This window comes from Streptomyces sp. XM83C (assembly GCF_023072675.1).
GTDB classification, from domain to species: Bacteria; Actinomycetota; Actinomycetes; order Streptomycetales; family Streptomycetaceae; genus Streptomyces; species Streptomyces thermocoprophilus.
On the sequence record NZ_JALLGL010000007.1, the window covers coordinates 1 to 49,978 of the forward strand.

At 73.2% G+C, this 49,978-nt stretch carries 36 protein-coding genes, 1 rRNA gene and 1 pseudogene; 20 read left to right on the forward strand and 18 right to left on the reverse strand.

What is annotated here, in order from left to right; all coding sequences use genetic code 11:
• Both MTQ10_RS01860 and MTQ10_RS01865 read right to left on the reverse strand, forming a co-directional pair.
• Positions 1-74, reverse strand: a 16S ribosomal RNA gene (locus tag MTQ10_RS01860); the annotation flags it as partial.
• 559 nt (positions 75-633) lie between these two features.
• Positions 634-1,641, reverse strand: coding sequence for a stage II sporulation protein M (locus tag MTQ10_RS01865; protein WP_247461490.1), 1,008 nt, complete (start codon positions 1,639-1,641; stop codon positions 634-636).
• 128 nt (positions 1,642-1,769) lie between these two features.
• Between MTQ10_RS01865 and MTQ10_RS01870 the strand changes: the two genes are divergently transcribed.
• Complete coding sequence (locus tag MTQ10_RS01870; RefSeq protein ID WP_247461492.1) at positions 1,770-2,876, forward strand: RDD family protein; 1,107 nt, start codon at positions 1,770-1,772, stop codon at positions 2,874-2,876.
• Positions 2,877-2,903: 27 nt separating this feature from the next.
• Here MTQ10_RS01870 and MTQ10_RS01875 read toward each other — a convergent pair whose 3' ends face one another.
• Together MTQ10_RS01875 and ahcY are read right to left on the reverse strand one after the other, a co-directional pair.
• Positions 2,904-3,518 (reverse strand): hypothetical protein, encoded by a 615-nt coding sequence (locus MTQ10_RS01875; RefSeq protein WP_247461493.1) that lies wholly within the window; start codon positions 3,516-3,518, stop codon positions 2,904-2,906.
• 219 nt (positions 3,519-3,737) lie between these two features.
• Positions 3,738-5,195 (reverse strand): adenosylhomocysteinase, encoded by a 1,458-nt coding sequence (ahcY, locus tag MTQ10_RS01880; protein ID WP_247461495.1) that lies wholly within the window; start codon positions 5,193-5,195, stop codon positions 3,738-3,740.
• Between the two features lie 519 nt (positions 5,196-5,714).
• Here ahcY and MTQ10_RS01885 point away from each other — a divergent pair.
• Entirely contained in the window at positions 5,715-7,814 is a 2,100-nt protein-coding gene (locus MTQ10_RS01885; RefSeq protein WP_308404530.1) for a fructose-specific PTS transporter subunit EIIC, read from the forward strand.
• A gap of 662 nt (positions 7,815-8,476) precedes the next feature.
• Here the strand turns inward: MTQ10_RS01885 and MTQ10_RS01890 are convergent.
• The 6 genes from MTQ10_RS01890 to MTQ10_RS01915 all read right to left on the reverse strand — a co-directional run bounded on the left by MTQ10_RS01890 (position 8,477) and on the right by MTQ10_RS01915 (position 14,389).
• Entirely contained in the window at positions 8,477-9,457 is a 981-nt protein-coding gene (locus tag MTQ10_RS01890; protein WP_247461496.1) for a cation diffusion facilitator family transporter, read from the reverse strand.
• Between the two features lie 142 nt (positions 9,458-9,599).
• Positions 9,600-10,751, reverse strand: a complete 1,152-nt coding sequence (manA, locus tag MTQ10_RS01895) for a mannose-6-phosphate isomerase, class I (protein ID WP_247461498.1) — start codon at positions 10,749-10,751, stop codon at positions 9,600-9,602.
• 40 nt (positions 10,752-10,791) lie between these two features.
• Positions 10,792-11,919 (reverse strand): SIS domain-containing protein, encoded by a 1,128-nt coding sequence (locus tag MTQ10_RS01900; protein WP_247461500.1) that lies wholly within the window; start codon positions 11,917-11,919, stop codon positions 10,792-10,794.
• A gap of 331 nt (positions 11,920-12,250) precedes the next feature.
• Positions 12,251-12,421: a Trm112 family protein gene (locus tag MTQ10_RS01905; RefSeq protein ID WP_247461501.1), complete on the reverse strand. Its 171-nt coding sequence runs from the start codon at positions 12,419-12,421 to the stop codon at positions 12,251-12,253.
• A gap of 111 nt (positions 12,422-12,532) precedes the next feature.
• On the reverse strand, positions 12,533-13,897 hold the full coding sequence (locus tag MTQ10_RS01910; RefSeq protein ID WP_247461503.1) for a phosphomannomutase/phosphoglucomutase: 1,365 nt from the start codon (positions 13,895-13,897) through the stop codon (positions 12,533-12,535).
• Between the two features lie 72 nt (positions 13,898-13,969).
• Positions 13,970-14,389: a DUF3499 domain-containing protein gene (locus MTQ10_RS01915; RefSeq protein ID WP_247461505.1), complete on the reverse strand. Its 420-nt coding sequence runs from the start codon at positions 14,387-14,389 to the stop codon at positions 13,970-13,972.
• Positions 14,390-14,674: 285 nt separating this feature from the next.
• On the opposite strand from MTQ10_RS01915, the gene MTQ10_RS01920 reads away from it, so the two are divergent.
• Positions 14,675-15,124, forward strand: coding sequence for a metallopeptidase family protein (locus MTQ10_RS01920; RefSeq protein WP_247461506.1), 450 nt, complete (start codon positions 14,675-14,677; stop codon positions 15,122-15,124).
• A 603-nt stretch (positions 15,125-15,727) separates the two neighbouring features.
• Here the strand turns inward: MTQ10_RS01920 and MTQ10_RS01925 are convergent.
• From MTQ10_RS01925 to MTQ10_RS01935, 3 genes are all read right to left on the reverse strand, one after another.
• Complete coding sequence (locus tag MTQ10_RS01925; protein WP_247461508.1) at positions 15,728-17,230, reverse strand: DUF5719 family protein; 1,503 nt, start codon at positions 17,228-17,230, stop codon at positions 15,728-15,730.
• Complete coding sequence (locus tag MTQ10_RS01930) at positions 17,227-21,135, reverse strand: glycosyltransferase family 2 protein (protein ID WP_247461510.1); 3,909 nt, start codon at positions 21,133-21,135, stop codon at positions 17,227-17,229. The genes MTQ10_RS01925 and MTQ10_RS01930 overlap by 4 nt, the downstream gene beginning before the upstream one ends.
• Before the next feature lie 319 nt (positions 21,136-21,454).
• Positions 21,455-21,718, reverse strand: a complete 264-nt coding sequence (locus tag MTQ10_RS01935; protein ID WP_003975777.1) for a WhiB family transcriptional regulator — start codon at positions 21,716-21,718, stop codon at positions 21,455-21,457.
• A gap of 734 nt (positions 21,719-22,452) precedes the next feature.
• Between MTQ10_RS01935 and MTQ10_RS01940 the strand changes: the two genes are divergently transcribed.
• The 4 genes from MTQ10_RS01940 (at position 22,453) to MTQ10_RS01955 (ending at position 26,676) form a co-directional block, all read left to right on the forward strand.
• Entirely contained in the window at positions 22,453-22,959 is a 507-nt protein-coding gene (locus tag MTQ10_RS01940; RefSeq protein ID WP_247461511.1) for a cysteine dioxygenase, read from the forward strand.
• A 346-nt stretch (positions 22,960-23,305) separates the two neighbouring features.
• Positions 23,306-24,265 (forward strand): 2-phospho-L-lactate transferase, encoded by a 960-nt coding sequence (gene cofD / locus MTQ10_RS01945; protein WP_247461513.1) that lies wholly within the window; start codon positions 23,306-23,308, stop codon positions 24,263-24,265.
• The gene (locus MTQ10_RS01950) at positions 24,262-25,572 is read left to right on the forward strand and encodes a coenzyme F420-0:L-glutamate ligase (RefSeq protein WP_247461515.1); all 1,311 of its coding nucleotides are present in this window, start codon (positions 24,262-24,264) and stop codon (positions 25,570-25,572) included. Before cofD ends, MTQ10_RS01950 begins: the two co-directional genes overlap by 4 nt.
• 105 nt (positions 25,573-25,677) lie before the next feature.
• Positions 25,678-26,676 (forward strand): DNA-3-methyladenine glycosylase family protein, encoded by a 999-nt coding sequence (locus MTQ10_RS01955; RefSeq protein WP_247461517.1) that lies wholly within the window; start codon positions 25,678-25,680, stop codon positions 26,674-26,676.
• A gap of 733 nt (positions 26,677-27,409) precedes the next feature.
• Here MTQ10_RS01955 and MTQ10_RS01960 read toward each other — a convergent pair.
• Genes MTQ10_RS01960 through MTQ10_RS01975 form a run of 4 tightly spaced genes read right to left on the reverse strand, consistent with a single transcriptional unit; the run spans position 27,410 to position 31,310 of the window.
• Positions 27,410-28,312 carry a sugar phosphate isomerase/epimerase family protein gene (locus tag MTQ10_RS01960; RefSeq protein WP_247461519.1) on the reverse strand — a complete coding sequence of 301 codons (903 nt, stop codon included), beginning with the start codon at positions 28,310-28,312 and terminating at the stop codon, positions 27,410-27,412.
• A gap of 1 nt (position 28,313) precedes the next feature.
• Positions 28,314-29,222: an ATP-binding cassette domain-containing protein gene (locus MTQ10_RS01965; RefSeq protein WP_247461521.1), complete on the reverse strand. Its 909-nt coding sequence runs from the start codon at positions 29,220-29,222 to the stop codon at positions 28,314-28,316.
• A 7-nt stretch (positions 29,223-29,229) separates the two neighbouring features.
• On the reverse strand, positions 29,230-30,297 hold the full coding sequence (locus tag MTQ10_RS01970; protein ID WP_247461523.1) for an ABC transporter permease: 1,068 nt from the start codon (positions 30,295-30,297) through the stop codon (positions 29,230-29,232).
• Positions 30,297-31,310, reverse strand: coding sequence for a sugar ABC transporter substrate-binding protein (locus tag MTQ10_RS01975; protein ID WP_247461525.1), 1,014 nt, complete (start codon positions 31,308-31,310; stop codon positions 30,297-30,299). The genes MTQ10_RS01970 and MTQ10_RS01975 overlap by 1 nt, the downstream gene beginning before the upstream one ends.
• 288 nt (positions 31,311-31,598) lie before the next feature.
• Here MTQ10_RS01975 and iolB point away from each other — a divergent pair, with 288 nt between their 5' ends.
• The 7 genes and pseudogenes from iolB to MTQ10_RS02010 all read left to right on the forward strand — a co-directional run.
• Positions 31,599-32,492 carry a 5-deoxy-glucuronate isomerase gene (iolB, locus tag MTQ10_RS01980; RefSeq protein WP_247461527.1) on the forward strand — a complete coding sequence of 298 codons (894 nt, stop codon included), beginning with the start codon at positions 31,599-31,601 and terminating at the stop codon, positions 32,490-32,492.
• The gene (iolD, locus tag MTQ10_RS01985) at positions 32,489-34,354 is read left to right on the forward strand and encodes a 3D-(3,5/4)-trihydroxycyclohexane-1,2-dione acylhydrolase (decyclizing) (RefSeq protein ID WP_247461528.1); all 1,866 of its coding nucleotides are present in this window, start codon (positions 32,489-32,491) and stop codon (positions 34,352-34,354) included. Before iolB ends, iolD begins: the two co-directional genes overlap by 4 nt.
• 101 nt (positions 34,355-34,455) lie before the next feature.
• Positions 34,456-35,247: a GntR family transcriptional regulator gene (locus tag MTQ10_RS01990; protein ID WP_308404531.1), complete on the forward strand. Its 792-nt coding sequence runs from the start codon at positions 34,456-34,458 to the stop codon at positions 35,245-35,247.
• 128 nt (positions 35,248-35,375) lie between these two features.
• Positions 35,376-36,464: a UDP-glucose 4-epimerase GalE gene (gene galE / locus MTQ10_RS01995; protein ID WP_247461530.1), complete on the forward strand. Its 1,089-nt coding sequence runs from the start codon at positions 35,376-35,378 to the stop codon at positions 36,462-36,464.
• 218 nt (positions 36,465-36,682) lie between these two features.
• Positions 36,683-39,817: a putative bifunctional diguanylate cyclase/phosphodiesterase gene (locus tag MTQ10_RS02000; protein WP_247461532.1), complete on the forward strand. Its 3,135-nt coding sequence runs from the start codon at positions 36,683-36,685 to the stop codon at positions 39,815-39,817.
• Between the two features lie 19 nt (positions 39,818-39,836).
• The gene (locus MTQ10_RS02005; RefSeq protein WP_247461534.1) at positions 39,837-41,087 is read left to right on the forward strand and encodes an aminotransferase class I/II-fold pyridoxal phosphate-dependent enzyme; all 1,251 of its coding nucleotides are present in this window, start codon (positions 39,837-39,839) and stop codon (positions 41,085-41,087) included.
• Positions 41,088-41,094: 7 nt separating this feature from the next.
• Positions 41,095-41,883: pseudogene (locus tag MTQ10_RS02010) on the forward strand (class I SAM-dependent methyltransferase); the annotation flags it as partial.
• Here MTQ10_RS02010 and MTQ10_RS02015 read toward each other — a convergent pair.
• A complete protein-coding gene (locus MTQ10_RS02015) occupies positions 41,768-43,651 on the reverse strand; it encodes a glycoside hydrolase family 15 protein (protein WP_247461536.1) in 1,884 nt (627 codons plus the stop codon). The pseudogene MTQ10_RS02010 and the gene MTQ10_RS02015 overlap by 116 nt on opposite strands.
• 152 nt (positions 43,652-43,803) lie before the next feature.
• Between MTQ10_RS02015 and MTQ10_RS02020 the strand changes: the two genes are divergently transcribed.
• The 6 genes from MTQ10_RS02020 (at position 43,804) to MTQ10_RS02045 (ending at position 49,948) form a co-directional block, all read left to right on the forward strand.
• A complete protein-coding gene (locus tag MTQ10_RS02020; protein ID WP_247461538.1) occupies positions 43,804-44,940 on the forward strand; it encodes a cellulase family glycosylhydrolase in 1,137 nt (378 codons plus the stop codon).
• A 426-nt stretch (positions 44,941-45,366) separates the two neighbouring features.
• Positions 45,367-46,710 (forward strand): oligosaccharide flippase family protein, encoded by a 1,344-nt coding sequence (locus MTQ10_RS02025; protein WP_247461540.1) that lies wholly within the window; start codon positions 45,367-45,369, stop codon positions 46,708-46,710.
• Positions 46,646-46,984, forward strand: coding sequence for a hypothetical protein (locus tag MTQ10_RS02030; protein WP_247461542.1), 339 nt, complete (start codon positions 46,646-46,648; stop codon positions 46,982-46,984). The genes MTQ10_RS02025 and MTQ10_RS02030 overlap by 65 nt, the downstream gene beginning before the upstream one ends.
• Positions 46,981-48,438 (forward strand): O-antigen ligase family protein, encoded by a 1,458-nt coding sequence (locus MTQ10_RS02035; protein ID WP_247461543.1) that lies wholly within the window; start codon positions 46,981-46,983, stop codon positions 48,436-48,438. The genes MTQ10_RS02030 and MTQ10_RS02035 overlap by 4 nt, the downstream gene beginning before the upstream one ends.
• Complete coding sequence (locus MTQ10_RS02040; RefSeq protein WP_247461545.1) at positions 48,435-49,157, forward strand: hypothetical protein; 723 nt, start codon at positions 48,435-48,437, stop codon at positions 49,155-49,157. The genes MTQ10_RS02035 and MTQ10_RS02040 overlap by 4 nt, the downstream gene beginning before the upstream one ends.
• A 56-nt stretch (positions 49,158-49,213) precedes the next feature.
• Positions 49,214-49,948 (forward strand): polysaccharide deacetylase family protein, encoded by a 735-nt coding sequence (locus MTQ10_RS02045; protein ID WP_247461551.1) that lies wholly within the window; start codon positions 49,214-49,216, stop codon positions 49,946-49,948.
• Positions 49,949-49,978 lie beyond the last annotated feature (30 nt).

Below are 49,978 nucleotides of genomic sequence, written 5' to 3' on the forward strand. Positions count from 1 at the left end.
GTTCATCGTTCGACTTGCATGTGTTAAGCACGCCGCCAGCGTTCGTCCTGAGCCAGGATCAAACTCTCCGTGAATGTTTACCGGTGATCCGGTTCGCACACACGAGAGCGGTGCGAGAGGAGGAATAATCCCCTCGCACACAGCGTCCTCGCTGTGTTTTTCAAAGGAACCTCGCCCCAGCAGAAGCTGGAGACGGGGTATCAACATATCTGGCGTTGACTTTTGGCACGCTGTTGAGTTCTCAAGGAACGGACGCTTCCTTCGTACTCACCCTCTCGGGCTTTCCTCCGGGCGCTTCCCTTCGGTCTTGCGTTTCCGACTCTATCAGATCTTTCCGATCCGATTTCCTCGGTGCTTTCCAGGTTCCCGCTCTCGCGTTTCCCTTTCCGGCGGTTCCGACTTTATCAGAAGTTTCGGGCCCTTTGACCGGCCGCCATTTCCGATGCCATCGGGAGGCTTCTGATGAGAGCGGCGCATCGGCACGCTTCTCGAAGCAGATAGATACTAGCTGATTGCGAACCAGACTCTGTCTGGTTCCAGGCAACTGTAAGAATCTACCTCCCCGAGAGGGCCGTGTCAACGGCTCTTCCGGGGCGAAGAAGAGATTAACAGCTCCCCGTGGGTGCTCGCACATCAGGCGGCCGTCGGCACGGCGGCGCTGCGCTCGGCAGCGTCCAGGTCGCCCGTGTCCCCGGCGCGAGCGGCACGTCCGCCCAGGACATAGACGTACGCGAGGAAGAGCAGCTCGGCGGCGACGCCGATGGTGATGCGGGCCCAGGTGGGCAGGCCGGACGGGGTCACGAACGCTTCGATGACTCCGGAGACGAACAGGACCAGGGCGAGGCCGATGGCCATGCCGATCGCGGCCCGCCCCTCCTCCGCCAGGGCGGCGCGGCGGGTCCGGGGGCCGGGGTCGATGACGGTCCAGCCGAGCCGGAGCCCGGTACCGGCGGCGACGAACACCGCCGTCAGTTCCAGGAGGCCGTGCGGTAGCAGCAGGCCCAGGAATGTGTCGAGGCGTCCGGCGGAGGACATCAGGCCGAGTCCCACGCCCACGTTCAGCATGTTCTGGAAGAGGATCCAGAGGACCGGAAGTCCGAGGAAGACGCCCAGGACCAGGCACATCGCGGCAGCTTGGGCGTTGTTGGTCCACACCTGCGCGGCGAAGGCGGCGGCCGGGTGGCTGGAGTAGTAACTCTCGTACTCCCCGCCAGGCTCGGTGAGCCGACGCAGGTCGCTGGGGGCGGCGATCGTCGACTGGACCTCGGGATGGGTGCCGATCCACCAGCCGAGGAGTGCCGCGACCAGGGTGGACAGCAGGGCGGTGGGGACCCACCAGCGGCGCGAGCGGTAGACCGCCGCGGGGAATCCGCGGGTCAGGAAGGCGGTGACGTCGCGCCATGAGGCGCGACGGGTGCCCGTGACCGCGCTACGCGCGCGTGCCAGGAGCTGACTGAGCCGGCCGCTCAACTCGGGATCCGGTGCGCTCGACTGGATCTGGGAGAGATGGGTGGCCGTGCGCTGATACAGGGCGACGAGTTCGTCGACCTCCGCGCCCGTGAGGCGGCGCTGCCGACGGAGCAGGGCGTCGAGGCGGTCCCATTCGGCTCGGTGGGCGGCGACGAAGACGTCGAGATCCATCGGTGGGCCTGCTCCTGCACTGTTCGTCGGCGGCTCGTCCGGGGTCAGCTTGTCGTACTGCGGCACGATGTGCTCTCAGCTTGGCAGACTGAGCGATCACCGGGCAGGTCAGGGAAGGACGACAGGGCGTGAACGAGCTGGTGACGGGGGAGGCGGTGGCACTCGAGCTGCGCCCCGCGAGGCTGCCCAGCAGGGCGCTCGCCGTGCTGATCGATCTGACGGTGGCGATGCTGGCGTACATCGCCGTGAGTGTGGGGCTGCTTCTGGCCACCGCGTCGCTGGACGAGGCCGCGCAGATCGCCGTGTCGATCGCGGCGTTCCTGCTGGTGCTGGTGGGCGGGCCGATCGTGGTGGAGACACTCAGTCATGGGCGGTCGCTCGGCAAGCTGGCGTGCGGGCTGCGGGTGGTGCGGGACGACGGCGGACCGATCCGGTTCCGGCACGCACTGGTGCGCGGGGCCGTCGGGGTGGTGGAGATCCTGGCGACCTTCGGGGTCGTCGCGTGTATCGCCTCGCTGGTGTCCGAGCGGGGGCGGCGGCTCGGTGACGTGTTCGCGGGCACGCTCGTCGTACGGGAGCGGGTGCCCACGGGGCGGGCCCATTTCCCGCCGCCGCCTCCGCCGTGGCTCGCCGGGCAGTTCGCCGGGGTCGATCTGTCGGCGGTGCCGGACGGTCTGTGGCTGGCGACGCGGCAGTATCTGACGCGGATGCACCAGCTGGATCCTCGGGTCGGCTGGGCGATGGCCGAGCGGCTCAGCGCTGATCTCACGGCGTACACCGGTGTTCCGGCACCGCAGGGCGTGCCGCCGGCCGCGTTTCTCGCCGCGCTGTTGCAGGAACGGCAGGCGCGGGAGGCGCGCCGGGCGTACGGGGCTCCTGTCGCGGGCGGGGTGGCGCCGGCTTCTGCCACGGCGCCTTCGCCGTACTCGACGACCCGGGCCTGGGAAGCCCCGGCTTCGGCGGCTCCTGCACCGACGCCCCCCGCATCGACGCTCCCTCAGCCGTCGGCCCCGCTCCCTGCGGATGCTCGGCCGGTCTGGGCGTCGCCCACGGCATCCGGCCTCGACGGCCCTTCGGCGGCCGAGCCGGTGACCGAGGCGTCCGACAGCTCAGGCGGGACCGGCAACTCGTCCGGAGCCAGTCGCTCCGGGTCAGTCGACGGGTCCGAAGCCTCCGGCACATCCGGCTCCGGCCGTGGCAGTGGCACCAGCACCGGCTTCGTGCCGCCGGCCTGACCACGACACGGTCCGCAGCAGGGTCGCTCAGTCGAAGCGTGACGGCGGTGACTCCAGGTCCTCCAGCTCGATTCCGGGCGCGGAGAGCACCACGTCTCCGGCGATGTGCACGGTGTGCTGCTCGCCCGTGTCCAGGGCTGTGACCTGGTATTCGTCCACGAGCAGGGGGCCGTTGTCAGTGGCGTGTGCTTCTCTGTCGACCAGGGCCCAGGACTGGTCGACGGTGCGGGGTGCCAGGACCGGTTCCGTGAAGGTGACCAGGCGTACGCGAGTGGCGGACGAGGAGGGGGTGAGGCGCAGAAGACGGGTGGTGGCGACGAGGAACGCCGGTGACGTGCCCGTGAAGGCGTGGGCGCGCACATTGCCTTCGGTCGCGTCGGTGCCGGCGGGGTCCGCGCGGACCCAGGTGACGCCGTCGAGGGCCGCGCCGCGTACCTGCCAGCCGCCCGCGTGGAGTTCGAGGCGGATGGGTCGGCCGAGGTCGTCGAGGGTGAGGTCGACGGAGCCGCTGTGCTCGCCCGTGGGGGTGGTCAGCTGCGAGACGTAGCGCCAGCCGGTGGGGCCGGGGGCGCACTGGAAGTGTTCTTCCGCGAGGGGGGTGTGATCGTGCGGATCGTGGAGCGAATAACGGCCGCGGGGCATGAGGGTCCTGGATCTTGACAGGCGGGTCCGGTCACCTCGGCGCTTCGGCGCTGCCGGGCCGACGGCGGGGCGGGGCCGATGCCAACGGGGCAGGCCCCCGGCACGGGGGTGCGGGGGCCTGTCTCGGAGGTGCCGTAGGAATTCGGGGCCTGCCGCCGGGGGCGCATCAGTGCCGGTGCGCGCCCGCGGCGGTCGGGCTTCGGGCTCCGCGGCGGTGACTCAGTAGCGGTAGTGGTCGGGCTTGTACGGCCCGTCCACGTCGACGCCGATGTACGCGGCCTGCTCCGGGCGCAGCTTGGTGAGCTTGACGCCGAGCGCGTCCAGGTGGAGGCGGGCGACCTTCTCGTCGAGGTGCTTGGGCAGCGTGTACACGCCGGTGGGGTAGGCGTCGGGCTTGGTGAACAGCTCGATCTGGGCCAGGGTCTGGTCCGCGAAGGAGTTGGACATCACGAACGACGGGTGGCCGGTGGCGTTGCCCAGGTTCAGCAGGCGGCCCTCGGAGAGGATGATGATCTTCTTGCCGTCGGGGAAGGTCCAGGTGTGGACCTGCGGCTTGATCTCGTCCTTGACGATGCCGGGGACCTTGGCGAGGCCGGCCATGTCGATCTCGTTGTCGAAGTGGCCGATGTTGCCGACGATGGCCTGGTGCTTCATCTTGGCCATGTCGCTGGCCATGATGATGTCCCGGTTACCGGTCGTGGTGATGAAGATGTCGGCCGTCTCGACGACCTCGTCGAGGGTCGTGACCTGGTAGCCGTCCATCGCGGCCTGCAGGGCGCAGATCGGGTCGATCTCGGTGACGATGACGCGCGCGCCCTGGCCGCGCAGGGACTCCGCGCAGCCCTTGCCGACGTCGCCGTAGCCGCAGACGACCGCGGTCTTGCCGCCGATCAGGGTGTCGGTGGCGCGGTTGATGCCGTCGACGAGGGAGTGGCGGCAGCCGTACTTGTTGTCGAACTTCGACTTGGTGACGGCGTCGTTGACGTTGATCGCCGGGAACAGGAGGGTGCCTTCGCGCTGCATCTCGTACAGGCGGTGCACGCCGGTCGTGGTCTCCTCGGTCACGCCGCGGATCTCGGACGCGAGCTGGGTCCACTTCTGGGGGCTCTCGGCCAGGGTGCGGGTGAGGAGTTCGAGGATGACGCGGTGCTCGTCGGACTCGGCGGTGTCGGGCGAGGGGACCTTGCCGTCCTTCTCGTACTCGACGCCCTTGTGGACGAGGAGGGTGGCGTCACCGCCGTCGTCCAGGATCATGTTCGGACCGCCGGTGGGGGTGTTCGGCCAGGTCAGAGCCTGCTCCGTGCACCACCAGTACTCCTCCAGGGTCTCGCCCTTCCAGGCGAAGACCGGGACGCCCTGCGGGTTGTCGGGCGTGCCGTTCGGGCCGACGGCAATCGCGGCGGCGGCGTGGTCCTGGGTGGAGAAGATGTTGCAGGACGCCCAGCGGACCTGAGCGCCGAGGGCGACCAGCGTCTCGATCAGCACGGCGGTCTGCACGGTCATGTGCAGGGAACCGGTGATGCGGGCGCCCTTGAGGGGCTGCGCCTCGGCGTACTCCTTGCGGATCGCCATCAGGCCCGGCATCTCGTGCTCGGCGAGGGTGATCTCCTTGCGGCCGAACTCGGCCAGGGAGAGGTCGGCGACCTTGAAGTCCTGTCGGTTGTCGACAGTCGTCATTACGAGCTGCTCCTCGGGGTTGGGTCGAGGTGGGTTCGGCTGGTCTGCGCGGCGGCGGACACAGGGGTGCCCGAAGGAGGACACAGGCATGCCCACGTACGCGCAGCGCAGTCCGTCGGAGGCCCTCTCTCCCTCGGCCGGTCCGCGGTGGGACCGCCCGACCGCCATCAGCAGCGACGTCTGGCTCCCTCCCAAGCTACACCGGCGGAGCGTGCCGTCCCCAGTCCGCCTCCGAATACATCACGCCGATTGCGGCGGTCGCGGAGGTGACGGCGGGTGGGGCACGGTGCGGCGTCGGGCGGACCTACAGGCCGCTGGGGGCGCGTGCGGTACGGGGAGGGCGAGAGGTCGTGGAGCTGTGAGGGATGGGTGTGCGTCTCTATGCGCCGACCGGGTGGTCCGGCAGGATGCGGGGAGGTCGGAGCGGCCGTGCGGCGCGTGCCGTGGCGGCGCGTCCGGCGTGTGCTGCGGGGCGCCCGGGACGGCGGCCCGTGTGACGTACGGCGTTAGGAGATCGACGTGACCAGTCCGGCCGGCCCTCCCCCCACGGGCAGCAGCGGCGACACCGGGAAGCGGCTGAAACTGCTCGCCGTGACCGCGTGCCCCACCGGCATCGCGCACACGTACATGGCGGCGGAGAAGCTCCAGCAGGCCGCGGAGAGCCGTGGCATAGAGATGAAGGTGGAGACACAGGGCTCGATCGGGGCCGAGAACGTCCTCGATGACAACGATGTCAGCACGGCGGACGGTGTGATCGTCGCCGCCGACAAGGACGTGGACCTGAGCCGCTTCGTGGGCAAGCGGGTGCTGAAGGTCGGTGTCGCCGAGGGCATCCACCATCCCGAACGGCTGATCGAGCAGGTGCGGTCGGCGCCCGTCCACACGGGTGCCGCGACCGCGTCGGCGACGAGCGGCAGGGAGCGCAGCGTCACGTACAAGGCGCTGATGAACGGGGTCAGCTACATGATCCCGTTCGTGGTGGTCGGCGGGCTGCTGATCGCGATCTCGCTGTCGCTCGGCGGGCACACCGACCCGTCGGGCGGCCTCGTCATCCCGGAGGACTCCTTCTGGATGGACGTGAACAACATCGGCGTCATCGGCTTCACGCTGATGGTCCCGATCCTGTCCGGCTATATCGCCTACGCCATCGGCGACCGTCCGGCGCTGGTGCCCGGCATGATCGGCGGCTGGATCGCGAACACGGGAGCGTTGTACGACTCGAAGGCCGGCGCCGGATTCATCGGGGCGATCGTGACCGGCTTCTGTGCCGGATACCTGGTGCTGGGCATCAAGAAGGTCCGGGTGCCGAAGTTCGTGCAGCCGATCATGCCGATCATCGTGATCCCGATCGTGGCGACGACGGCGCTCGGGCTGTTCTTCATCTACGTCGTCGGCCGACCGATCTCCTGGGTGTTCGAGCATCTGACCGACTGGCTCAGCGGCATGACCGGCACCAGCGCGGTGCTGCTCGGTGCGCTCCTCGGGCTGATGATCGCGTTCGACATGGGCGGGCCGGTCAACAAGACCGCCTTCCTGTTCGGTGCCGGGCTCATCGCGAGCGGCAACCAGACGGTGATGGGCATGTGCGCGGCGGCCATCCCGGTGATGCCGCTCGGCCAGGGCCTGGCCACGCTCGTCCGCAAGCGGCTGTACTCCGAGCAGGAGCGGGAGACCGGCCTCGCCGCCCTGTTCATGGGCTGCTTCGGCATCTCCGAGGGTGCGATCCCGTTCGCGGCGGCGCGTCCCGCGCAGGTCATCCCGGCGAACATGCTGGGCGGCGCGGTCGCCGGTGCTGTCGCCGGGCTGGCCGGGGTGGAGGACGCGGTGCCGCACGGCGGGCCGATCGTGGCCGTGCTGGGCGCGGTGAGCGGTGTGCCGATGTTCTTCGTCGCCGTGGTGATCGGGTCGGTGGTGACGGCGCTGACGACCGTGGCTCTCGTCGAGGTGCGTGAGCGCGGCCGGGGCCGGGCCGGCGCGGTGACGGCGCCGACCGCCGAGGCGCCCGGCGGTCGGGAGACCGTGCCGGTCGGGGTCGGTGCCGGGGCGGGGCCGGCCGATGCCGTGGTGACACGGGGAGCGGCAGCGGCGGTGGCCGACGGGGCGGATGCCGCCCGGGCGGGGGCCCGCGAGGTGACGGCCGCGGATGACACCCCCGACAACGATGTCCTGTCCGGGATCCTCACCGAGCGGACCGTCCGGGTCCGGCTGGCTGCCGCCGACAAGGAGGCGGCGATACGGGAGATGGCGGAGCTGCTGGCGCGCAGCGGTCGGGTCGCGGACGTCGAGGAGCTGGTGCGGACGGCACTGCGCCGCGAGGAGCAGGGCACGACCGGCCTGGGCGAGGAGATCGCGATCCCCCACGCCAAGACCGACGCGGTCACCGCGCCTGTGGTCGGATTCGCCCGCTCCGACGCGGGCGTCGAGTGGGGCTCCCTGGACGGTACGAAGGCGCGGCTGGTGTTCATGATCGCCGTACCGGAGGCGGCGGCCGGGGATGAGCACCTGCGGATTCTGGCGCTGCTGTCCCGGAAACTGATGGACACCGGTTTCCGGCGACGCCTGCTGGAGGCAGCTGACGAGGCCGCGGCGCTGGCTGTGCTGCACGACGAGGTCGGGTAGCCGCCGACGGGCCTGGGGGCGGGGCCCGTCGCCGGTTCCGGGGCCCGTTCCGGGCGCCGGTTCCGGGCGCGGGTTCCGGGGCCGGTTCCGGGCATGGCTTTCAGGCGCCGGTGCCGGGCGCTCACGGGCGCTGGTGCACGTCGCCCGGGGCGTGACGGCCGGGCCCTCGCCGGTGGGACCGGGGACAGTTGCCGGTGGGCGACAGCCCATCGTCCTGCGGTCGGCTGATCGGGGTCCACCGCCCTCATCCCCTCCCCCCCGCCCCTTTGCCCTTGCCCGGTACAGGGCGCAGGAGTGGCGGGCGGTGACCGAAGGGGCGGAGGCTGGGGGTCCGCGGCCGTCTCGCGCGTACGGCCGTCCGCGCCGGGGCCACGGGCGGCCGTACCGGGGCCGTCGACGGCTGCGCCCAGGGTCACGGACCGCCGTGGCAAGGCCGTCGGCGTTCGTGCCCAGGCCACCGGCGGCTACGCCGGGGCCACCGACGGTTGCGCCCTGGGGCCACGGACCGCGCCGCCGACGGCTGCGTCAGGGCCACGGACGGCCGCAGCCGTCGGCGTTCGCGCCGAGGACACCGACGGCCGTGCCAGGGCCGTCGACGGCTGTGCCCGGTCTTCCGGTGTCCGCACTCCCGCTGCCGCCGGTCGCCGGCCCCGGATGCCGGATCAGTGGCCGGCCGGGTGCGGGGTCGGGCCGCCGGGGGTGGCCTCGGGGTCGGGGCCCTTGGCGGCTTCGGCCTCGCTGTAGATGTCGGGTTCCAGGTAGATCACGCGGGCGATCGGCACGGCCTCGCGGATGCGGGTCTCGGCGGCGTCGATGGCGGAGGCGACCTCGGCGGCCGTGTCGTCGTGCTGTACGGCGATCTTGGCGGCGACCAGCAGCTCCTCGGGGCCGAGGTGGAGCGTGCGCATGTGGATGACGCCGGTGACGGTGTCGCCGTCGACGATCGCGGCCTCGATCTTCTTGACCTCCTCGACGCCGGCGGACTCGCCGAGCAGCAGCGACTTGGTCTCGGCGGCCAGCACGAGCGCGATGGCGACGAGCAGGACACCGATGCAGACGGTGCCGATGCCGTCCCACACACCGTCACCGGTGAGCAGGGCGATGCCGACACCGCCGAGGGCGAGGACGAGACCGATCAGGGCGCCGAAGTCCTCCAGGAGGACGACGGGCAGCTCGGGGGCCTTGGCGCGGCGGACGAACTCCTTCCAGGAGAGCTTGCCGCGCAGTTCGTTGGACTCCTTGATGGCCGTGCGGAAGGAGAAGCCCTCGGCGATGATCGCGAAGACGAGGACGCCGACCGGCCAGTACCAGTGCTCGACCTCGTGGGGGTGCTTGATCTTCTCGTAGCCCTCGTAGATGGCGAACATGCCACCGACGGAGAAGAGCACGATGGAGACGAGGAAGGCGTAGATGTAGCGTTCGCGGCCGTATCCGAAGGGGTGCTGGGGGGTCGCCTCGCGCTGGGCCTTCTTGCCGCCGATCAGCAGCAGGAACTGGTTTCCGGAGTCGGCGAGCGAGTGCACGCCCTCGGCGAGCATCGACGACGAGCCGCTGAACGCGAACGCCACGAACTTCGATGCCGCGATCGCGAGGTTGGCGCCGAGTGCCGCCACGATCGCCTTGGTGCCGCCTGACGCGCTCATTGTCGCGTAGTCCCTTCGCCTTCGATTCGCCGTGTCTCCGCCGCGGGCCGGGCCCGGCGCCGCACTGCTTTGCCCGGGCTTTGCCGGTGGGTCATTCTTGCAGCCCACCCGGCCGAGCCGCGTCAGGTGTCCACAGGGCCGGTCATACGATCACAGTGGCGCGGAAGAGGGTGCCGCTGCCGGAGACTTCGGCGGGCTCACCGGCCGGTACGAAGACCGACTGGCCGGGGGTCAGCCGGTGCTCGCCCGCCCGTACGGTGCCCTCGGTGCACAGCAGGATCTGCGCGGTGGTCCGGGTGAGGTCGTGGGCGGCGCCGCCGGCGGGAAGGACGTACCGGGAGAGCCGGAACTCGTCGGTGGGCGTCTCGTAGACCTCCTCCCCGTCGGGGGACGCCTCGGGGCGCAGCACTCCGGGATCGGCGGCCTCGAACCGTACGACCCGCAGCAGTTCGGGTACGTCGATGTGTTTGGGGGTCAGTCCGCAGCGCAGGACGTTGTCGGAGTTGGCCATGATCTCCACGCCGAGCCCGCTGAGGTAGGCGTGCGGGACGCCCGCGCCGAGGAAGAGGGCCTCGCCGGGCTGGAGCCGGACGTGGTTGAGCAGGAGCGCGGCGAGGACGCCCGGGTCGCCGGGGTGGTGGTGGGCGAGTGTGGCGTAGGGCGTGTAGTCGCCGCCGAGGCGGTCGCAGGCGGCGGCGGTCTCGGTGACGGTGTGGGCGATGTCCGTACGGTCGGCGGCGAGGATCGCGGTGAGGACCTCGCGGAGGGCGGCGTCCTCCGGGTGGGCGTGCAGCAGGTCGACGTACGGCTTGAGGGAGTCGATGCCGAGGCCGTCGAGGAGGTCCGCGGTGTGCGTGGGCTCGCGGAAGCCGCACAGCCCGTCGAACTCGGTGAGCGCGCAGATCAGCTCGGGCTTGTGGTTGGCGTCCTTGTAGTTGCGGTGCGGGGCGTCCACGGGGATGCCGCGGGCCTCCTCGTCGGCGTGGCCCTGCCGGGCCTGGTCCCGGTCGGGGTGGACCTGGAGGGAGAGCGGTGCGCCCGCGGCGAGGATCTTGAACAGGAACGGCAGCGCGGGCCCGAACCGGGCGACCGCGGCGGCGCCGAGTTCGCGCTCCGGGTCGGCCGCGATGACCTCGGTGAGCGTGCCGCGCGCGGTGCGCGAGGGCGCGCCGGGGTGCGCGCCCATCCACATCTCCGCCTGCGGCCGGCCGTCCGGCTCGACGCCGAGCAGCCGAGGGATCGCGGTGGTGGAGCCCCAGGCGTAGGGGCGGATGGTGTTGTCGAGGCGGTCCATGGGCTCCTCTGCGGCGGTCGTGGGGCCGGTCGGCGCCAGATCAGCTCCGTGAGGCGAGCGCCAGATAAACGGCGGCGAAATCCGTGATGGCGATCAGCTCGGCGAGCGTCTCCAGTTCACCGCCGGGCTCCGGCTCCAGTTCGCTCATCGGCGTTTCATGGCTGAGGGCGAGTTCGCGGGCTGCGGGGGCGGCTGTGAGGCCGCCGAGGGGACGGTCCCGCAGCAGCACCACGCGCGCGTGCAGCGCGGGAGGCTCCTCCACGCGGTCGCGGAAGAAGTCGTCGGGGTCGGCGCTGGCGGCGAGCCGTCCGGCGAGCAGGGCGCTGTGCGCGGCGAGCGCCTCGGGCAGCTCGGCGACGACGGCCGGGGTGCCGGACAGTTCGGCAAGCGCGGCGGCGAACCGGCGGCCGGCCGGGCCGGCCGAGGTGCCCTCGGTCCAGATCAGCGGCAGGGCGTCGGACAGCTCGGAGGCGAGGGTCTTGGCCGGGTTGCTGTAGGTGGCGATGGCCGGCCCGCAGCGTTCGGCGACCTGGTCGAGCCGGTCGGCGACCTTCTGCAACGCGTCGGGCGGTGCGGTGAGCAGGCCGACGCGGTCCAGCAGGGCCAGCAACGGGGTGAGCAGCGCCCACAGGACGCCCGGGGCGGACGCGGCGAGCGGTTCGTCGTGCTCGTACGGGGCGGTGGCGAGCGGTACGAACAGTCCGTGGGCGCCGGCCACGGCCTCGGCGAGAGGGGTGTTCGGGGGTGCCACGGCCGCGACGCTGACGCCCCGGCGGTAGGCCTGCTCGGCGAGGAGCGACAGGGACGGCTCGGTGCCGTCGGGGGTGGTGATCAGCAGCAGGTCGACGGAGCCGGCCCAGCCGGGGAGTTCCCAGCGCAGGGCGCCGGCGGCGGGGGCGACACCGGTGGGAGCCAGGCGGATGACGGGGCTGCCGGCGCCGGCGAGGGTGCCGAGCAGATCGGCGGCGCAGGTGGCGGCGGCGCCGGGGCCGGCGATGAGGACGGCGCGGGGGCGGCCGTCGGGCTTGAGGTCGTGGACACCGGCCTCGGCGGCGTGCCGGGCGGCGGTGCGGACGCGGGCGCCGGCCTCGGCGGCGCCGCGCAGCAGGGCGCGGCGGTCGGCCTCGGCCAGGGCCTCCGGCGTGTCGAGCAGCGATTCGTCGAGCATGGTCGGCAGTCTCCGATCGCCGGGGTCGTCGGGGGGCTGATGCCGGGTGCGGGCCGCCGTACGGCCCGTCGAGGGGGTGCGGGCCGGGGCCCGCCGGGCGCCGTGCGCCCCGGCGGGGGGCGCTGGCGCCGTCGCGTCCGGGGTGACCGCCGGAGGTCCGCAGGCGCCGTACCGCTGTCGTTGCCGTACCGGCGCCACAGCCACCACAGCGCTGCGGCCGTCACCGCGCCCCGGTCGCCCTGGGCTCGTCGGGCGCCCACGGGCGCCGTACGCCCGCCGTCAGGTCACGGGCCGGGGCGGCGTGTCCGGTCGTCGTCGCCGCCGGGCCGGGTCACTGCGGGCGGCGGGCCTCGTCGACGAGGAGGACGGGGATGCCGTCACGCACCGGATACGCGAGGCCGCAGTCCTGGCCGGTGCAGACCAGCTCGGTGTCCTGCTCCTTGAGCGGGGCGTGGCAGGCCGGGCAGGCGAGGATCTCCAGGAGGCCGGCTTCGAGCGGCATGGGATGTCCCTTCGGGGCAGATGCGGGGCTGTGCGGTTGTGCCTGGTCAGCGTACCGCCGGTGGGGGCGGACGGGGTGGCGGGCGCCGGGCGGGCCGGGCCCGCGTCCCGGTCAGCCGCGGATGATCGCCAGGGCCTCGTCGCGCACCTTGGCCATCAGCGTCTCGTCCTTCGCCTCGGCGTTCAGCCGCAGCAGGGGCTCGGTGTTGGACGGGCGCACGTTGAACCACCAGTCGGCGGAGCTGACCGTGAGGCCGTCCAGCTCGTCCAGCGTGACGCCGGGCCGGCCGGTGTACGCGGCGCGGATCGCGGCGATACGGGCGGCCTGGTCGTCGACGGTGGAGTTGATCTCGCCGGAGCCAGCGTAACGGTCGTACTGCGCGACCAGCGCGGACAGCGGGCCGTCCTGCCCACCGAGGGCGGCGAGGACGTGCAGGGCGGCCAGCATGCCGGTGTCGGCGTTCCAGAAGTCCTTGAAGTAGTAGTGCGCGGAGTGCTCACCGCCGAAGATCGCACCGGAGCGGGCCATCTCCGCCTTGATGAAGGAGTGGCCGACACGGGTGCGCACCGGCGTGCCGCCGTTCTCCGTCACCACCTCGGGGACGGTCCGGGACGTGATCAGGTTGTGGATGATCGTGCCCTTGCCGCCGTTGCGGGCGAGTTCGCGGGCGGCGACGAGCGCGGTGATCGCGGACGGCGAGACGGGGTCGCCGTGCTCGTCGACGGCGAAGCAGCGGTCGGCGTCGCCGTCGAAGGCCAGGCCCAGGTCGGCGCCCTCCTCGCGGACCCGCTGCTGCAGGTCGACGAGGTTGGCCGGGTCGAGCGGGTTGGCCTCGTGGTTCGGGAAGGTGCCGTCCAGTTCGAAGTACATCGGCACCAGCTCGACGGGCAGGCCGGCCAGGACCGTGGGGACGGTGTGACCGCCCATGCCGTTGCCCGCGTCGACGACGACCTTCAGGGGCCGGAGGGAGGTCAGGTCGACGAGGGACCGCAGATGGGCCGCGTACTCCTGCAACGTCTCGCGCCGCCCCACGGTTCCCGGCGTCGCCGCGGGCTGCGGCGCGCCCGACTCGCTCCACCGCTCGACCAGCGCGCGGATCTCGGCGAGACCGGTGTCCTGGCCGACGGGCGCGGCACCGGCTCGGCACAGCTTGATGCCGTTGTACTGCGCCGGGTTGTGCGAGGCGGTGAACATGGCACCGGGCATGTCCAGCGCGCCGGACGCGTAGTACAACTGGTCGGTCGAGCACAGCCCGATCTCGGTCACGTCGACACCGCGTGCGGCGGCGCCCCGCGCGAAAGCGCTCGCCAGCGCGGGGGACGAGGGACGCATGTCGTGGCCGATGACGATCGCGCTCGCGCCGGTCACCTCGGCGAAGGCCGCGCCGAACAGCTCGGACAACGACTCGTCCCACTGGTCCGGGACCACACCGCGTACGTCGTACGCCTTCACGATCTGCGACAGATCAGCAGCCACGGCCAACCCTTCTGAAACGTCCTGTCGGTCCCCACAAACTACCTGGCGGGCCGGACCGCGTCGCCGGGACGATCAGTTGTCGGGAGAACGCAGCACCCGCAGATGGCCGCGCCGGGCGACCTCCATCGGGTCGGCGCTGCGCGCCCCGCCGGCCTCCGCGGCACGCTCCTGCGGGCGGGCCGCCTCACGGACCGCGTTGGCAAGCGCTTCCAGATCGTCCCCGCTGGGCCGTGCCGGAGCGTTTCCGTCGAGGAGGCGTACGACCTCCCAGCCGCGCGGCGCGGTCAGGCGCTCGGAGTGCTCGGCGCACAGGTCGTAGCAGTGGGGTTCGGCGTAGGTGGCGAGCGGGCCGAGGACCGCGGTCGAGTCGGCGTAGACGTACGTCAGCGTCGCGACGGCGGGTCGGCCGCAAGCGGTTCGCGAACAGCGACGTACAGGGCTCACGACGTTGGACGGTACCGCACTCTTGAGCGGGCCGCGACGACTCTCCACCAGGTCACCCCACCGTGTCGTGCTGTGAAACGCCCCACATGACTCCCCTGTCATACCCCGCTGACCTGCGCCGACACCAGTTTCCACGGGCATGGACCGCTCAACTTGGGGTCATCACTCGGTACAAACACCGCCAATCGCCTTGAGGTCGACGGTCCCGGAGAGATACGGAATCGAGCCCAACCTTGGCTGGAATGGTCATGCCGCGACATGCCGTGCACGGTGGCCGGGACGGTGTGGTGGGTCGGGGCGTCGCGGGGCTGCGAGGACTACCCTTCATCAGTGATGGACAACCCCGTACCCTCCCGTGCCGTCGGCCCCGGGCCTCGCCGTCGTGATCGTCACGGTCGGGGCATGCGCGGGCCGATCGCCCCGCCGCAGGTGCCGCTGGCGATGAGCAGGGCCGACGCGTTCGCGGACCTGGTGCAGGACTCCGTGGAGCGGCTGGAGCGCCGCTGGCCGCAGCTGGCCGAGATCGACTTCCTCGTGCTGGAGGTGCCTCGGCTGGACGGGCCGGGGGTGCCGTGGAACGACGAGGCGGTGCCGCTGGGCGGGGTCGTCCCCTCGCGGGACGGGCGGCGGGCGCGGGTCGTCGTCTACCGGCGGCCGGTGGAGATCCGCTCCAAGGGGCGCGACGAGCGGGCGGCGCTGGTGCACGAGGTCGTGGTGGAGCAGGTGGCCGAGCTGCTCGGCCTGACGCCGGAGACGGTGGACCCGCGTTACGGCGAGGACTGAACGCCGGGGCACCCTGCCCGGCGCCGCGTGCCCTCGGTGCCCTCGGGGTGCCCCGATCCCCACGGAGCGCGTGGCGGCGCCCTGGATGCGGGGTGGGTCAGCGCCCCGGCGCAACGGGGGCACCCGGGGTCGGTGCGGGCGCGGGGGGCGCTGCGCCACTCGGCGCCACGGACAGGAGGGACACCCATCGCCCCAGCGGCACGACTGCCCGCAGTTATATGGGCAATCGCCCCCGACCCCACCGCTGCCAGGTGGGCAGACGCACCAGCGGTGCGACCGTCCGCAGCTACGTCAGTACGCGGCCTGCTGTTGCGTCGGTCTGTTGCCTCCGCAGGTGTGACGGCGGGCAGCCGCCCGCGGCGGGGAGGGGGCGTGCCGGGGGGTGCCCGCCCGCAGCGTGCGGCGAAAACACAGGGCACGAACCTGAGAGACAGAGCGTCGCACCGAGGACGGACACCCCCCGGCGCGCACCCGACCCACCCACCGCGAGCAGGCGCAACCGCAACCACGCACCCCCGGACACGGGCCGCCGCAGGCACTCAGGGGCGCGGGGACCTGCGCGAAAGCCCCCCACCGGCCCGCAGGTGATGCGCGGAGAGGGGGTCACTGGACGACCGAGAGGTCCTCCGAGGCGTGCGGGACCGCCACCGTCCCGCGATCGTCCAGCAGCGTCTGGATCGTGAAGCCACCGCCCGCCGCCAGCGTCCGCGCCGCGTACACCGGTCCCCCGGACACCGTCTCGACGGTCAGCGCGTACGTGCCCTTGATCCCGGTCAGCGACGGCAACGTCACGTCCTGCGTGGTCCCGGCGCGCAGCGAGTACGTCTGGGTGGCGCCGCCCGACCCGCCCTCGCTGCCGGCGGACACGGTCACCTTGACCTTCGCCGCGGCGGTGGGCGCCGTCAGCGACAGCGTCGTGCCCTTGGTGCTGTTGTCCGCGACGGTGGCCCGCGCCCCCACCGGCGCGCTGGCCGGGATGAACGCGGTCTCCTGCTGGGAGCCCTTGCCCCGCACCACACGCAGCGCCGCCACGACCGGCACCGACTGATCGCTGGGCGTCAGCAGCAGCGATCCGGCGTCGCCGCGAGTGACGTCACCGAGGTCGAGGGAGGCGGTCATCTTGCTCTTGACGTGCAGGGTCTCGCCGCCTGCCGGGGTGATCGTCCCGGACGACGACGCCAGCCGCACCTTCAGGTCGGCGTCGTCGGCGCCGGGGGTGAAGGCGATGAGCCGGACGGACGTGGCGTCCTTGGGGATGCCGGGCAGGACGAGGCTGCCGGCCGGGTCCGTGGACGCGGCCAGCCAGTCGCCGCCGAGCTTGTCGTCGAGGGCCTGCACGGCGGCGCCCACCCGCCCGCTGCGGACGTTGACGTGGACGGTTATGGCGTCCTGTTTGTCGCCGGTGAGGGTGGACAGCAGGATCGGCTCGCTGGAGTGCGGGGCGACGGAGATGTCCTCGCCTGCGGTGGTCTGCAAGGCGCCGTCCTTGCCGTACAGCTCGATGTCGACGACGGCGGCGGAGTCGTCGGGGTTGGTCAGGTGGACGTAGTCCGTGCGGTCGGTGGCGGTGCTGGCGCCGGGGAACCAGAACTCGGTGTCGGCGGGCGTGCAGTTGACGCCCTGGAGGCCGCGTCCGGTGCCGACGGAGACCTCGGTGGTCTCCTGGACGGTCCAGCCCGGGGCGTACTTGCCTTCGGCGGTGCCGACCAGTGCGGGCGCGTCGCCGCCGGAGACCTCACCGGTGGCCGGGCTTCCGGGTGCCTTCGGGGTGAGGACGGGCTTGCTGCCCTTCTTGCTCTTGCCGTCGCTCTTGCCGGACCCCGACCCGGCCCCGGACCCCGAGTCGGCGTCCGCGGCCCGGAGTTCGGCCTTGCCGTCCTTGTCCGCGCCCTGGACGACGGGCGTGAACGAGGTGTACGTGGTCTCGGCGAGGTCCGAGCCGCTGGGCGCCGGGCAGAGCAGCGTCGTGCGTTCCACGGGCCGCTGGGCGGCGGCGGTCGCGCCGTCCGAACCGGACGCGGCGTCCGGCGCGGTGAGCGCGGCGACCGAGGTGACGGCGGCGAGGGCGGCCGTACCGGCGATCAGGGACAGGGTGCTGCGGTTCACTGCTGACTCCCGTCGGGGCGCTCGCTGCCGGGGCCGTGGGGGTGCGGCTGCGCGGGGTCGTGGTTCTCGTCGTACGGCCGGCCGTAGTTCTGCTCGTACGACTGCTCGTAGGGCGCGCCGTAAGCGGCCGGGTCGTAGCCGGCGGCTGCTCCTGTGCCGCTGTAGGCGTAGGGGTCGTACTGGCCGGCCTGGTACGGGTCGGCCCCGTAGCCCTGGTCGTAGCCGGTGCCGGCCGGGTACTGCTCGCCGCTTTGGTACCGCTCGTCGCCGTACCCGGCGTAGGGGGCGGCGTCGGGCTGGGCCGTGGTGCCCCACTGGCCGTAGGACTGCTGCGGCACGGCGGCGGGGGCGCCCTGCGGGACGGGCGGCACGGCGTCGCCGTACGGACTGAACGCCCCGCCCTGGCCGTCCTGCCCGTCGGGGCCATCGGCGCCGCTGTGCCCATAGGGCGCGTCGGGGCCCTCGGTGCCGCTCTGCCCGTGGGGCGCCGGCTCGGATTCTCCTGCGCCACGCGCCTCCCGCGCCTCCGCGGGGTCCGCCGGGTCCGTGCCCGGGCCGTCCTGACCGGCGGCTGCCGCCTCGGCCTCCGCCTCCGCCTGGGCGCGCAGGCGTCGGGCCCGGCGGCCCTCGCCGGCGACGGCCTGGGCCGGGACGAAGGGCTCCTCGGGCAGGTCGTCGTCGACGTCGCGGCGCCGCCCGGGCAGGGCCATCACGACGAGGACGACGGCGAGGAAGCCCTGGACCCACAGCCAGACGGTGTGGCCGAGCGGGTCGTCGTGGACGACGTCGAGCTTCCCGCCGGTGGCGGGGAGCCGGAAGCCCTGGGCCCAGCCGTCGAGGGTGACGGGGGTGAGGGCCTTGCCGTCGAGCGTGGCGGTCCAGCCGTCGTCGGCGGCGTCGGCGAGCCGCAGGACGCGGCCGTCGGGGCCTGCGGGGACGGTGGTGTGGATCTCCACGGGCCCGGCGGCGACGGGCTGCGGCGCCTGAGCGGCGGCCCCGGGCTTCGAGGCCCCTGCCCCGGCACCGGTCCCGGTCCCGTTGACGATCACGGCCCGCGCGATCTGCCGGTCGACGCGCCACAGGGCGCTGCCGTTCTGCTGGCTGAGCCGCTTCAGGCCGGGTGTGGCGTCGAGGACGCGGGTGATCTCCCGGGGGGCGCCCTTGTGGACGAGGACGTAGCGGACGGCGAAACTGCCGAGTTCGTCGGCCTGGTCGGCGCCGGAGCCGGCGACGAGGTTGGCGACGATCTTGTCGAGTTGTGCGTTGCCGCCGCGGGCCGCGGCGAGTTCGGCGTCGCCGAGGCGGACGCCGGCCCCTCGGACCACGGTGTAGCGGACCTGGGCGGTGGAGTCGCTGTCGAGGACGAGGGTGCGGGCCTGGTCGCGGTTGTTGCCGTCCTCGGCGACGAACGCGGGGACCTGCATCGGGTCTCGGCGCTCCAGCGGGCCGTCGGCGCCGCCGATCATCCAGCCGACGGCGACGAGGAGCGGCCCGGCCGCGGAGGCGAACGCGATGAGCGCGGCGACGGGCTGCCGCCAGCCGAAGCTCTGCTCGGCGACACGCGCGCGTGCGCCGTCGGCGCCGAGGACGGCGGCGCAGAGCAGGGCGAGGCCGTAGACGAGGGTGGCGGGGCCGGCCCAGGTGGAGCTGTTGGACAGCACGGCGAAGACGAGGCCGGCGAGGGCGGCGGCCCAGGCGGTGCGGATGGCGGGCTGCCGCTCGGAGCGCAGCAGGGCGGCCAGCGCGGCGAGGACGATGCCGATGAGCATGAGCCCGTCGACGGTGCCGGGGCCGCCGGGGCTGGCGCCGAGCAGGTCGAGGGCGGAGGCGGTGGAGGCGCCGTGGTCGAGGCCGGCCTCGGTGAAGAAGCCGGTCGGCAGCAGCGTCAGCGACCAGGGGGCGAGGACCAGCAGGGGGGTGCCGAGCTGGGCGAGGAAGCGCAGGCCGTAGGCGGTGATGTCGGTGCGGCGCACGACCAGCAGGCCGAGGCCGAGGACGAGCGCGATGGGCCAGACGATCGGCGTGAACGCGGTGGTGACGGTCAGCAGCAGCGCGTACGCCCAGGTGGCGCGCCAGCTGCCGCGGGTGCCGGAGCCGCTCGCGAGGCCGCTGGCGGCGATGCCCGCGCGGGCGATGAGCGGGAGCAGCACGGCGAGGACGGCGGTGCCGATGCGGCCGTCGGCGAGGGCGCCGGTCGCGGCGGGCAGGAAGGCGTAGGCGACGGCGGCCCAGGCGCGCAGCAGCCGTGAGGTGACGAGCGGGCGGGAGGCGAAGTACGCGGTGAACCCGGCCAGCGGTACGGAGGCGACGAGCAGGACGGTGACGGCGAGGCCGGTGGAGCCGAGCAGCAGCGAGGCGAGCAGGGCGACGATCGCCAGGTAGGGCGGGGCGGACGGGGTGCCGCCGGCGCCGACGGGATGCCAGGCGTCGGTGTAGCGCGACCACAGGTCGGAGGCGTCGGCGGGCGCGGGCAGCAGGGCGCCGCCGGCGAGGGCGCCGTCGCCGAGGAGGTTGCGGCAGGCGACGAAGGAAATGAGCAGCAGCACCAGGAAGAGCACCGGCCCGGGTTTGCGGGCGATGCGCTTGAGGCGGGCGAACTGCTCGATCTCCAGGTAGTCGGCGTCGTCGCCGCCGGGTCCCGATTCGAGGCCGCCGCCGTGCCGGCCGGCGGAGGAGGTGTCGGAGTCGGAGCCGCCGAGGAAGTTGCCGGCGACCTGTTCGACGGTGGCGCGGACGGTGGCTCCGGGGGGCGGGAAGAGGGGCCGCAGGTCGCTCTTGTCGGCGACGGGCCGGCCGCGCTGCCGTCGGCCGGCGATGATCCGCTCGGGTCGCAGCAGGGTGCCCATGAGGCCGCGGATCTCGTCGAGGGCCTGGCCGGGGACCTTGCCGACGAGGTAGGCGAGGGTCCGCAGCAGGGTGCCGAGGACGACGCGCAGCAGCACCCAGGGCAGGGCGGCGGTGCGGGTGTTGACGAGGAGGGTGTAGACGGCGCCGGCCTTGTCGACCTTGTGCGGGGAGGCGGTGGTGCGGCCGGCGCAGTCGACGGTGCGGCGTTCGCGGGAGGCGGCCTCGGCGTGCCGTACTACGGCGTCGGGGGCGACGAGGACGCGCAGGCCCGCGGCGTTGACGCGCCAGCACAGGTCGACGTCGTCACGCATGAGGGGCAGCCGGCGGTCGAAGCCGCCGAGCTGTTCGAAGACATCGCGGCGGATCAGCATGCCGGCGGTGGACACGGACAGCACGGGCTTGATGTGGTCGTGCTGGCCCTGGTCCTGTTCGCGGCGGTCCAGGCCGGTCCAGCGGCGGCCGGAGTGGGCGATGGTGACGCCGACCTCGAGGAGCTGGCGGCGGTCGTACCAGCCGCGCAGTTTGGGGCCGACCACGGCGACGTCGTCGCGGCCGAGTTCCAGTTCGCGGTCGACGACGCGCAGCAGTTCGGCGAGGGCGTCGGGTTCGGGGGCGCAGTCGTCGTGCAGCAGCCACAGCCATTGGACGGGTTCGCCGTAGGGCAGTTCGGGGAGGTCGTAGGCGTCGTCGCGCCAGGTGCGGGTGACGGGGTCCCAGCCGCTGGGCCGCTTCAGATACGGCAGTTCCTCGGGGGTGAGGACGGGCGCGGTGCGGTTGGCCTCCTCGACGGCCTGGCCGAAGCCGGTGCGGCGGGCGAGGTGCAGGACGTGGTCGTCGCCGAGGGCGTCGGTGACCAGCTGGGCGGAGTGGTCGGCGCTGCCGGTGTCGGCGGCCATCACGTACTGGACGGGGCGCTCCTGGCCGAGAAGCCCGGCGAGCGCGTCGGGCAGCCAGCGGGCGCCGTCGTGGGAGACGAGGACCGCGGTCACCACATGACGCGGAAACTCTGGTGTGGCAGCGGCGTCTTGGCGGGCTGCCGTGTGGCTGTGCACGGACATCGAGGTACGGGCCCCGGTTCGGTGGACTGCGGTGGACGCCTGTGCCCGGCGGGGGCAGTGGGGCGTCTCGGACGAGCGACCACACTATCGGCTGCCCATGACGACGGCCCGCCGCCTGTGGACAACCCACGGCCGACGGGCCGTTGCGTACGTGTGTTTGTGCGGTTTGCTCACCTGTGGCCGCGCTGTCCGCGCTCCGGGGTGCTCCGCGCGGCCGGCGCGCGCCGCGCGCCTGTGTGTGCCCTGCCGCGAGTCCTGTCCTGTGCGTCCGTGCCGGACGGCCGCGTCGGGCGTTGCCGTCGGCGGGCGGGCGGCCGTCTCAGACTGCGGCCTTCTTGAGCCGGCGGCGTTCCCGCTCGGACAGGCCGCCCCAGATGCCGAAGCGTTCGTCGTTGGCGAGGGCGTATTCGAGGCACTCGGAGCGGACCTCGCAGGCGAGGCAGACCTTCTTGGCCTCCCGGGTGGAGCCGCCCTTCTCGGGGAAGAAGGACTCGGGATCGGTCTGGGCGCACAGCGCGCGCTCCTGCCAGCCGAGTTCCTCGTCCGCGTCGTCGACCAGCAGTTGCTGCACCAGCTCGGTCATGTGCGCCCCTCGTCTGTCTTTCGTGTCCCCGTGATCCGGCCGTTACCGATTCCGGCTGAACGACACGAGTGAAATTACAAGTGTGCTGCTCCGGGCGAGTCAAGCCGAGATCTGCTATTGGGCCCCTTATTCACTCTGCGGAACCAAGGCCATGCGGAAAGTGTTCAAATCGCCATAAACCTTGACACAGCGACGGGGTCCGGGAGCCCTCCCGGACCGCACAGAGCTCGCCGGAACCCTGTACGGAGAAGGACGCCCGAGCGTTCGATCCCGTTCCGGAAGCGCACGGTGAAGCGAACCGGATCACAGTCGGATCAGGGGATCGCAACGGGCCTTGCGTGCCCGGCTTGTGCCGCATGTGTCCCGGTCCACCGCTGCACAAACCTTTCGCCGGCGAGATACACCGGAAGAGGTGAAACCCGTCCCACATGCCGGGGCCGAGTTGACAGCGGAGGTGTGAACCGCTGTCCTTGTGGGCATGCTCGCGAACTTGGCGCTCACCACGACCCGCACCGCCGGGTCCCACGGTGCTGCCCGCGCTCGCTGTAGCTGTTGTCGCTGTTCCAGCTGTTGAGCCGACCGCGCTCCGGCTGCCGCCGCGTCCACCTGTGACCGGCCGCTGTATCCCCCGCTCCGCACACCCGTGCATCCGCCCGCACCGGGCACACCGCCCGTGACCCGGGCGGCCGGTACAGCCCACCGTCCACCGCCCTCCACGAGGAACACCTCCCCCCATGAACAGCGACAGCGACCTCCAGATCGCCGGCGACATCCTCGAGGTCCCGCACCTGCTCCAGCCGCCGCGCGAGCACCCCACCACCGTCGCCGAGTTCGCCGGCCTGGCACGTTCCATCGCCGCCGACCGCTCCCAGTGGGCCCGTCTCGTCCGCTACGACGCCACGACCCGCTGGTACCACCGGCTGCGCACCGGGCCCGGCTACGAAGTGTGGCTGCTGTCCTGGGTGCCCGGTCAGGGCAGCGGACGGCACGACCACGGCCGCTCCTCCGGCGTGCTGACCGTCCTGGACGGCACCCTCACCGAGCACACCGCACGCGGCACGCGCGCGTTGGCCGCCGGTGCGCAGCGCGTGTTCGCGCCGGGCTATGTGCACGAGGTCGTCAACGACGCGCTGGAGCCGGCGGTCAGCCTGCACGTGTACTTCCCCGGCCTCACCGAGATGCCGATGCACACGGCCCCCACGTGCGAGGCCCCGGCCGAGCCGCACCGGGTCACGGCCTGACGGCAGGGCCGCTCCGCACGCCCCGGTCAGGCCGGGCACCGCACCGCGCCCGACGGACCCCGCACGACGGGCACCGCGCCGAACACCTGCACGCCTCCCGCCCGGTGACCGCACGACCGCTGACGCCGGACGCCCGCCGACCTCGTACGCCCGTCCCGCGCGCCCGCCCGCCGTACGCCCGTTTGGACCCGCACGCCGTTCCTCCGCGTGTCGCCCCGCCCGACCACGCGCCCTGCCCGCACCGAACCGGCACACCGGCCGAAGGACTGGCCGGCCGAAGAAGCGACCGGCCGGCGGGTGCCCGGCTGACCGACGCGATGTCAGACCGGCCTGCAAGACTGGCCGCATGCGCATTGTGGTTCTGGCAGGCGGCATCGGCGGTGCCCGTTTCCTGCGCGGTCTGAAGCGGGCCGTGCCGGACGCGGACATCACGGTCATCGGCAACACCGGCGACGACATCCACCTCTTCGGGCTGAAGGTCTGCCCGGACCTCGACACGGTGATGTACACGCTCGGCGGCGGCATCAACGAGGAGCAGGGCTGGGGGCGTGCCGACGAGACGTTCCATCTGAAGGAGGAGCTCGCGGCGTACGGCGTGGGCCCGGAGTGGTTCGGGCTCGGCGACCGTGACTTCGCGACGCACATCGTGCGGACGCAGATGCTCGGCGCGGGCTATCCGCTCAGCGCGGTCACCGAGGCGCTCTGCGACCGCTGGAAGCCGGGAGTGCGGCTGATCCCGATGACCGACGACCGGGTGGAGACGCATGTCGCGGTCGAGGTGGACGGCGAACGCAAGGCGATCCACTTCCAGGAGTACTGGGTGAAGCTGCGGGCGTCGGTGCCGGCCGAGGCGGTCGTCCCGGTCGGCGCGGAGCAGGCCAAACCGGCCCCGGGCGTGCTGGAGGCGATCGCCGGCGCGGACGTGATCCTCTTCCCGCCGTCCAACCCCGTGGTGTCGGTCGGCACGATCCTCGCCGTGCCCGGCATCCGTGAGGCGATCGCCGACGCGGGGGTCCCCGTGGTGGGCCTGTCCCCCATCGTCGGGGACGCGCCCGTGCGCGGCATGGCCGACAAGGTCCTCGCCGCGGTCGGCGTCGAGGCCACGGCCGCGGCGGTCGCCGAGCACTACGGCTCCGGGCTGCTGGACGGCTGGCTCGTCGACACCGTGGACGCCGCCGCGGTCGAGCGGGTGGAGGCGGCGGGCATCCGCTGCCGTGCCGTACCGCTGATGATGACGGACGTGGAGGCGAGCGCGCAGATGGCGCGGGAGGCGCTGGCGCTGGCCGAGGAGGTACGAGGGGCATGAGCACGCCGCCCGCCGACGGCTACCGCGTCTGGGCCGTGCCCGGGCTGCCCGAGGTGCAGCCCGGCGACGACCTGGCCAAGCTGATCGCCGCCGCCGAACCGGGACTGGCCGACGGGGACGTCGTCCTGGTCACCTCGAAGATCGTCTCGAAGGCGGAGGGCCGGACCGTCCGGGCCGACGACCGGGAGGCGGCCATCGACGCGGAGACGGTGCGGGTGGTGGCCCGGCGCGGCACCCTGCGCATCGTCGAGGACCGACGCGGTCTGGTGATGGCCGCCGCCGGTGTCGACGCCTCCAACACGCCCGCCGGAACCGTGCTGCTGCTGCCGGAGGACCCGGACGCGTCCGCGCGCGCGATCCGCGACGGGCTGCGCCAGGCGCTCGGCGTCCACGTGGGGGTCGTGGTCACCGACACTTTCGGCCGGCCCTGGCGCTCGGGACTGACGGACGTGGCGATCGGCGCGGCGGGCGTACGCGTCCTCGACGACCTGCGCGGCGGCACCGACGCGCACGGCAACCCTCTGGTCGCGACGATCGTGGCGACCGCGGACGAACTCGCCGCGGCGGGCGACCTGGTCAAGGGCAAGACGGCGGGCCGCCCGGTGGCCGTCGTACGCGGCCTGCCGCACGTCGTCGCCGACGGCGAGGCGGACGGCGCCCGCGCCCTGGTCCGCAGCGCCCGCGACGACATGTTCCGGCTCGGCACGTCCGAGGCGATCCGGCAGGCGGTCACCCAGCGCCGTACGGTCCGCTCCTTCACGGACGAGCCCGTCGACCCCGGCGCGGTACGCCGGGCGGTGGCCGCGGCGGTCACGGCACCGGCGCCGCACCACACCGCGCCGTGGCGGTTCGTGCTGCTGGAGTCGCCCGACAAGCGCGTGCGGCTGCTGGACGCGATGCGGGAGGCGTGGATCGCCGACCTCAGACGTGACGGCAAGAGCGAGGAGTCCATCGCCAAGCGGGTCCGCCGCGGGGACGTCCTGCGCAACGCCCCCTACCTGGTGGTCCCCTGCCTCGTCATGGACGGCTCGCACACCTACGGCGACCCGCGGCGGGACGCGGCCGAGCGGGAGATGTTCGTGGTCGCCACAGGCGCGGGTGTACAGAACTTCCTGGTCGCGCTGGCCGCGGAGCGGCTGGGGTCGGCGTGGGTGTCGTCGACGATGTTCTGCCGGGACGTGGTGCGGGAGGTGCTGGGCCTGCCGGACGACTGGGACCCGATGGGCGCGGTGGCGGTCGGCCACCCGGCGGACGAACCCCGCCCGCGCCCGGATCGGGAGGCGGGGGCGTTCATCGAGGTGCGGTGAGCCTAGTCGCAGAAAGGACCGCACAGGACCCTCCCGGACGGCAGGACCCCCTACCCTCGTAGAGCACGCCTCTCCCCCCCTCTCCCTCCCCCAGGACCTCATTCCGTGGCCGGACGCTTCGCCCCGAGACCCACGCGCACGACCGTACGCGGCGGGCATGTCGCCGTACCCGCGGCACGGCCCGCCCCCGCCGGGCGCGGCAAGGCACGCACCTGGGTGCCGGACGGCCCGCTCGACCTGGGCCTGGTGCTCGGCCCGCTGCGGCGCGGCCCCGGCGACCCGACGTTCCGCGCGACGCCGGACGGCTCGGTGTGGCGGGCCAGCCGCACCCCCTCGGGCCCGGGCACGCTGCGTGTCGCGGCGTACGACGGTGAGGTGCGCGGCGAGGCGTGGGGGCCGGGGGCGGAGTGGCTGCTGGAGCGGATGCCGGAGCTGCTGGGCGCGGCGGACGACCCGTCGGCGTTCGCGCCGCGGCACCGGGTCCTCGCGGTCGCCCGGCACCGGCGGCCGGGGCTGCGGCTGACGCGGACCGGGCTGGTGCTGGAGTCGCTGATCCCGTCGGTGCTGGAGCAGAAGGTCACGACGGGTGAGGCGTACCGGGCGTGGCGGCTGCTGGTACGGGCGTACGGCGAGCCGGCGCCGGGGCCCGCGCCGGAGGGCATGTACGTCATGCCGGAGGCGCGGACCTGGGCGCTGATCCCGTCCTGGGAGTGGCACCGGGCCGGGGTCGACGACAAGCGGGCCTCGACGATCCTGCGGGCCGTGCGGGTCGCGGGGCGGCTGGAGGAGACGGCCGCGATGGCGCCGGAGGCGGCGCAGGCCCGGCTGGAGGTCGTACCGGGGATCGGGCCGTGGACGTCGGCGGAGACGGTGCAGCGCAGCCATGGGGCCGCGGACGCGGTGACCGTGGGGGATCTGCATCTGCCGGGGATCGTGGGGTGGGTGCTCGCGGGGGACCGGGACGCGGACGACGCGGCGATGCTGCGGCTGCTGGAGCCGTACGCCGGGCAGCGGCATCGGGCTGCCCGGCTGATCCTGCTGAGCGGCCGCACGCCGGCGCGGCGGGCACCACGGATGCGGCGCGTGAACATCGCCGCGTGGTGAATCGCCCCCTGCGACAGAGGGCACCCCTCTGACGCCCCTCACCTGGGCCGACGGCCCAGGGCCCCGCCTCGGCGGGAGAGCCTGCGCCCCGGTGCGAGACGAGCACCCGGCGCGGGTGGGAGCCCCCGAGGGTGGGCCGGCGCCCCCGCGCCACAGAGTCACCCGGTGTGGATGCGGGCGCGGAGGTGGGCCGCGCCACCCGGCGCTGACGGGTGCCTCCCCCAGAGGGTGTACCCCAGCGCCCTGCGGCACGACTGCCCGCAGCTGGGTGCGTTGCGGCGCCCAGCCTCACCGCTGCGGCACTCGTCGCTGCGTCGGCCGGGGAGCATCACCCGTCGGCGGGCGGCAGCCGCGTACGGCGGGGAGGGGGCGTGTCGGGGGGTGCCCGCCCTCAGCGTGCGGCGAGAACGCCCGGCAAGGATCTGAGAGACAGAGCGCCGCACCGAGGACGGACACCCCCGGCGCGCACCCGACCCGCGCACCGCCCGTGGGCGCAACCGCAACCACGCACCCACCCGCACAGGCCGCCGCAGGCATCCAGGGGCGCGGGGAACTGCGCGACCAGCCCCCACCGGCCCGCGGTGAACAGCGAAACCCCCGCACCCCGAGAGGGGCGCGGGGAACTGCGCGAACACGCGAACACGCCCCACCGGCGCGAGAGGCTGAGCCGCCGGCCGCGCTGTCGCGCGCCGCCGGCGGCTCGGGGGGCGGAGCCGTCGGCCCCGTCAGGGCGTCACGCTCCGCAGGAGCGGAGGAACTTCCGCGTCCGTACCGCGATCGGCAACGGCGCATCCGCCTCGCACGGGTACATGTCCTGCTCGACGATGGCGAACAGCTCCACCCCCAGCCTCTGCGCCGCCGCCAGCACGGGCTCCAGCGCCGGCACCCCGGACGGCGGTTCGCACATCACGCCCCGCGCGACGGCCGGCCCGAACGGCACCTCGTCGCGCACGACTTCGGCGAGGATGTCGGGGTCGACCTGCTTGAGGTGCAGGTACCCGATGCGCTCGCCGTACGTCTCGATCAGCTTGACGCTGTCGCCGCCGCAGTAGGCGTAGTGCCCGGTGTCGAGGCAGAGGTTGACCAGGTCGGAGTCGGTGGAGTCGAGGAAGCGCTCGACGTGGGCCTCGGTGTCGAGGTGGGTGTCGGCGTGCGGGTGGACGACGATGTCGAGCCCGTACCGTTCCTTCACCTCGTGCCCGAGGCGTTCCATGCCTTTGGTGAGGTGCGCCCACTGTTCGCCGGTCAGCTCGGGCGGCTCCAGGATCTCGGCGGTCTTGTCGTCGCGCCAGAAGGACGGGATGACGACGAGGTGGCGGGCGCCCATGGCCTGGGTGAGGGCGGCGACCTGGCTGACGTGGGCCCAGGTGGACTCCCACACGGCGGGGCCGCGGTGCAGGCCGGTGAAGACGGTGCCGGCGGAGACCTTCAGGCCGCGCTTGCCGACCTCGTCCGCGAGGCGCGCGGGGTCGGTGGGCAGATAGCCGTACGGGCCCAGTTCGATCCATTCGTAGCCGGCCTCGGCGACCTCGTCGAGGAAGCGTTCCCAGGGCACCTGGAGCGGGTCGTCGGCGAACCAGACGCCCCAGGAGTCGGGTGCGGAGCCGACCCGGATGCGGTCGAGGGCAGCGGGCATGTCAGGGGGTTCCTTCCTCGGTGCCGGTCGCCGCGGGAGCGGTGAGGTCCTGCTCCTCGGGCAGCTCCTCGACGTCGACGCCGCGGACCTGGGCGAGTTCGTGCTTGAGCGCGGCGAGTTCGGCGCCGCCGGCCATGTGGTTGGTCAGCTCCTCGAGGCTGACCTCGCTGCGGTCCGCGGACAGTTCCAGGGTGCCGAGGCGCAGCACGCTGAAGTGGTCGCCGACCATGTAGGCGTGGTGGGGGTTGTGGGTGATGAAGATGACGCCGAGTCCGCGGTCGCGGGCGGCGGCGATGTACTTGAGGACGACGCCGGACTGTTTGACGCCGAGCGCGGCGGTCGGCTCGTCGAGGATGAGGACGCGGGCGCCGAAGTAGACGGCGCGGGCGATGGCGACGCACTGGCGCTGGCCGCCGGAGAGGGTGCCGATGGGCTGTTCGAGGTCGTCGAGGACGATGCCCATGTTGCGGAGTTCCTCGTCGGCGGTCCTCTTCATCCGGGCGATGTCGAGGCGGCGTACGGGCCAGGGCCCTTTGGTCATCTCGGAGCCGAGGAAGAAGTTCCGCCACACGGGCATCAGGGGCACCGTCGCCAGGTCCTGGTAGACGGTGGCGATGCCGAGGTCGAGGGCCTCGCGGGGGCTGCTGAACCGCACGGGTTCGCCGTCGACGCGGAACTCGCCCTCGGTGTGCTGGTGCAGCCCGGAGATGATCTTGATGAGGGTGGATTTGCCGGCGCCGTTGTCGCCGAGGACGCAGGTCACCTTGCCGGCATGGACGGTGAGGTCGACGCCGTGCAGGGCGCGGATGTTGCCGTAGGACTTGCCGGCGCCGCGCAGTTCGACGAGGGGGGCGTCCCCTGCGGGCGGGGTGTCCGCCAGGACCGCGCCGTGGGTCTTCTCGGTGGTCATCGCGGGGTCACCTCCGGGTCGCGGTGCGCTGGACGTACAGGTTGATCAGCACGGCGCCGAGGAGCATCACGCCGAGGAAGGCCTTGAACCAGTCGGGGTTCCAGCCGGCGTAGACGATGCCCTGGTTGACCATGCCGAACATGAACGCGCCGAAGACCGGGCCGATGGCGGAGCCGTAGCCGCCGGTGAGGAGGCAGCCGCCGATGACGGCCGCGGCGATGTAGATCAGTTCCTGGCCGACGCCCTCGCCGGACTGCACGGTGTTGAAGGAGAACAGGTTGTGCATGCCGACGAACCAGGCGCCGAATCCGACCGTCATGAACAGGGTGATCTTGGTGAAGTTCACCGGGACGCCGACGGCGCGGGCGGATTCCTTGTTGCCGCCGACGGCGAAGATCCAGTTGCCGTACTTGGTGCGCAGCAGCACCCAGGTGGCCAGCGCGGCGAAGACCAGCCACCACACGACGGTGATCTTCACATCGACGCCGCCGATGTCGAAGGACGAGGCGAAGATCTTTCTCGCCTGGTCGAAGCCGTCCATGTCGCTGATGTCGTCGGTGGCGACGTTGCCGGTGACGAGCTTGGTCACGGCGAGGTTGACGCCCTGGAGGATCAGGAACGTGCCGAGGGTGACGAGGAAGCTGGGCAGCCCGGTTCTCACCACCATCCAGCCGTTGAACAGGCCGATGCCGAGGGAGACGATCAGGGCGACGACGACGCCGGTCCACACGTTCACCGTGAGCTGGAAGCTGAGCATGCTCGCGGTGAGCGCGGAGGTGATGACGGCGACGCCGGCGGACAGGTCGAACTCGCCGCCGATCATCAGCAGGGCGACCGGCAGTGCCATGATGCCGATGGTGGAGGACTGGTAGAGGACGGTGGCCATGGAGTTGCCCTGGCGCACCGTCGGGGCGGCCATGAGGAAGAAGACGAGGACCGCCACCGCCCCGAGGAAGACACCGACCTCGGGCCGGGCCAGCAGCCGCAGCGCGAGGGAGCGCTGCCGGGTGCGGCCGTCCCGGCCGGGGGCCGGCGGTGTGCCCACCGCCGGCGCAGCCTGCTGGGTCATGCTCATCACCGGGTGCCCTTCGCGGCGTACTTGTCGATCTGGTCGACGTTGGACTTGTCGACGAAGGCCGGACCGGTCAGCACCGGCTGCTCGCCGCCGCCCATGTAGTTGCCGTTGTTCTTGTAGAGCCACAGCGAGTCGATCGCGAGGTAGCCCTGGAGGTAGGGCTGCTGGTCGACGGCGAACTCGATGGTGCCCTTGCTGATGGCGCCGGTCAGCTCCTTGTTGAGGTCGAAGGTGGCCACCTCGGCCTTGCTGCCGGACTCGTCCACCGACTGGGCGGCGGTCAGCGCGATGGGCGCGCCGAGCGCGATGACGTGGTCGATGTTCGTGTCCTGCCTGAGCTTGGCGGTGATGGTCGACTTGACCGAGGGCATGTCGGTGCCGTTGACGTAGAGGTTCTCCAGGGAGCCGGAGAACGTCTTCTTCACGCCGTCGCAGCGCTGGGTGAGGCCGACGTTGCCCTGTTCGTGGATGACGCAGACGGCTCTCTTGGCGCCGATGTCGTTGAGCTTGTTGCCGAGGGCCTCGCCGGCGACGGTCTCGTCCTGGCCGAAGAACTCGAGCAGGCCGAGCTGCTTCCATTCGCTGACGCCGGAGTTGAGGCCGACGACGGGGATGCCGGCGGCGGTCGCCTTGCTGATGACGCTCTTGAGGGCGTCGGGCTTGGCGAGGGTGACGGCGATGCCGTCGACCTTCTGGTCGATGGCGTTCTGCACGAGGTTGGCCTGGGTGCCCGCGTTGGGGTCGGCCGAGTAGATCAGCTTCACGTTGTCCTTGGCCGCGGCGGCCTCGGCGCCCTTGCGGACGATGTCCCAGAAGGTGTCGCCGGGCGACTGGTGGGTGACCAGGGCGACGGTCATCCGTGGAGTGGTGGCCTTGCCGGCAGAGGCGCTGTCCCCGCCCTCCTCGGCTTTCTTTCCGCCTGAGCTGCTGGAGCAGCCGGCGAGGGTCAGGGCCGCCGCCGCGGCGAGAGCCACGACGGGGGCGAGTCTGCGGGAGTGAGAAGAGCGGTCCATCTTTCCTGCACCTCACTGTGCGACGAGGGGAAAGGCTGTTGCGTTGGGACCGGATCGTTGTCCTTGCCGCGTCCGCTGTCAATACTTTGTCATGACATCATTTCACACTCAGGTCCGAATGTAAGTACAAACCATTGACATTGTGGTGTCGGCCGCCTACACCTGGGTCTACCCCCAGTACGCGCGCGGATCACCGGGCGCGCATCCCGGGGGCGGCGACAGCGGCCGGCGACCCGTGGCCGCCGGCCGTCCGGCACGCGAGGCCCCGTGACCACGAAAGGCACCGAGATGACGTATCACCTGCCGGCGGGCAAGGCGGCCGCCGGCCCCTACGCCGTCGACATCACGCCGGAACGGGCCGGCTGGGGTTTCTCCGCCCTGAAGGTCCTCGACCTGCCGCCGGGCGGGACGCACACGTTCGACGCCGCCGGCAGCGAGTGGATCGTGCTGCCGCTGGCCGGCGGCTGCACGGTCACCGTCGCCGAGGACACCGGCGAGCAGACCTTCGAGCTGGCCGGACGCCCCGACGTGTTCAGCGGCGTCAGCGACTTCGTGTACGTCCCCCGGGACGCCGCCGCCACCGTCATCTCCCCCGGCGGCGGCCGGTTCGCGCTGACCGGCGCCCGCTGCGAGCGCCGGCTGCCCGCCCGCTACGGCCCCGCCTTCGACGTGCCCGTGGAGCTGCGCGGCACCGGGAACTGCTCCCGGCAGGTGAACAACTTCGGCGCGGCCGGCGTCTTCGAGTGCGACAGGCTGATCGCGGTCGAGGTGATCACCCCCGGCGGCAACTGGTCGTCGTTCCCGCCGCACAAGCACGACGAGGACCGGCCCGGCGAGGAGAGCGTGCTGGAGGAGATCTACTACTTCGAGTTCGCCGCCCACGACGGCACCCCAGGCCTCGGCTACCAGCGGGTCTCCCCCTCCGGGCGGGGTCGCGGCACCGACGTGCTGGCGGAGGTCCGCGACGGGGACGTGGTCCTCATCCCGGACGGCTGGCACGGCCCGTCGATGGCGGTGCCCGGCCACCACATGTACTACCTGAACGTCATGGCCGGTCCCGGCGCCGAGCGGGCCTGGCTGATCTGCGACCACCCCGGTCACGCCTGGATCCGCGACACCTGGCCCGCGCAGCCCGTCGACCCCCGGCTGCCCCTGTACACCGCCCACGAGAGGTCCCGATGAACAGCGTCCGTCTGACGACCGCCCAGGCCCTGGTGCGGTTCCTCGCCGCCCAGTACACCGAGCGCGACGGCGCCCGGCACCGGCTGATCACCGGCACCTGGGGCATCTTCGGCCACGGCAACGTGGCGGGCCTCGGCCAGGCGCTGGTCGAGTACGCGGACGTGATGCCGTACCACCAGGGCCGCAACGAGCAGGCGATGGTGCACGCGGCGGTCGCCCACGCCCGCCAGCTGAACCGGCTCTCCGCGCAGGCCGTCACCACCTCCATCGGCCCGGGCGCGACCAATCTGGTCACCGGCGCCGCCCTCGCCACGATCAACCGGCTGCCGGTGCTGCTGCTGCCCGGCGACTACTTCGCCGCGCACCCCGCCGACCCGCTGCTCCAACAGCTGGAGCACCCGGTGGAGGCCGATGTCTCCGTCAACGACACCCTCCGCCCGGTCTCCCGCTACTTCGACCGCATCACCCGCCCCGAGGCGCTGATCGCCTCCGCCCTGCACGCGGTGCGCGTCCTCAGCGACCCGGCGGAGACCGGCGCCGTCACCCTCGCCCTGCCGCAGGACGTGCAGGCGGAGGCGTACGACTGGCCGGTGGAGTTCTTCGCCGAGCGCGTGTGGCGGGTACGGCGGCCCGCCCCCGACCCCCAGGAGCTGACGGAGGCCGTGCGGGCGGTCCGGGAGGCCGAGCGGCCCCTGCTGATCGCGGGCGGCGGCGTCCACCACAGCGAGGCGGAGGACGCGCTGCGGGCGTTCGCCGACGTCACCGGAATTCCCGTCGCCTCCACCCAGGCCGGCAAGGGCTCCCTGCGCCACGACCACCCGGCCGACGTCGGCGGCATCGGCCACACCGGCACCGCCGTCGCCGACGACCTCGCCCGCACCGCCGACCTGGTGATCGGCGTCGGCACCCGCTACACCGACTTCACCACCGCCTCCGGCACGCTCTTCCAGCGCCCCGGCGTCCGCTTCCTCAACCTCAACATCACCGCGTTCGACGCGCACAAGCTCGCCGCGCGCACCCTCGTGTGCGACGCGCGTGCCGGCCTGGAGGCACTGACGCAGGCCCTCGCGGGCCACCGGGTCGCGGGCGCGTACGAGGCGGAGTACCGCACCGGCAAGGACCGGTGGGACGAGGCGGTTCAGGCCGCCTACCGGGCCGACGACCCGAGCGCGGTGCCGACGCAGACGCAGGTGCTGGGCGCCCTGGACGCCGTCGTCGGCGACACGGACGTGGTGATCAACGCGGCCGGTTCGCTCCCCGGCGACCTGCACAAGCTGTGGCGGGCCCGCTCCCCGCGCCAGTACCACCTGGAGTACGGCTACTCCTGCATGGGCTACGAGATCCCCGCCGCGATCGGGGTGCAGCAGGCGGCACCGGACGAGGTGGTGTGGGCGCTGGTCGGCGACGGCACCTATCTGATGATGCCCACGGAGATCGTCACGGCGGTCCAGGAGGGCCTGCCCGTGAACATGGTCCTGGTCCAGAACCACGGCTACGCCTCCATCGGCGGCCTGTCGGAGTCGGTGGGCGGCGAGCGCTTCGGCACCGCCTACCGGTACCGCGCCCCCGACGGCACCTTCACCGGCGCGCCGCTCCCGGTCGACCTGGCCGCCAACGCTGCCAGCCTCGGCATGGACGTGCTGCGCGCCAAGACGGTCGGCGAGCTGCGCGACGCGCTCGCGCGGGCCCGCGCCTCCGACCGGCCGACCTGTGTGTACGTCGAGACCGACCCGGCGCCCACCGCGCCGCCGGCGCAGGCCTGGTGGGACGTGCCGGTCGCCGAGGTCGCCGCCCGGGAGGCGGCCGTCGACGCCCGCGAGCAGTACGAACGCGAGGTGGCGGCCCGCCGTCACCACCTGTGACCGCAAGTTCGGCGAGGCCCGGGCCTGGCCGGCCCCGGTGGGCCCGGACCCACCGGCCGGCCCGGGCCGTATCGCCGTACAGGACCGAAGGGGGGACCCCGGTGACGAGGACATCCGGCCGCACCACCCGCACCACCGCCGCGCGCCCGGCGCTGGACTCCGTCCGGTTCGCACTGGACCGGGCCAGTCCCGTGCCGCTGTACCACCAGCTCGCCCAGCAGCTGGAGGCGGCGATCGACGGCGGTGTCCTCGCCCCCGGCGACCTCCTCGGCAACGAGGTCGATCTGTCGGGCCGGCTCGGGCTGTCCCGGCCCACGGTCCGTCAGGCGATCCAGTCGCTGGTCGACAAGGGGCTGCTGGTGCGCCGCCGAGGCGTCGGCACCCAGGTCGTGCACAGCCGGGTCAGGCGCCCGCTGGAGCTGAGCAGCCTCTACGACGATCTGGAGGCCGCCGGGCAGAGCCCCACCACCGACGTCCTGCGTCTGGAGACGGTACCGGCCCCCGCCGAGGCGGCAGCCGCGCTCGGCCTGCCGGAGGGTGACCCGGTGACGGTCCTGGAGCGGCTGCGCCGCACCCACGGCCGGCCGGTGGCGCACCTGTGCAACTACCTGCCCGCTTCCCTGCTCGACCTGGACCGGGCGCGCCTGGAGTCGACCGGCCTGTACCGGATGGTGCGCGCGGCCGGGATCACCCTGCACAGCGCCCACCAGACGATCGGCGCGCGCTGCGCGACCGAGCGGGAGGCGGCCCTGCTGGACGAGACGCCGGGCGCGGCGCTGCTGACGATGACGCGCACGGCGTACGACGACACGGGTCGCGCGGTGGAGTACGGCACGCACATCTACCGGGCGTCGCTGTACGCGTTCGACTTCCGGCTGCTGGTCCGGCCGTAGAGAGCCGTACGTCCCTGGCCGGGGACGGCCGCGGGGCCCTTGACCGGGCCGGGGGAACGGGCGCACTGTGGACGGATACACCGTAAACATACGGCGTGACGTCCATTCGCCCGCGGGAGCCGTCCCTCATGACGCGCAGCGCGACCGCCCACGGCGGTGCCTCCTGGGCGCCGTCGACCGTCCTCGTCACCGGCGGGGCCGGTTTTCTCGGCAGTCATGCCTGCGTCGTTCTGCTCGACCACGGCTACGAGGTGATCGTGGTGGACGACTACAGCAACAGCTCACCGCAGGTGTTCGCCCGGGTCGCCCGGATCGCCGGACGTTTCCTCGGCGCCGTGTACGAGCTGGACATCCGTGACCGCCGCGCTCTCGCCGCCGTCTTCGACCGCCACTCCGTGGACGCCGTCGTGCACTTTGCCGCGCACAAGGCGGCCGGCCGGTCGGCGCGGATGCCCGCCGAGTACCACGACGCCAACATCGGCGGGACGACCGCCCTGCTGAGCACCATGCACGAGCACGGTGTGCACCGGCTCGTCTACCCCTCGTCCTGCGCCGTCTACGGGGACGCGGGACGGGGCCCGCTGGACGAGAGCACCCCCGTCCGGCCCGCCACCCCCTACGCCCTCGCCAAGTCGATCTGCGAGCAGATCCTCGCGGACATATGCCGCAACTGCCCCGAGTGCACGGTGCTGTGCCTGCGCCACCCCACCCCCGCCGGCGCCCATCCCAGCGGGCTGCTCGGCGAGGACCCCCGCGTCCCGCCGGAGAACCTCCTGCCCCTCGTCGCGCAGGTCGCGGTGGGCCGGCGCGACCGGCTGCGGGTGTTCGGCTCCGACTACCCCACCCCGGACGGCACACCGGTGCGGGACTTCCTGCACGTCATGGACGCCGTCGAGGCCCACCGCATCGCTCTGGACCACCTCGCCGACGGGCCCGGCATGCAGGTGTTCAACCTCGGGACGGGCGAGGGCAGATCGGTCCTCGACGTGGTCGCCGAGTTCTCCGGCGCGTCGGGCCGGCCCATCCCGTACGAGGTGACCGGCCGCCGCCCCGGTGACGTGGCCGAACTCGTCCCCGACTGCGGCGCCCTCGCCCGTGCCTGGGGCTGGCGGCCCAGCCGTGGCCTCGCGGACATCTGCCGGGACGCGTGGCGTTTCCAGCGGCTCAACCCGCAGGGCTACGCGGACTCCGCCCGCCGGCCCGACCCGAAGGGCTGACGGTCGTGCGGTGCGGGGCTCGCGGGCCGGCGCCGGGCGACCCGGGGCGCCCGCACCGGCCCGCACGGCACCCGCCGCCGGCCGGCCCCGACGCCGCGGGCGTGGGCGGCGCGACGAGATGCGACCGCGCCCCGGGCGTGCATACGATCGGTCGTGCACGCCCGGGCCGTCGCACCCCGCACGGCCGGGAGTGGTTCGATCCGGGGAGGCGCTTGCCGGTGCCGGCCGCCCGTCGGCTGATGGTGGTCCTCGTCGTGGTGGTCGGGGTCTCGACGGGCCTGTACATGACCGTCACGCCGTCCCGTACGGCTGCCTGGGCCGTCACCGGGCTGAGCGCGGCGGCGGCCGTCGTCGCCGGGGTCCGTCTCCACCGGCCCGCACGTCACTGGCCCTGGTACGCCCTCGCCGGCGGACTGGTGTGCCTGACCGCCGGGGACACCGCGTACAACGTGCAGGAGTCCTTCCTCGGCGCGTCCAACCCGTTCCCGTCACCGGCGGACGCGTTCTACCTCGCCATGTACCCGCTGCTGACCGCGGGGCTGTTCGGGCTGGTGCGCTACCGCTGGCCGGACCGTGACCTGCCGAGCCTGCTCGACGCGCTGATCATCACCGCGGGGCTGGCGCTGCCGGTGTGGGTGTACATGATGCAGCCGCTCGCCCGGCAGGAGGGGCTCGCCTGGCAGGACCGCGTCGTCAGCGTCGCCTATCCGCTGGGCGACATCCTGGTCCTGGCGATGCTGGTCCGTCTTCTCGCGCCGTCCCCGGGCTCCCGCCGCAACACGTCCGTACGGCTGCTGGTGCTGGGCACGGTCGGGCTGCTCGCCAACGACATCCCCTACAGCGTCCTGCAGTTGCACGACGCCTGGCACGTGGGCACCCTCGGCGACTCAGGCTGGGTCGTCTTCTACGCGGCGTGGGGCCTGGCCGCCCTGCACCCCTCCATGGTCGAGCTGACGGAGGTCGCGGCACCGCCGCAGTCGCTGCTGCCGCCCTGGCGGAAACTGGCGCTGCTGACGGCCGCCACGCTCGTACCGCCGCTGGTCCTGATCGCCGAGGAGACCGCGGGCCGGGTGCGGGACGCGACAGCCCTGGCCGTGTTCTCCGGTGTGCTGTTCCTGCTGGTCATCCTGCGGCTCGCGGTGATGGTCGTGGCCCACCGCAAGGCCGTCGCCCGGGAGCAGGCGCTGCGGGCCGCGGCCTCCCCGCTCGTGGCGTCCGTGTGGCCGCAGGAGATCGAGCGGGCCTGCGACCGGGCCGTCGACGCCCTCTTCGGCCCCAGGGTGCCGCACGCCCACCGGCTGCTGCCGCCGCGGGACGCCGACCGGCTCTACGAACGCCTCGCCCGCTCCCCCGCCCTGTCCGGGACGCGCCGCCCGGCCAACGGGAGCGGCCCCGCCCGCGGCGACCGGGCCGCCCTCGTGCGCCGGTCCACGCTGCTGGTCCCCGTCCCCGCGCTCGGGCCGGAGCTGGCCGCGCCGCTCGACGGCCTGCCGCACGCCCTGCTGTGCCCGCTGACCCAGCCCTCGGACGGCACCCTGCACGGCGTCCTGCTGGCCGCGGGCCCCAGACAGAACCTCACCGAGATGCGGGGCTCCCTGGAGCTGCTGGCCTCGCACGCGGCGCTCGCCAGCGAGCGCCTCGCCCTGCGGCGGCAGATCATCCGCCGGGAGAGCGAGGCGTACTTCCGCACCCTCGTGCACAACGCCTCCGACGTCATCCTGATCGTCAACGGCGACAGCACCGTCCGCTACGCCAGCCCGTCCGCGGAGGCCGTGTTCGGCACGGCCGACCTGACCGGCCGGCAGCTGCCCGACCTGGTCGCGCCGCAGGAACGCGCGCGCGTGGTGCGGACCCTGACGACGCTGCGCTCCCTCGGCCGGCAGGAGGCCCAGGACCACTGGTGGGTGGAGGGCGACAAAGCCCGTATCGAGGTGGACGTGCGCTGCCGGGACCTGCGCAAGGATCCGACCGTCGGCGGGCTCGTCGTCACCCTGCGGGACGTCACCGAGCAGCGCCAGCTCGAACACGAGCTGACCCAGCGGGCCTTCCACGACTCGCTGACGGGGCTGCCCAACCGGACGCTGCTGCTGGAGCGGACCGAACGCGCCCTGCTGCGCGGCCGGCGCGAGTCGACGATCACCTGCCTGCTCTTCATCGACCTCGACGACTTCAAGATCGTCAACGATACGATGGGGCACTCCATGGGCGACCGGCTGCTGTGCGCGGTCGCGGAGCGGCTGTCGGCGACGCTGCGCCGCAGCGACACCGCGGCCCGGCTCGGCGGCGACGAGTTCGCGGTGCTGATGGAGGACGCCAAACAGCCCCTGGACGCCGAGCTGCTGGCCGCGCAGGTCATCCAGCGGCTGAGCCGGCCGTTCCAGCTGTCGGTGGAGTCGGTGAGCGTGTCCGCCAGCGTGGGCGTCGCCACCGCGCAGGACAGCACCGACGCCGAGGAGCTGCTGACCCTCGCCGATCTCGCCCTGTACGCCGCGAAGGCCGCCGGCAAACGGCAGTGGCGGCGCTTCCAGCCGCAGCAGCGCAGCCGTATGCTGCGCCGCCACGATCTACAGGTACGGCTGGACACCGCGCTCGCCCGGCACGAGTTCGGGCTGCGCTACCAGCCGGTGGTGGACATCCGCGCGGGCGAGATCGTCGGCTTCGAGGCGCTGGCCCGCTGGCCGCGGCTCGGGCAGGACGCGGTGCCGCCGGGACAGTTCATCCCGCTGGCCGAGGAGACCGGCCGGATATCGGCGCTCGGCTCCTGGGTGCTGCGCAACTCCACCGCGGACATCGCCCGCCTGCAACGCAGGCGGCCCGGCGCACGGCCGCCGTACATCAGCGTCAACGTCTCGGCGCGGCAGTGGCGGGACAACGGCTTCCTCGACGAGGTGTGCCGGGCCGTGGAGTCGGCCGGGCTCGCCCCGAACACGCTTCAGCTGGAACTCACCGAGTCGGTGCTGATGCAGCGCACGCCGCAGATCGACGGGCTGCTGCGGGCGCTGAAGGACCTCGGCGTGAGCATCGCCGTGGACGATTTCGGCACCGGTTTCTCCTCACTGCGCTATCTGCGGGACTTCCCCATCGACGTCCTGAAGATCGACAAGTCGTTCATCGACGAGATCCCGTCGGACCCGCAGCAGGTCGCCCTCGTGGAGGGCATCGTCCACCTCGCCGACACCCTGGGCCTGAAGGTGATCGCCGAGGGCATCGAGACACAGGAGCAGAAGCGGCTGCTGTCGGACATCGGCTGCCCGTTCGGACAGGGCTTCCTGTTCGCGCGGCCGATGACCGTGGAACAGAGCGAAGCCGTCCTGCACCACGGCAACGACGCCCGGCCGGCACCGGACGGCTGAGCGGACAGGGAGCACCACCATGCACGCACCAGCGGCCGAACTCCCCGCGGTCCTGAGCGATCCCCGCTGGCGGGACCTGGAGCGTCTGCGGCGCACCAGCCCGATGAGCGACGCGGTCCTCGACGAGGTGCGCGGGCGGCACATCCGCAGCGGCGACCACTGGCTGATCGACTTCGCGTCCTGCAACTATCTCGGCTTCGACTGGGACCCGGAGATCATCGCGGCGATCGAGCCCGCGGTACGCCGCTGGGGCACCCATCCCAGCTGGTCGCGGCTGATCGGCAACCCGCGGCTGTACCCGGAGATCGAGGAGCGTCTGACGGCGCTGCTCGGCGCGCCGGACACGCTGCTGCTGCCGACCGCGACACTGATCCACGCGTCGGTGATCCCGGTCCTGGCCGACGAGGGCCATGTGTTCGTGGAGGCCCGGGCGCACAAGACGGTGTACGACGGCTGTGTGGCGGCCCGGGCGCGGGGGGCGACCCTCACCCGGTTCCGCGCCGACCGGCCCGACGAGCTGGACTCCCTGCTGGGCGCGGCGGACGGCACGGGGCCGCGGCTGGTGTGCCTGGACGGCGTGGACAGCATGACCGGGAACAGTCCCGATCTGCCGCTGCTGGCGCGTGTCTGCCGGGAGCGGGGCGCGACGCTGTACGTGGACGACACGCACGGGTTCGGCGTCATCGGGGAGCGGTCGCAGAGCGAGCCGTGCCCGTACGGCTCACGCGGCAACAGCGTCGTACGGCACACCGGGGAGAGCTACGACGGGATCGTCCTCGTGGGCGGTTTCTCCAAGGCGTACTCCTCGCTGCTGGCGTTCCTCGCGCTGCCCACCCCGCTGAAGGACCGGCTGAAGGTGGCCGCCGGCCCGTACCTGTACTCGGGTCCGTCCCCGACCGCGTCGCTGGCGACGGTGCTGGCCGGGCTGGACGTCAACGAGCGGCGCGGGGACGAGATCCGCGCCGATCTGTACCGCAAGACGCTGCGGGTCGTGGAGCACGTCCACGCGCTCGGCCTGGACACGCCGTGCGAGCAGGGCTTCCCGATCGTGGAGCTGCCCCTCGCCGACGACGGGGACCTGGACGAGGTGGTGCGGCTGCTGTGGGACCGGGGCATCTATGTCACGGTCGCGGCCTATCCGCTGGTCCCGCGCGACCGGGTGGGTTTCCGCGCGCAGATCACGGCGCTCAACTCCGACGAGGACATCGACCGGCTCGACGACACGCTGACCCTGCTCGCCGAGCGCGGCGCGCTGCGGCTGAAGAGGTGACGACGGCATGCCCGCGCGGCCTCCCCGCCCGCTCGCGGCCCGGCCGCCTCCGCGCGCCGCCGTACCCGCCGCGCCTGTCCGCAACGCCGACGTGGACTGGGACCGGTGGCCGGTCGAGGACTATCTCGCGGAGAACTACCGCGTGCTGCACCCGTGCGACGCGGCGGTCATCGCCCATCACGCCGCGTTCTACCGCACGCTGCGCCCGGGCTCGGTCGCCGGCGCGGTGGAGTTCGGCGCCGGACCCAACCTGTATCCGCTCATGCTGGCGGCGGCGGTGAGCCGCCGTGTGGACGCGGTGGAGGCGGGCGCGGCCAATGTGGCGTATCTGCGGCGGCAGTTGCGGCGGGGACCGGACGCCGCGTGGGGGCCGTTCCACGCGCTGTGCCGACGGCTGCTGCCGGCGGTGCCGGCCACTCCTGCCGGGGCGCTGGCGGCGGTGCGGGTGGTGCACGGCGACGTACGGGCCGTGCCCGGGGGGTCGTACGGGCTGGGGTCGATGCATTTCGTGGCGGAGAGCGTGACCGAGGACCGGGCCGAGTTCGAGGCGCTGTGCCGGGTGTTCGCGGCATGCGTGGTGCCCGGCGGGCCGCTGGTCGCCGCGTTCATGGAGAACATGCCGACGTACCGCATCGGCCGTGCCTCGCGCTGGCCGGGCTGTCCGGTGGACGCGGACACGGTCAGGGCGGTGTTCGCGCCGCTGACCGAGGAGCTCGCGGTGACCCGGATCGACGCCGATCCGACGCTGCCGGACTACGGGGACTCCGGGATGGTGCTGATGACAGCGCGAACGCGGTCCCGATCAGGGCGAGGTGGCTGAACTCCTGCGGGGCGTTGCCCAGTTGGCGGCCGGCGACCGGGTCCCACTGCTCGGCGAGGAGCCCGACGTCGTTGCGGATCGCGAGGACCCGCTCGAAGACGTCGCGGGCCTCGTGGAGGCGGCCGGTCGCGGCGAGGGCGTCCGCGAACCACAGCGAGCAGGAGACGAACGTCCCTTCCCGGCCTGCCGTGCCGTCCCGGGCGCCGTCTCCGGCCGTGTAGCGGTGCAGGAACCCTCCCTCGTCGAGGGCGGCGGCGGCCCGTACGGTGCCCTGGACGCGCGGGTCGTGGGCGGGCAGGAAGCCGAGCGCGGGCATCAGCAGCGCCGACGCGTCCAGCACGGAGGAGCCGTAGGACTGCACGAACGCGCCGAGGCCGGGGTCGAAGCCCCGCCGGCAGACCTCCCGGTGGATGTGGTCGCGCAGGGCCCGCCACGCGCCGGACGGGCCGTCGCGGCCGAGGTGCCGGGCCATGCGGACGGCCCGGTCGGCGGCCACCCACGCCATCACCTTGGAGTGCACGAACTGCTGCCGCGGACCGCGGGTCTGCCACAGCCCCTGGTCGGGGTCGGCCCAGTGCCGCCCGAGGTGACCCATCAGCGCCTCCACCACGCCCCACACCCGCGCCGGCATGGGGATGCCCATGCGCAGCGACAGCCACAGGGTGTCCAGCACCTCGCCGTAGACGTCCAGCTGGTACTGGCCGGCCGCCGAGTTGCCGAACCGCACCGGCCGGGACTGCTCGTAGCCGGGCAGCCAGGGCGCCTCGCTCTCCGGCAGCAGCCGCTGCCCGCCGACGCCGTACACCGTCTGCAGGTCGGTGGGGTCGCCCGCGATGGCCCGCAGCAGCCAGTCCAGCCAGGCGGTGGCCTCCTCGCGGTAGCCGCTGCGCAGCAGGCAGGACAGGGTGAGGGTGGAGTCGCGCAGCCAGCAGTAGCGGTAGTCCCAGTTGCGGTCGCCGCCGATCCGCCCGGGCAGCGAGGTCGTCGGGGCGGCGACGATACCTCCGGTGGGGGCGTACGTGAGGGCCTTCAGCGTGATGAGGGAGCGGACCACCGCGTCGCGCCAGGGGCCCGTGTAACGGCACTGGGCGGTCCAGGACCGCCAGAAGCCGCAGGTCTCCTTCAGCGCCGTCTCGGCGGGCACGTCCAGCGCGGCCGGCGGGCGGGGCAGATGCGACGGCGACCACGCGAGGGTCAGTGCGAGGCGCTGTCCGGCGTGGACGGTGAAGTCCAGCACGGTGGAGCCGTCGTCACCGCCCGGCACGGGCCCGCCGGTGTCCGGCACGGGCGTGTCGGTGCTGAGCCACACGGCGTCGGGTCCGGCGACGGCGAGCACTCCGGGCCCGGTGTCGCGGATCCAGGGAACGACACGCCCCTGGTGGAAACGCAGCCGCAGTTCGCTGCGGACGGGGACCGCGCCGCGCAGGCCCTCGACGACACGGATCAGGCAGGGGAACTGGGCGCGCGGCGGCATGAAGTCGGTGACCCGGACCGCCCCGCCGCCGGTCTCCCACTCGGAGTCCAGTACGAGCGTGTCGGGCCGGTAGGCGCGGCGTGTGCAGCGGCCGGCGCCGGCGGGGGCGATCCGCCACAGCCCGTTGTCGCGTGTGCCCAGCAGGGCGGCGAGGCAGGCCGGGGAGTCGAATCGGGGCATGCAGAGCCAGTCGACGGACCCGTCCCGGCCGACCATCGCGGCGGTCTCCAGGTCGCTGAGAAGGGCGTAATCCTCGATGGGAGAACTCATGATGGGGACCACGCCGTCATGCACTGTGCCGCTTTCCACCATACGCCCGTCACGGGCCGGGCACCCGGTGCGCCGAAGCCGCCCCCCGCCGGAGGCTCCGGGGTGCTGTCCGTGGCGGACGGGAACCGTCGGACAGGACCTAGGCTGGAGGCGTGGCCCGGATCCGGCGCGGACACCGTGGTGCGGCCACGTGGGCGGCGCTGCTCGTGTGGCTCACCTGGGCGTTGACGGCCACGGCCTGTGCTCCCTCACGGTCCGCGCCCGGTGTGGAGTTCGGCATCGCGTACGGCAACCGCCTGGTGTGGATGTCGGACCGGGAACTCTCCGCCGCCCTCGACGACGCCGTCACGGTCGGCGCGCGATGGGTGCGGGCCGACCTGTCGTGGGCGGACATCCAGCCCGTTCCGCACGGCGACTTCCTGTGGTGGAAGTTCGACCGGGTCGTCGGCGCCGCCGAGGAACGGGGACTGGACGTGCTCCCGGTGCTCGCGTACACCCCGCCGTGGGCGCGCCCCGCGGGCTGCGGCACGGACAAGTGCGCGCCCGCCGACCCGGAGGCGTTCGCCGCGTTCGCGGGGGCGGCGGCACGCCGGTACGCGCCTCGGGACGTCCACCGCTGGGAGGTGTGGAACGAGCCGAACATTCCCGTGTTCTGGCAGCCGGCCCCCGATCCCGCCGCGTACACCACGCTGCTGCGGGCGACGAGCCGGGCCGTGCGGCGGGCCGACCCGTCGGCCGGTGTCGTCCTCGGCGGGCTCGCCGCCCCCGACACCTCCGGCCGTGACATCTCGGCGCCGGACTTCCTCGCGGCCGTCCTCGCGCGGGGCGGCGGCCGGTCCGTCGACGCCGTCGGCTACCACCCGTACACGTACCCCGCCCTGCCCGGCACGGCGACGGGCCCGGCGCTGGACTGGGCGAGGATCGACCGCACCCGCGACAGCCTGCGCCGGCTGCTGACGGCGCACGACGCGGCGGACACACCGGTGTGGATCACCGAGTTCGGCGCACCGACGAACGGCCCCGGCCCGGCGTCGGACGGGCGGACCACGCCGGCGGGCGAGGAGCCCACGCATGTGACGGAGGGGCGGCAGGCCCAGATCGCGGCGGAGGCGGTGCGCACCGCGCGCCGCACACCGCTGGTGCGGACGCTGATCTGGTACACCGAACGCGACCAGGGCACCGACCGGTCCACACCGGAGAACTTCTTCGGCCTGCGCCGGTACGACGGAACGGCGAAACCCGCCTTCGGGGCGCTGCGCGACGCGATCGCCGCGCCGCACGGCGGGTGATCCGGCCCGGCTGGCAGGGGTGGGGCGGATGAGCAAGCATGGAGCCTGTACGGAATCGGGGACCTTCGCCGAAGCCATCACATGCTGCACGAGCCGGTCGCGATCTGCTGCTCCCCCGCCGCTTCGGAGCGGCTAGGGGTGCCCGTCCCGGGTGCGCGTGAACAGCGGCGCGGGGGCACGGCGTTGCCGCCTGCCCGTTCCGCTTCCGGCCGGGGGCGGTCGGGTGGTGGGCGTCCGTTCGGCGGCGGTCGTACCGTCTCGCGGCGCGGACTGCGGTCGGGCCGCGGTCCGTTCGCCGGCCGGGTCCGGTCCGGCCGTCGCCGGTTTCCCGAACGCCGTCCGTTTCCCGCACGCCGTCCTTTTCCCGCGCGCCGCTCGTCTCCGGTACGCCGCCCGTTTCGGCCGGGGCGCCCGGGTGTGGCGCTGATGTCCGCGCGCGACGAGGAATCCGGCGGTCCCTCCGGCCGCGGGGTGCTGCCGGTCCGGCCGGAGCACACCGCGCGGACCGCGATGACGCTCGGCGTGGCCGAGATCCTCGGCAAGGTCTCCATGCTGGTGCTGACCGTGGGCGCCGCCCGCATGCTCGGCGTGGTCGACTTCGGCGCGTTCTCCTACGCGCTGGCGATCGGCACCCTCGCGGCGGTGGTGCCGCAGTGGGGGTACGACATCACCGTCATCCAGCGGGCCAGCGCACGCCCGGACCGGCTGCGGGCACTCCTCGCCGGGCTGCTGGCGATGCGCACCCTGCTCATCGTGCTGGTCTTCGCGGTGATCGCCGGGCTGTGGGGGCGTACGTCCCTCTCCGGCGACCAGGGCACGGCGGCGGGGCTGCTCATCGTCGCGGCCGTGCTGATGGACACGTACACGGAGGCCTACCGGGCGGCGGCAGCGGCACTGCAACGGCAGCGCGTGCTGGCGGTCATCCACCTGGTGCAGCGGCAGCTGACGGCCGCGCTCGCGCTGCTGGCGCTGTTCGGCGGCACCGGGCTGACCGGTCTGGCGGTCGCGTTCTGCGCCGGTACCGTCGTGGGGCCGCTGCTGGCGGCGCTGTTGATGCGCCGCACGGGTTTCGCACCGGACTGGCGTGCCGTGTCCCGGGCGCGGCTGGTGGAGCTGAACCGGGGCACGTGGGTCATCGGTGTGGCGTCGCTGGTGCTGATGGTGCTGTTCCGTGTGGACACGCTGATGATCGCCTGGTTCGCCGGGGACCGCGAGGTCGGCATCTACGCCGCCGTGTACCGGCTGCTGGAGACCACGCTGTTCGTCAGCTTCGTCACGGCGCGGACCGTGTTCCCGCTGATGGCCGCCGACCCGGATCCCGCGCGTGTGCGGCGCTTCACCGAACAGGGCGTCAGCATGATGGCCGTCGTGTTCGCGCCGTACGCGGTGGTGCTGTGGTGCCGGGGGCACACCGTGCTCGGACGTGTCCTTCGCGGGTTCGGCGGCTCGGGCCGGTCACCGGTGTGCGGTGGTGGGCGCGGCCGAGGTGCGGCGGGAGCTGCGGGCCCCGTTGCGGCACGCGGTGGCCGCCGCGTTCCGGGAGGGCCGGGACGTGGCGCGCGAGGCGGACCGTCGCCGGCTGGTCGGCTGGGCGGTGCGGGCGGTGGCCGCCACGGTCGTCACGGCCCCGCCGGTGCGCGGGCGGCGCGAGGCGGGCTCGGCGGCCGGTGCGGTCCGGGCCCGGCCTGCGCGCCGGGTGCTGTGGGTGCCGGGCGTCGTGGCCGTCGCCCGGCTGTCGCTGCCGTGGGCCAGGGCGGCCCGCCGGGGTGACCCGCGGGTGCTGCCGCTGGTGCCGGGCGCGGTCAGGGCGCTCGACGTGGCGTGGGCGGCGGGGGTGCTGCGCGGCCTGGTGGAGCGTGCGGGCGCGGGCCGGCGGTCGCGGGCCGGCGGCGACGCCGAGGACGTGCGGCCGGACGGGCCGCGGCCGACGGCCGGCGGCACGCGGCCCTCGTACGGCACCGGAATGGGCGACTTCCCGCCGGGCACCGGCCGTTCAGGCCGGCGTCCGCTGCCGCGCTCCGGTGACGGGGGCGGAGAACGATGACGCGGGCCATGGTGCTCGACCGGCACACCGCGCTCGGCGTGGGCACGGCGATGGTGGCGACCGCTGCCGGGCTGTGGGTGTCCGGGCGGAGCATGCCGCTGGGCCTGGCGGTCCTGCTGGGCGTGCCCGTGCTGGTGTGGCTGACGGTGGCTGCCGTGCAGCGGCCGGTCCTCGCCGTCAGCGCGGTCGCGTTGATCCCCATGACCGGCAACGTCGAGGTGCCGCTGTCGACGCATCTGTCGAAGGTGCTCATCGCGGCGGCCGTGGTGGTGGTCGTGACGGCGCGGGTGCGCGGTCACGGGCAGCGGCTCGGCTGGTCGCCGATCGCCGCGCTGCTCGCCGCGCTCGTGGTGTCGGCGCTGCTGTCCACCCTGACCAGCTTCGACGTCCCCAGCTCGCTGCGGCAGGACGCCAACTATCTGATCGGGCTGGCCCTCGTCGTGGCGATCGTCATGGCGACGGTCGACGTCGACGATCTGCTGATGCTGGCCGTGTCGGTGAGCGTCGGCGGTGCCGTGCTGTGCGCGACGGCGCTGACGTCGGTGTCGGATCTGCGGGCCGACTACGACGCGACGCTGGTCGTGAACCGGCCCAGGGGCATTTTCACGCAGCCCAACCAGCTCGGTATGGCCGCGGCGATCGTGCTGTGTTTCAGCGTCGGCGTCAGCGTGCTGGCGGCCCGTCGGCGACGTGCGCCTCTGGCCGTGCTCACCGGGGTGTGTGCGGCGCTGGCGCTGGCCGCGCTCGTGCTGAGCCTGTCCCGGGGGGCGTGGTTCGGCGCCGGGCTGGGGCTGGTCGTGCTGGCGGTGCTGCTGCCGGAGGCACGGCGCCCGCTGATGGTGTCGGTGACGCTCGGTCTCGCCGCCGTCGTGGGCTATGTGGCGACCCGGCCGCAACTGGCCGCTCGGAACATCGTCACCGAGCGGCTGGAGTCCATCGTGAGCTGGCGCAGCAATCCGTACGACGAACGGCCGGCGCTGTGGGGTGAGGCGATCGACCAGCTGGTCGGGCATCCCGTGCTGGGCACCGGGCCGGACGCGTTCCCCGCCGCCGCGAACCAGGGGGCGACGGTCACTCCGGCACGCGGCTGGGATCACGCGCACAACCTGTTCCTCGGTCTGGGTGCCGAGCAGGGGGTGCTGGGGCTGACGCTGCTCGCCGCCGTCATGGGTGTCGGCGCGTGGGAGGCGTTGCGGAACCGGCGGATGCCGGATCGGCCGCCCGGTGAGGGCGGGGCGCGTGAGCCGCCGGTGCTCGCGCTGACGGTGCGGAGCGTGTCGGCGGCGGCGACCGCCGCTCTGACCGCCGTGCTGGGTCAGGGAGTGGTCGACTATCCGCTCCGCAACCCGGTCCTTCAGGTGATGACGTGGCTGGTCATCGGTCTGCTCGCCGCGTGCGCACGCGTGCGTTCGGCGCGCCGGGACGGTGACCCGAGTGTGGGACGGTCGACATGAACAAGGACACACCGACGACGACGTATGTGCGGCCCGCCGCCCGCCGCAGGACCCGGGACGAACGGGCCGGGGCCCCGGACGAACAGGTCAGAGCCCCGGACGGTCACGTCGGGGTACGCGACGGGCAGGCGGGCGCGCGGGACGCCCGGGACGGCCGGGGCCACCCGAGCCGTCGCCGGCGGATCATCGCGGCGCTGGTGTCGGGGCTGCTGGTGCTCGGCATCGGGCTGCTCGTGATCGAACTGCTGCCGACCCGCTACGTGGCCACCTGCACGGTGTCGTTCTCGCCGCGTACCCAGCTGAACGTCGACGCCGCCGCGATCCGTCTGGTGGCGCAGAAATACGCGGTGGTGGCGGGCTCCACGCCCACGGTCGACCAGGCGGCGCGGGCCACGTCGCTGTCGTCGGACGAGCTGCACGACGCGCTGTCGGTGGCGCAGCCGTCCGACACCAGCAACCTCACCATCAAGGTGTCGCTGTCCCAGCGTGACGAGGCCGCGCGGGCCGCGAACACCATCGGGGCGATCGTGGCGCGCGACGCGGCGGACGACCGGTTCGTGTCGGCGTCGGTCACCGGCCCGGCCGCGGCGGGCTCGGCCGAGGTGCAGCCGTCCCGTCCGCTGCTGCGCACCCTGGCGGTGGCGGCGGCCCTGCTGGTCGCCGGATGGGTCGCGTACGCCGTCGGCTACCTGGACCGCAGGTCCCGGGGGCGGTCGTGAGGCGGGCGCCGGCCCCGGACGGTGCGCGGACGACGCTGCACCGTCCGCCGGTGCTGATGTATCACGCGGTCGGCGTCCGTACGGCGGCGCACGATCCGCACAATCTGTTCGTACCGCCGGACACGCTGCGCCGGCAGCTCGGTTCGCTGCTGGAGCGCGGCTGGCGCCCGCTGACGCTGACGGAGTACCTGCGCGGCGATGGGCCGCGGCGCAGTGTGCTGGTGACGTTCGACGACGGCTATCAGCCGTTCCTGGAGGAGGGGCTGCCGGTGCTGCGGGAGCTGGGGGTGCCCGCCACGGTGTTCGTGCTCAGCGGGCTGCTCGGCGGGCGGTCCCGCTGGATGCCGGAGATGCCCGACGAGCCGCTGGTGGACGCCGACGGGGTGCGGGAGCTGGCGGCGGCGGGCCTGGACGTCGAGTGCCACGGCTGGGACCACCCCCGGCTGCCGGGCGTGGACGCGCGGACGCTCGCGCTGAACGTGACGGAGGCGGCACGGGTGCTGGCCGGGCTGACGGGCCGCCGTCCTCTCGCGTACGCCTATCCGTACGGCGACCATGACGCGGCGGCGCGGCGGGCGGTCGCGGAGGCGGGGTTCCGGGTGGCGTTCGCCGTGCACGAGGGGGCCGGGAGGTTCGCCGTGCCGCGTGTGGACATCACGTCCATCGACACGGATGTGACGTTCCGGCTGAAGACCTGGCGGGTGTATCCCGCGATGCGCCGCCTCTCCGGCCGCGTCCCGGCCGTACGGTCCGGGCTGCACTCGCTGATCGGCCGCGCACCCCGGCCGTGAGACCGCCCGCCCCCGGCCGTGGGACCGCAC

Bases quoted from the DNA above. Each gene is read 5' to 3' on its own strand.
- MTQ10_RS01865 (WP_247461490.1), bottom strand. From the start codon at position 1,641: ATGGATCTCGACGTCTTCGTCGCCGCCCACCGAGCCGAATGGGACCGC.
- MTQ10_RS01875 (WP_247461493.1), bottom strand. From the start codon at position 3,518: ATGCCCCGCGGCCGTTATTCGCTCCACGATCCGCACGATCACACCCCC.
- ahcY (WP_247461495.1), bottom strand. From the start codon at position 5,195: ATGACGACTGTCGACAACCGACAGGACTTCAAGGTCGCCGACCTCTCC.
- MTQ10_RS01890 (WP_247461496.1), bottom strand. From the start codon at position 9,457: ATGAGCGCGTCAGGCGGCACCAAGGCGATCGTGGCGGCACTCGGCGCC.
- manA (WP_247461498.1), bottom strand. From the start codon at position 10,751: ATGGACCGCCTCGACAACACCATCCGCCCCTACGCCTGGGGCTCCACC.
- MTQ10_RS01900 (WP_247461500.1), bottom strand. From the start codon at position 11,919: ATGCTCGACGAATCGCTGCTCGACACGCCGGAGGCCCTGGCCGAGGCC.
- MTQ10_RS01905 (WP_247461501.1), bottom strand. From the start codon at position 12,421: ATGCCGCTCGAAGCCGGCCTCCTGGAGATCCTCGCCTGCCCGGCCTGC.
- MTQ10_RS01920 (WP_247461506.1), top strand. From the start codon at position 14,675: ATGGACAACCCCGTACCCTCCCGTGCCGTCGGCCCCGGGCCTCGCCGT.
- MTQ10_RS01930 (WP_247461510.1), bottom strand. From the start codon at position 21,135: ATGTCCGTGCACAGCCACACGGCAGCCCGCCAAGACGCCGCTGCCACA.
- MTQ10_RS01935 (WP_003975777.1), bottom strand. From the start codon at position 21,718: ATGACCGAGCTGGTGCAGCAACTGCTGGTCGACGACGCGGACGAGGAA.
- MTQ10_RS01940 (WP_247461511.1), top strand. From the start codon at position 22,453: ATGAACAGCGACAGCGACCTCCAGATCGCCGGCGACATCCTCGAGGTC.
- cofD (WP_247461513.1), top strand. From the start codon at position 23,306: ATGCGCATTGTGGTTCTGGCAGGCGGCATCGGCGGTGCCCGTTTCCTG.
- MTQ10_RS01950 (WP_247461515.1), top strand. From the start codon at position 24,262: ATGAGCACGCCGCCCGCCGACGGCTACCGCGTCTGGGCCGTGCCCGGG.
- MTQ10_RS01960 (WP_247461519.1), bottom strand. From the start codon at position 28,312: ATGCCCGCTGCCCTCGACCGCATCCGGGTCGGCTCCGCACCCGACTCC.
- MTQ10_RS01965 (WP_247461521.1), bottom strand. From the start codon at position 29,222: ATGACCACCGAGAAGACCCACGGCGCGGTCCTGGCGGACACCCCGCCC.
- MTQ10_RS01970 (WP_247461523.1), bottom strand. From the start codon at position 30,297: ATGAGCATGACCCAGCAGGCTGCGCCGGCGGTGGGCACACCGCCGGCC.
- MTQ10_RS01975 (WP_247461525.1), bottom strand. From the start codon at position 31,310: ATGGACCGCTCTTCTCACTCCCGCAGACTCGCCCCCGTCGTGGCTCTC.
- iolB (WP_247461527.1), top strand. From the start codon at position 31,599: ATGACGTATCACCTGCCGGCGGGCAAGGCGGCCGCCGGCCCCTACGCC.
- iolD (WP_247461528.1), top strand. From the start codon at position 32,489: ATGAACAGCGTCCGTCTGACGACCGCCCAGGCCCTGGTGCGGTTCCTC.
- galE (WP_247461530.1), top strand. From the start codon at position 35,376: ATGACGCGCAGCGCGACCGCCCACGGCGGTGCCTCCTGGGCGCCGTCG.
- MTQ10_RS02005 (WP_247461534.1), top strand. From the start codon at position 39,837: ATGCACGCACCAGCGGCCGAACTCCCCGCGGTCCTGAGCGATCCCCGC.
- MTQ10_RS02015 (WP_247461536.1), bottom strand. From the start codon at position 43,651: ATGAGTTCTCCCATCGAGGATTACGCCCTTCTCAGCGACCTGGAGACC.
- MTQ10_RS02025 (WP_247461540.1), top strand. From the start codon at position 45,367: ATGTCCGCGCGCGACGAGGAATCCGGCGGTCCCTCCGGCCGCGGGGTG.
- MTQ10_RS02035 (WP_247461543.1), top strand. From the start codon at position 46,981: ATGACGCGGGCCATGGTGCTCGACCGGCACACCGCGCTCGGCGTGGGC.
- MTQ10_RS02040 (WP_247461545.1), top strand. From the start codon at position 48,435: ATGAACAAGGACACACCGACGACGACGTATGTGCGGCCCGCCGCCCGC.
- MTQ10_RS02045 (WP_247461551.1), top strand. From the start codon at position 49,214: ATGTATCACGCGGTCGGCGTCCGTACGGCGGCGCACGATCCGCACAAT.